This is a genomic window from Oceanobacillus sp. FSL W7-1293, assembly GCF_037969815.1.
GTDB classification, from domain to species: Bacteria; Bacillota; Bacilli; order Bacillales; family Amphibacillaceae; genus Oceanobacillus; species Oceanobacillus oncorhynchi.
In genome coordinates this window covers 4,371,742-4,429,412 of record NZ_CP150212.1, presented here as the reverse complement: position 1 = coordinate 4,429,412, position 57,671 = coordinate 4,371,742, and the positions used below count along the sequence as shown (strand labels likewise).

53 protein-coding genes (2 of these 53 only partly in view) are annotated in these 57,671 nt (G+C 40.9%); 39 read left to right on the top strand and 14 right to left on the bottom strand.

Going from position 1 to position 57,671, the window contains the following annotated elements:
• The 3 genes from megL to MKY65_RS21305 all read left to right on the top strand — a co-directional run.
• A protein-coding gene (gene megL, locus MKY65_RS21315; protein ID WP_339180509.1) for a methionine gamma-lyase crosses the window boundary here: on the top strand, nucleotides 1-1,080 show its 3' portion. Its footprint begins 99 nt before the window's first position; 1,080 of the gene's 1,179 nt are visible here — the last part of the coding sequence; the start codon falls outside the window, past its left edge; the stop codon is at nucleotides 1,078-1,080.
• A 186-nt stretch (nucleotides 1,081-1,266) separates the two neighbouring features.
• On the top strand, nucleotides 1,267-2,706 hold the full coding sequence (gene cls, locus MKY65_RS21310) for a cardiolipin synthase (RefSeq protein WP_042529325.1): 1,440 nt from the start codon (nucleotides 1,267-1,269) through the stop codon (nucleotides 2,704-2,706).
• A gap of 29 nt (nucleotides 2,707-2,735) precedes the next feature.
• Entirely contained in the window at nucleotides 2,736-3,251 is a 516-nt protein-coding gene (locus MKY65_RS21305) for an acyl-CoA thioesterase (protein WP_339180507.1), read from the top strand.
• A gap of 65 nt (nucleotides 3,252-3,316) precedes the next feature.
• Here the strand turns inward: MKY65_RS21305 and MKY65_RS21300 are convergent, their stop codons facing one another.
• The 3 genes from MKY65_RS21300 to MKY65_RS21290 all read right to left on the bottom strand — a co-directional run bounded on the left by MKY65_RS21300 (nucleotide 3,317) and on the right by MKY65_RS21290 (nucleotide 6,210).
• A complete protein-coding gene (locus MKY65_RS21300) occupies nucleotides 3,317-4,774 on the bottom strand; it encodes a PH domain-containing protein (RefSeq protein ID WP_339180504.1) in 1,458 nt (485 codons plus the stop codon).
• Nucleotides 4,764-5,246 carry a PH domain-containing protein gene (locus MKY65_RS21295; RefSeq protein ID WP_042529332.1) on the bottom strand — a complete coding sequence of 161 codons (483 nt, stop codon included), beginning with the start codon at nucleotides 5,244-5,246 and terminating at the stop codon, nucleotides 4,764-4,766. Before MKY65_RS21295 ends, MKY65_RS21300 begins: the two co-directional genes overlap by 11 nt.
• Before the next feature lie 631 nt (nucleotides 5,247-5,877).
• Nucleotides 5,878-6,210, bottom strand: coding sequence for a winged helix-turn-helix transcriptional regulator (locus MKY65_RS21290; protein WP_339180501.1), 333 nt, complete (start codon nucleotides 6,208-6,210; stop codon nucleotides 5,878-5,880).
• Between the two features lie 226 nt (nucleotides 6,211-6,436).
• Between MKY65_RS21290 and MKY65_RS21285 the strand changes: the two genes are divergently transcribed.
• A complete protein-coding gene (locus MKY65_RS21285; RefSeq protein ID WP_339180498.1) occupies nucleotides 6,437-7,675 on the top strand; it encodes an aminopeptidase in 1,239 nt (412 codons plus the stop codon).
• Between the two features lie 69 nt (nucleotides 7,676-7,744).
• Here the strand turns inward: MKY65_RS21285 and recQ are convergent, their stop codons facing one another.
• The gene (gene recQ, locus MKY65_RS21280) at nucleotides 7,745-9,907 is read right to left on the bottom strand and encodes a DNA helicase RecQ (protein WP_339180496.1); all 2,163 of its coding nucleotides are present in this window, start codon (nucleotides 9,905-9,907) and stop codon (nucleotides 7,745-7,747) included.
• Between the two features lie 338 nt (nucleotides 9,908-10,245).
• Here recQ and MKY65_RS21275 point away from each other — a divergent pair, with 338 nt between their 5' ends.
• On the top strand, nucleotides 10,246-12,081 hold the full coding sequence (locus MKY65_RS21275) for a sodium:proton antiporter (RefSeq protein WP_339180493.1): 1,836 nt from the start codon (nucleotides 10,246-10,248) through the stop codon (nucleotides 12,079-12,081).
• A 225-nt stretch (nucleotides 12,082-12,306) separates the two neighbouring features.
• On the opposite strand, the gene MKY65_RS21270 is transcribed toward MKY65_RS21275, so the two are convergent.
• From MKY65_RS21270 to MKY65_RS21260, 3 genes are all read right to left on the bottom strand, one after another.
• Nucleotides 12,307-12,810: a hypothetical protein gene (locus MKY65_RS21270; RefSeq protein WP_339180491.1), complete on the bottom strand. Its 504-nt coding sequence runs from the start codon at nucleotides 12,808-12,810 to the stop codon at nucleotides 12,307-12,309.
• Nucleotides 12,811-13,315: 505 nt separating this feature from the next.
• Complete coding sequence (locus MKY65_RS21265) at nucleotides 13,316-13,498, bottom strand: SE1832 family protein (protein WP_339180489.1); 183 nt, start codon at nucleotides 13,496-13,498, stop codon at nucleotides 13,316-13,318.
• A gap of 11 nt (nucleotides 13,499-13,509) precedes the next feature.
• Nucleotides 13,510-14,604 carry an AI-2E family transporter gene (locus MKY65_RS21260; protein WP_339180486.1) on the bottom strand — a complete coding sequence of 365 codons (1,095 nt, stop codon included), beginning with the start codon at nucleotides 14,602-14,604 and terminating at the stop codon, nucleotides 13,510-13,512.
• Between the two features lie 421 nt (nucleotides 14,605-15,025).
• Here MKY65_RS21260 and MKY65_RS21255 point away from each other — a divergent pair, with 421 nt between their 5' ends.
• The 3 genes from MKY65_RS21255 to MKY65_RS21245 all read left to right on the top strand — a co-directional run bounded on the left by MKY65_RS21255 (nucleotide 15,026) and on the right by MKY65_RS21245 (nucleotide 17,704).
• On the top strand, nucleotides 15,026-15,847 hold the full coding sequence (locus MKY65_RS21255; RefSeq protein WP_339180484.1) for a TerC family protein: 822 nt from the start codon (nucleotides 15,026-15,028) through the stop codon (nucleotides 15,845-15,847).
• Between the two features lie 151 nt (nucleotides 15,848-15,998).
• Nucleotides 15,999-16,448, top strand: coding sequence for an OsmC family protein (locus tag MKY65_RS21250; RefSeq protein ID WP_339180482.1), 450 nt, complete (start codon nucleotides 15,999-16,001; stop codon nucleotides 16,446-16,448).
• Nucleotides 16,449-16,693: 245 nt separating this feature from the next.
• Entirely contained in the window at nucleotides 16,694-17,704 is a 1,011-nt protein-coding gene (locus MKY65_RS21245) for an acyltransferase family protein (protein WP_339180481.1), read from the top strand.
• Between the two features lie 60 nt (nucleotides 17,705-17,764).
• Here MKY65_RS21245 and MKY65_RS21240 read toward each other — a convergent pair whose 3' ends face one another.
• A complete protein-coding gene (locus tag MKY65_RS21240) occupies nucleotides 17,765-19,108 on the bottom strand; it encodes a YjiH family protein (RefSeq protein ID WP_339180478.1) in 1,344 nt (447 codons plus the stop codon).
• A gap of 335 nt (nucleotides 19,109-19,443) precedes the next feature.
• Between MKY65_RS21240 and MKY65_RS21235 the strand changes: the two genes are divergently transcribed.
• The 6 genes from MKY65_RS21235 to MKY65_RS21210 all read left to right on the top strand — a co-directional run bounded on the left by MKY65_RS21235 (nucleotide 19,444) and on the right by MKY65_RS21210 (nucleotide 22,472).
• Nucleotides 19,444-19,782, top strand: coding sequence for a hypothetical protein (locus MKY65_RS21235; RefSeq protein ID WP_339180475.1), 339 nt, complete (start codon nucleotides 19,444-19,446; stop codon nucleotides 19,780-19,782).
• An 83-nt stretch (nucleotides 19,783-19,865) separates the two neighbouring features.
• Nucleotides 19,866-20,201 (top strand): CHY zinc finger protein, encoded by a 336-nt coding sequence (locus MKY65_RS21230; RefSeq protein WP_339180474.1) that lies wholly within the window; start codon nucleotides 19,866-19,868, stop codon nucleotides 20,199-20,201.
• Nucleotides 20,202-20,314: 113 nt separating this feature from the next.
• Nucleotides 20,315-20,908 carry a lysophospholipid acyltransferase family protein gene (locus tag MKY65_RS21225; RefSeq protein WP_339180472.1) on the top strand — a complete coding sequence of 198 codons (594 nt, stop codon included), beginning with the start codon at nucleotides 20,315-20,317 and terminating at the stop codon, nucleotides 20,906-20,908.
• A 224-nt stretch (nucleotides 20,909-21,132) separates the two neighbouring features.
• Nucleotides 21,133-21,288 (top strand): hypothetical protein, encoded by a 156-nt coding sequence (locus MKY65_RS21220; RefSeq protein WP_339180469.1) that lies wholly within the window; start codon nucleotides 21,133-21,135, stop codon nucleotides 21,286-21,288.
• 444 nt (nucleotides 21,289-21,732) lie between these two features.
• Nucleotides 21,733-22,050 carry a YwdI family protein gene (locus MKY65_RS21215; RefSeq protein ID WP_339180467.1) on the top strand — a complete coding sequence of 106 codons (318 nt, stop codon included), beginning with the start codon at nucleotides 21,733-21,735 and terminating at the stop codon, nucleotides 22,048-22,050.
• A gap of 50 nt (nucleotides 22,051-22,100) precedes the next feature.
• Entirely contained in the window at nucleotides 22,101-22,472 is a 372-nt protein-coding gene (locus MKY65_RS21210) for a DUF423 domain-containing protein (RefSeq protein ID WP_339180464.1), read from the top strand.
• 45 nt (nucleotides 22,473-22,517) lie between these two features.
• On the opposite strand, the gene MKY65_RS21205 is transcribed toward MKY65_RS21210, so the two are convergent.
• The 4 genes from MKY65_RS21205 to hemQ form a co-directional block, all read right to left on the bottom strand.
• Nucleotides 22,518-22,769, bottom strand: a complete 252-nt coding sequence (locus MKY65_RS21205; protein ID WP_339180462.1) for a hypothetical protein — start codon at nucleotides 22,767-22,769, stop codon at nucleotides 22,518-22,520.
• Between the two features lie 88 nt (nucleotides 22,770-22,857).
• Complete coding sequence (gene gerQ, locus MKY65_RS21200) at nucleotides 22,858-23,292, bottom strand: spore coat protein GerQ (RefSeq protein ID WP_339180459.1); 435 nt, start codon at nucleotides 23,290-23,292, stop codon at nucleotides 22,858-22,860.
• A 68-nt stretch (nucleotides 23,293-23,360) separates the two neighbouring features.
• Nucleotides 23,361-23,786 (bottom strand): cell wall hydrolase, encoded by a 426-nt coding sequence (locus MKY65_RS21195; protein ID WP_339180457.1) that lies wholly within the window; start codon nucleotides 23,784-23,786, stop codon nucleotides 23,361-23,363.
• A gap of 444 nt (nucleotides 23,787-24,230) precedes the next feature.
• Nucleotides 24,231-24,980, bottom strand: coding sequence for a hydrogen peroxide-dependent heme synthase (gene hemQ / locus MKY65_RS21190; RefSeq protein ID WP_339180455.1), 750 nt, complete (start codon nucleotides 24,978-24,980; stop codon nucleotides 24,231-24,233).
• A gap of 385 nt (nucleotides 24,981-25,365) precedes the next feature.
• On the opposite strand from hemQ, the gene pta reads away from it, so the two are divergent.
• Nucleotides 25,366-26,340 carry a phosphate acetyltransferase gene (pta, locus tag MKY65_RS21185; RefSeq protein WP_042529377.1) on the top strand — a complete coding sequence of 325 codons (975 nt, stop codon included), beginning with the start codon at nucleotides 25,366-25,368 and terminating at the stop codon, nucleotides 26,338-26,340.
• Between the two features lie 119 nt (nucleotides 26,341-26,459).
• Here the strand turns inward: pta and MKY65_RS21180 are convergent, their stop codons facing one another.
• On the bottom strand, nucleotides 26,460-27,299 hold the full coding sequence (locus MKY65_RS21180) for a lipoate--protein ligase family protein (RefSeq protein WP_339180453.1): 840 nt from the start codon (nucleotides 27,297-27,299) through the stop codon (nucleotides 26,460-26,462).
• A 615-nt stretch (nucleotides 27,300-27,914) separates the two neighbouring features.
• Here MKY65_RS21180 and MKY65_RS21175 point away from each other — a divergent pair.
• From MKY65_RS21175 to MKY65_RS21130, 10 genes are all read left to right on the top strand, one after another.
• A complete protein-coding gene (locus MKY65_RS21175) occupies nucleotides 27,915-29,216 on the top strand; it encodes an HD domain-containing protein (protein ID WP_339180450.1) in 1,302 nt (433 codons plus the stop codon).
• Between the two features lie 6 nt (nucleotides 29,217-29,222).
• Complete coding sequence (locus MKY65_RS21170; protein WP_339180447.1) at nucleotides 29,223-29,729, top strand: YwgA family protein; 507 nt, start codon at nucleotides 29,223-29,225, stop codon at nucleotides 29,727-29,729.
• Between the two features lie 64 nt (nucleotides 29,730-29,793).
• Entirely contained in the window at nucleotides 29,794-30,303 is a 510-nt protein-coding gene (locus MKY65_RS21165) for a YwhD family protein (protein ID WP_212928739.1), read from the top strand.
• A 315-nt stretch (nucleotides 30,304-30,618) separates the two neighbouring features.
• Nucleotides 30,619-31,983, top strand: coding sequence for an adenylosuccinate lyase (purB, locus tag MKY65_RS21160; RefSeq protein ID WP_339180443.1), 1,365 nt, complete (start codon nucleotides 30,619-30,621; stop codon nucleotides 31,981-31,983).
• Complete coding sequence (locus MKY65_RS21155) at nucleotides 31,976-32,488, top strand: GNAT family N-acetyltransferase (RefSeq protein WP_339180442.1); 513 nt, start codon at nucleotides 31,976-31,978, stop codon at nucleotides 32,486-32,488. Before purB ends, MKY65_RS21155 begins: the two co-directional genes overlap by 8 nt.
• Before the next feature lie 19 nt (nucleotides 32,489-32,507).
• Nucleotides 32,508-33,290: an amino acid ABC transporter substrate-binding protein gene (locus MKY65_RS21150; protein WP_339180440.1), complete on the top strand. Its 783-nt coding sequence runs from the start codon at nucleotides 32,508-32,510 to the stop codon at nucleotides 33,288-33,290.
• A 144-nt stretch (nucleotides 33,291-33,434) separates the two neighbouring features.
• Nucleotides 33,435-34,112 (top strand): amino acid ABC transporter permease, encoded by a 678-nt coding sequence (locus MKY65_RS21145; RefSeq protein WP_339180437.1) that lies wholly within the window; start codon nucleotides 33,435-33,437, stop codon nucleotides 34,110-34,112.
• Between the two features lie 12 nt (nucleotides 34,113-34,124).
• Nucleotides 34,125-34,874, top strand: coding sequence for an amino acid ABC transporter ATP-binding protein (locus tag MKY65_RS21140; protein WP_339180434.1), 750 nt, complete (start codon nucleotides 34,125-34,127; stop codon nucleotides 34,872-34,874).
• A complete protein-coding gene (locus tag MKY65_RS21135; protein ID WP_339180431.1) occupies nucleotides 34,867-36,009 on the top strand; it encodes an amidohydrolase in 1,143 nt (380 codons plus the stop codon). The genes MKY65_RS21140 and MKY65_RS21135 overlap by 8 nt, the downstream gene beginning before the upstream one ends.
• Nucleotides 36,002-37,363, top strand: a complete 1,362-nt coding sequence (locus tag MKY65_RS21130) for an MmgE/PrpD family protein (RefSeq protein ID WP_339180429.1) — start codon at nucleotides 36,002-36,004, stop codon at nucleotides 37,361-37,363. The genes MKY65_RS21135 and MKY65_RS21130 overlap by 8 nt, the downstream gene beginning before the upstream one ends.
• 60 nt (nucleotides 37,364-37,423) lie before the next feature.
• On the opposite strand, the gene MKY65_RS21125 is transcribed toward MKY65_RS21130, so the two are convergent.
• The gene (locus MKY65_RS21125; RefSeq protein ID WP_339180427.1) at nucleotides 37,424-39,436 is read right to left on the bottom strand and encodes a PBP1A family penicillin-binding protein; all 2,013 of its coding nucleotides are present in this window, start codon (nucleotides 39,434-39,436) and stop codon (nucleotides 37,424-37,426) included.
• Nucleotides 39,437-39,738: 302 nt separating this feature from the next.
• Here MKY65_RS21125 and MKY65_RS21120 point away from each other — a divergent pair, with 302 nt between their 5' ends.
• The 14 genes from MKY65_RS21120 to MKY65_RS21055 form a co-directional block, all read left to right on the top strand.
• Nucleotides 39,739-40,170 (top strand): DUF1934 domain-containing protein, encoded by a 432-nt coding sequence (locus tag MKY65_RS21120; RefSeq protein ID WP_339180425.1) that lies wholly within the window; start codon nucleotides 39,739-39,741, stop codon nucleotides 40,168-40,170.
• Nucleotides 40,171-40,352: 182 nt separating this feature from the next.
• The gene (argS, locus tag MKY65_RS21115; RefSeq protein WP_339180422.1) at nucleotides 40,353-42,023 is read left to right on the top strand and encodes an arginine--tRNA ligase; all 1,671 of its coding nucleotides are present in this window, start codon (nucleotides 40,353-40,355) and stop codon (nucleotides 42,021-42,023) included.
• Nucleotides 42,024-42,206: 183 nt separating this feature from the next.
• The gene (locus MKY65_RS21110; RefSeq protein WP_339180419.1) at nucleotides 42,207-42,644 is read left to right on the top strand and encodes a hypothetical protein; all 438 of its coding nucleotides are present in this window, start codon (nucleotides 42,207-42,209) and stop codon (nucleotides 42,642-42,644) included.
• Nucleotides 42,645-42,646: 2 nt separating this feature from the next.
• Nucleotides 42,647-43,000, top strand: coding sequence for a hypothetical protein (locus MKY65_RS21105; protein ID WP_339180417.1), 354 nt, complete (start codon nucleotides 42,647-42,649; stop codon nucleotides 42,998-43,000).
• A gap of 240 nt (nucleotides 43,001-43,240) precedes the next feature.
• Entirely contained in the window at nucleotides 43,241-45,349 is a 2,109-nt protein-coding gene (locus tag MKY65_RS21100; RefSeq protein ID WP_339180414.1) for a (Fe-S)-binding protein, read from the top strand.
• An 88-nt stretch (nucleotides 45,350-45,437) separates the two neighbouring features.
• Nucleotides 45,438-46,631, top strand: a complete 1,194-nt coding sequence (locus MKY65_RS21095; RefSeq protein ID WP_339180412.1) for an acetyl-CoA C-acetyltransferase — start codon at nucleotides 45,438-45,440, stop codon at nucleotides 46,629-46,631.
• 45 nt (nucleotides 46,632-46,676) lie between these two features.
• Nucleotides 46,677-47,534 carry a 3-hydroxybutyryl-CoA dehydrogenase gene (locus MKY65_RS21090; RefSeq protein WP_339180410.1) on the top strand — a complete coding sequence of 286 codons (858 nt, stop codon included), beginning with the start codon at nucleotides 46,677-46,679 and terminating at the stop codon, nucleotides 47,532-47,534.
• 13 nt (nucleotides 47,535-47,547) lie between these two features.
• Nucleotides 47,548-48,687 (top strand): acyl-CoA dehydrogenase, encoded by a 1,140-nt coding sequence (locus MKY65_RS21085; RefSeq protein ID WP_339185338.1) that lies wholly within the window; start codon nucleotides 47,548-47,550, stop codon nucleotides 48,685-48,687.
• Nucleotides 48,688-48,689: 2 nt separating this feature from the next.
• Nucleotides 48,690-49,829: an acyl-CoA dehydrogenase gene (locus tag MKY65_RS21080; RefSeq protein ID WP_339180407.1), complete on the top strand. Its 1,140-nt coding sequence runs from the start codon at nucleotides 48,690-48,692 to the stop codon at nucleotides 49,827-49,829.
• A gap of 32 nt (nucleotides 49,830-49,861) precedes the next feature.
• The gene (locus tag MKY65_RS21075; protein ID WP_339180404.1) at nucleotides 49,862-50,467 is read left to right on the top strand and encodes a TetR/AcrR family transcriptional regulator; all 606 of its coding nucleotides are present in this window, start codon (nucleotides 49,862-49,864) and stop codon (nucleotides 50,465-50,467) included.
• A gap of 59 nt (nucleotides 50,468-50,526) precedes the next feature.
• Nucleotides 50,527-53,757: a fused isobutyryl-CoA mutase/GTPase IcmF gene (icmF, locus tag MKY65_RS21070; RefSeq protein ID WP_339180403.1), complete on the top strand. Its 3,231-nt coding sequence runs from the start codon at nucleotides 50,527-50,529 to the stop codon at nucleotides 53,755-53,757.
• A gap of 468 nt (nucleotides 53,758-54,225) precedes the next feature.
• Nucleotides 54,226-54,732: a DNA-directed RNA polymerase subunit delta gene (gene rpoE / locus MKY65_RS21065; protein ID WP_339180401.1), complete on the top strand. Its 507-nt coding sequence runs from the start codon at nucleotides 54,226-54,228 to the stop codon at nucleotides 54,730-54,732.
• 238 nt (nucleotides 54,733-54,970) lie between these two features.
• Entirely contained in the window at nucleotides 54,971-56,143 is a 1,173-nt protein-coding gene (gene tnpB / locus MKY65_RS21060; protein ID WP_339180399.1) for an IS200/IS605 family element RNA-guided endonuclease TnpB, read from the top strand.
• A gap of 458 nt (nucleotides 56,144-56,601) precedes the next feature.
• Nucleotides 56,602-57,671 carry the 5' portion of a CTP synthase gene (locus tag MKY65_RS21055; RefSeq protein WP_339180397.1) on the top strand. It continues 535 nt past the right edge of the window, so only the first 1,070 of its 1,605 coding nucleotides appear in the window; it begins with the start codon at nucleotides 56,602-56,604; its stop codon lies beyond the right edge, outside the window.

The window sequence follows — 57,671 nt, the reverse complement described above, 5'->3', positions numbered from 1 at the left end:
TCTACATTTACCTTTGACACAGCGGAGCAGGGGGCGGCCCGTTTTGCTGGAGAGGAAGAAGGACATGTCTATACGCGTGTCAGCAACCCGACCGTGCAAATACTGGAACAAAAGCTGGCCGCATTGGAAAAGGCGGAAAAAGGACTGGCATTTGCCTCGGGGATGGCTGCCATATCTGCCGTTTTGATTGCACTCACCAAAGCAAATGACCATATTATCTGCTCGTCCGGGCTATACGGCTGTACCTTTGGACTGTTATCGATGATGGATAAAAAATATAATATCCAGACAGATTATATAGCTATGACGGATGTGGAGAGTATAGAGGGAAAAATCAGGCCAGAAACAAAGGTTTTTTATATTGAAACGCCGATTAACCCGACAATGGAAGTAATTGATTTGAAATTAGTGATTGATATTGCTAAGCGGCATAATATTTTAGTTGTGGTGGATAATACATTTTCTACACCATACCTGCAGCGTCCGTTAGAATTGGGGGCCGATGTGGTAGTGCATAGCGCGACGAAATATTTAAGCGGTCATGGTGATGTGATTGCGGGCATCGCCGCAGGAAATAACGAATTAATGGAGCAAATCGCAGCAACAACGCAAAAGGATATTGGCGGTGTTCTTTCCCCGTTTGATGCCTGGTTGGTTGTTCGCGGAATGAAGACATTGCCGCTCCGAATGGATAAACATTCGGATAATGCCCTGCAAATTACAGAAAAACTAAAGCAGCATCCAAAGATTAAGCATGTATTTTATCCGGGTGATCCGGATGCGGAAGGTTATTCAATTATGAAAAAACAAATGAAATCTGGCGGAGGCACCTTATCTTTTGAGATAGATGGCGGAAAGAAAGAAGCGCAGGCTTTTCTGAATAAACTTCAATTTATAAACATCGCTGTCAGTCTTGGAGATACAGAAACATTGATTCAGCATCCAGCGACGATGACACATGCTGTGATTCCTGATGAACAACGCCGGAAAATGGGAATAACAGACGCTCTGATCCGATTATCTGTCGGGATAGAGGCATGGCAGGATATTTGGGAGGACTTGGAGCAGGCGCTGACATAATTAAAATAGGGGATTCAGTTATTTGCCGGAAAAAGAACGTTTTAAATAGAAGAAATAACAGACACACTTGCTATGGATAAAACGAAACTTCATGAACCCTTTCACGCTGAATGAAGTTTCGTTTTGTGCTATGATAAGAGCAGAATTCCCTTTTTTATTGGAAAAGAAGTGATGGGAGCAGGATATATGGGCGTTTACTCAATCATAATTGGATTAATTTTTGTTATAAATATTGCGTTAGCTATATCCATTATTTTTCTGGAAAGGAAGGATCCTACCTCTTCCTGGGCGTGGGTAATGGTATTGCTGTTCATCCCTATTTTAGGATTTATTCTTTATTTAATTTTTGGACGGCCCATCAGCAATCGCCGGATATTCAAATGGGATCAGCGGAGCCGGATGGATGTGAAGAAGGCTGTACAAAAACAAATCAATGCCATTGAGGATGACGCTTTCCTGTTAAATCATGATGATTTAAAGAAACACCAGGATTTAGTCTATCTTCATCTCCGTAATGACAATGCTGTTTATACAGATAATAATGGCGTAGATATTTTTACAGACGGCCATGAAAAATTTGAGGCTCTTTTAGAAGATATCAATCGGGCAAAGCATCATATTCATGTGCAATATTATATTATGCGGAGTGACGGGCTCGGGAGCAGGCTTGCGAATGCATTAATAAGAAAAGCAAAAGAAGGTGTATGCGTCCGGCTTTTGTATGATGATATGGGCTCCAGGTCACTTAAGAAAAGCTACATAAAAAAATTAAAAGAAGCGGGTGTTCTGGTAGAAGCATTTTTTCCATCGAAATTTATTATTAATTTTAAAATCAATTACCGGAATCATCGCAAGCTAACGATTATTGATGGAGAAATCGGATACATTGGCGGTTTTAATGTTGGAGATGAATACTTGGGAATGAAAAGCAAATTTGGTTATTGGCGTGATACTCATTTGCGGGTGATAGGTGATGCAGTGCAAAGTATGCAGACACGCTTTGTATTGGATTGGAATCAGGCTTCGAAGCAGAAAATTCCTTACGAAGAAGAGCATTTTCAAACCATCTCTGGAGGGAATATAGGGATGCAGATTGTCTCCAGCGGGCCCGATTCGGAGTATGAGCAAATCAAAAACGGATATATTAAGATGATCATGGAAGCAGAAGAGTATATCTATATTCAGACACCTTATTTTATACCAGATGAAAGCTTGCGTGATGCCCTCCGTATTGCCGTGTTATCCGGAGTGGATGTCAAAATTATGATTCCCAATAAACCGGACCACCCCTTTGTTTATTGGGCAACCATGTATTATTGCGGGGATCTGCTTGGCGCTGGTGCAGAGATTTTTATTTACCAGAATGGATTTCTGCATGCCAAAACCATTATTGTCGATGGAAGAATAGCTTCTGTCGGTACGGCAAATATTGATGTAAGAAGCTTCAGGCTCAATTTTGAGGTCAATGCATTTTTATATGATATTGAAGTTGTGCGTCGGCTGATGGTCGATTTCGACAAAGATTTGGCGCACTCTACACAAATGACGAAAAAGTTATATGACAAACGTTCTATCGGAATTCGTTTTAAGGAATCCGTCTCGCGTTTAATATCACCAGTTTTATAAGACAAACTACACAGCAGGAGGCAATATAGATGAAAGCAAAACCTTGTTCCGCATCATTAGCTTTAAAAACAACACATATCCTTCCGCCGGATACGAATCAATATGATACGTTATTTGGCGGAAAATTAATGGCACACCTTGATGATATCGGTGCGATTGCAGCAGTGAAGCATGCAAATAGTCCGGTTGTTACAGCTTCTACGGATTCTGTAGATTTCTTAGCGCCTGTAAAAATTGGGCAATATATTTCGATTGAAGCATTTGTGACCTGGACACATCACACGTCCATGGAGGTATTTATCCGGGCAATCACCGAAGACATCCGGACGGGGGAAAGGACAGCATGTACAACAGCGTTTATGACATTTGTAGCGATTGATGAAGCAGGCAAACCGATTAAAGTGCCCTCCGTTTATCCGGAAACAGACGATGAAAAGATGCTTCATGAAAGTGCTCCATTGCGTGCCAACCGCCGTGCTGAGCGGAGAAAGCAATCTAAGCAGCTTGCAGAAACCTTTGGAACCGTCTATGGAACAGAAAAATAAGATAGATCGTAAAAAGCCGGTTAACATCACAACATCTGATGTTAACCGGCTTTTTATATATTGTATTACACTTTTTCCCGATAAGAATACCAGTCAGCAATTGAATAACTATCCGCTGTTCGCAGCTCTTTAATGACAAAATGGCGTCCTGCGCCTTTATTTAAAATAGCCATGTCCAGCGTTGCAAGGGACTGCTTTCGGTGAAGCAGATGCTGTTTCTGCTGCAAGGCCTGGATCCTTCGATGCGGAATAATCGCAGTATCCTTGCTGATTGTTCGTGTCTGAATCGTTATCTGCTGTTCATCAATCGCATAGCCGATGGATTTGAATACAGCAAACCCCATTATCCCGAGGACCAGCATAATAATTGCAGGTATCCAGATATAGGATACGAAGAAAATACCTGTAATGATAACAGCTAATAACGGAAGATTGATGGACCGCCATAGATAATAAGGTAAGGCTTTTTTCGGCGGATGAATCAGATTCTCCGTACGATAGCTATACTCTGGTAAAAATTCACTTAGAAAAGCTGCAAATTCTTTCTTGCGGAGCAGCGGGAAAATAATCGTATTTACTTCCTGACTGCTATTTATCTCTCCGCTTGCAATTTCAACATAAGGTCTGGCAAAGCCAAATAGTTGATGAATAGGGGATTCCTTCATCCCCACTGCCTGTATTCTTTTTAATGGAATGGTTGTTTGTTTTTTCTCTAATAACCCTCTGGTAATAAATAGTTCTTTTTCATAACGGGTAATGGTAAAATTCCAATCTTTAATCACCGTATATAGAATACTTAATAACCATAGAAAGATGAGAACGATAATCGCTAAAATAATGATAATTTGCATGCCGAGAGACAGAAGCCAGCGTGTCGCATCATCGTAAAATTGGTCTGGAATCAAAGTTTCAACCTGAGAAAAGGCAACCCCGAAGAGCCCGATTAAAATTCCGAAGCTTGCTGAGGTGGAGCCGGTAATCAACAGGGCTTGAATTGTTATTGTCCGTTTAGGGAGGTGAGCTTCATCCTGCTGTTCGTTATCTGATACCTCGGTTTCCAGCTCCCCGGTTTCCGGTACGTGTTTCTTGTATTTTAATTCATCATGCAGCATGCGCCCGTCCTCCATACGGACCGCAGACAGCGCGGCATCTGTAGAGGAGTCATTCCCTGCAGTTTCAATGGCTACTTTGGTTAACCCGAAGATGCGGTGAATAACATTCTGTGATAAATCAATAGACTGAATCCGATGCTTGGAAATCGTGCGTTTTTTACGAATGAGAATTCCGCGTTCGATACGTAACTGCTCTTCCTCTAATTGATAGGTGAAACGAAGCCATGATAAAAAGCTGAATAAAATAATTAATCCGATGATTACAAGCAAACCGATTATCAGATAAAAGGTATTACTGTTTCTGATAATGACAATAGCAATAGGTAAAAGCCCAATGATAGATTGTTTCAATGATTGAATAATATTAAATATTACTGCAGCGGGGTGCAGTCGTTTCGGATTAGACATCATCTTGCTCCACCCTTGCTAATTCAGAAATTTGATCGCGTAAATCATATGCTTCCTCTTCTAATAAAGCAGGTATCTGATGTGTTGTCGCTGCCGTTGATATTTCCAGGGTGGCCAGCTTATATTTTTTCAAGACGGGCCCTTGCTGTGTATCGACATGCTGGACACGAATCATTGGTACAATTGTCCGCGTTACAATAAGAATCCCATGTTGTATGTAAATCTCCTGATCGTAGACCTGATAACGCCATCTGCGCCATCTTAATTTTGGAATAATCAAAGCAGTGATGATCCATTCCGCCACGGTAAGACCGGCAATGATGAAAACAATCCAGAGCGGCAGAAAATCGAAAATAATATACACAACAATTGCTCCAATGGTTATCAGTAAAAAGATGAGTGCGTATATATGTGCTGTAAGCTGCCATGCTTTGATAGCATCTGTAGCAATTTTTACATTAGGCTGTTCCCGCATGCATTTCCACTCCTTGTTTTTTGACTGCTTCTATCATACAACAGATGGGGAGGTTTAGAAAAAATTTAAGAATAGCTTAAGAAAATCCAAATATATCAGTGAACCGTCATCTATCCATAGAGATTACTTTAGGAAGTATAGGACAGAGATTCATCATACATTTGGATTTTTTAAAAGAAAAAGAATGTTTATATAAATAGCCGCTCCAACGGGTTTCATGGAGGGAGTAATCTTCAATGTTGTCAGGTTAATGCGACCGCTGCGGAAAAACACTACGCTAGATAGGTTTTATTACTATCTGTATAAAATTCATTAACCTGTTAACATTGAGACCTGCGATTACTCGCCCCATCAAACCCGTCGCTAGAATTTGCGTTATTTCTTTGAAAGAAAGCAAATGAAGCATATTTCTTCAAAGATGGGAGCGGAGGGAAGTCGACTCCTGCGGGAAAAGCAACAGGTGAAGACCCCGCAGGAAGTGGTTTTCTTCCGAGGAGGCTGATCCGTTGCCCGCGGAAAGCGACTTCCCGGAGCGGACATCTCTTTGGCAAGAACACTAGTGATTTAAAGACAAAGCGGTGTTCTTGTTTTTTCTTATAAAATAAAAGATTTCTAGATATAAGAGAAAGGTTTACTTCACTTCGTTATCTGCTGTATCATCTGTTGAGACATAATCTTCCGCCCAGCGCTGAATATCTTTAATAACAGGCTCCAGTGCTTTTCCTTTTTCTGATAAGGTGTATTCAATACGAACTGGAAATTCCGAATAGATATTACGCTCGACAATCCCTTCTTTTTCCAATAATTTCAAACGATCCGATAGTAAACGGCCGCTGATTGGGAGATCTGCTTCCATCTCTGAAAAACGTTTTGCCCCTTTTAATAGTTCAAATAAAATAAGACCGACCCAGCGTGTGCTTAATAAAATCATTGCTTTTTCAAAACGTGGACATAATTGATTCATTTTTCCACCCCCATAAAACCATCTTGTATCTAAAATGCGTGATATATACATTAGTTACGAAAAGTAATCTAATGATAGGGTATCATAAATAAGAGAGGTAGTAAATGAAAGCTGAAAGGAGAGGATAACGAATTCCATGTTTTCTTTAGGAATATGAAGAAGGATATGAAATAATAGGGTATGATAAGAATGAAAAATAAATTTGTAAATATGGAGGGATGCATAAATGGTTCAGGCACAGGTACAAGAAAAATATGCAGAATTAACATTGAAAAAAGGGGTTAATTTACAAATAGGACAAGCCGTTATGATCAATGCCCCGATTGAAGGAGCAGAATTTACACGAATTGTGGCCCGTAAAGCATATGAAATGGGAGCAAAGGATGTCCATATTAACTGGGTGGATGATGAGCTTACCTTGTTAAAATATGAGAATGCACCGGATGAAGTAATTACGGATTATCCGGATTGGAAAGTGAAACTGCATGATACATTTGCAGAAGATGGCGCTGCCGTTGTAAATATTCGCTCCACCAATCCGGATTTATTAAAGGATATTGACCCATCCCGTGTGGCCAAAGCAACTAAAGCTGCCGCTGAAGCAATGGTGAATTTCCGTAAATATACGATGAATGACCGGATCCCATGGACGATTATTTCTATCCCTTCAACGGATTGGGCGAAGAAAATCTTCCCTGATAAATCAGCAGAGGATGCGGTTGCCAGCCTTTGGGAGGCTATTTTAAAAATTGTCCGTGTTGATCAGGAGGATCCTGTTGCAGCATGGGATAAGCATAACGAAACATTAAGAACCGCCAGAGAAGTGTTAAATAAGAAAAGCTATCAAAAATTAATTTTTAAAGCGCCTGGTACAGACTTAGAAATGGAGCTGCCGGAGGGACATATTTGGAAAGGCGGATCGGCCGTAGCAGAGACGGGAGTTACCTTTAACCCGAATATGCCGACAGAAGAGGTTTTCTCCGTACCGCATAAATATGGGGTTAATGGAACCGTGTCCAGCACAAAACCATTAAACTATGGCGGAAGCTTAATTGATAACTTCTCCTTAACCTTTAAGGATGGAAAAGTAGTTGATTTTCAAGCAGAGCAGGGAGAAGAAGTCTTGAAGCATTTACTGGATTCGGATGAAGGAGCCCGCCGTTTGGGAGAAATTGCGCTGGTCCCGGACGAATCTCCAATATCTCAATCCGGACTTATTTTCTACAATACGTTATTTGATGAAAATGCATCCTGCCATATTGCGTTAGGGAAAGCTTACCCAACGAATCTCGAAGGCGGAGCTGCAATGGACTTAGAAGAGTTAGACAAGCATGGCGTGAACGACAGCCTGGTCCATGTCGATTTTATGATTGGATCAGATAAAATGGACATTGACGGAATTACTGCAGATGGCAAATCGGAGCCGGTTTTCCGTAACGGGACTTGGGCGCTGGACATTAAGTAATTAAACAAAATAGTAATCAAAAAAAGACAGCAAGATATGATAAAAAATCTTGCTGCCTTTTTTAATGGCTTAAGAGCTTTTTTCTTTCGCCATAAACTTATCATTTTTTACTAGAACTGCTTTGATTTTGCGATAGGTGTAATCTTCCGGCAAAGCCTCTTTCAGCTCTTTCAATCCAGTTGGATCAATTTCTTCGTGCTTGGATAAGATTTTGCCTTCTTCCTCGGTATTAAAGAATAGATTCCAATTCAGCGTATATCCCTTTTGGAAAGCCTGAAAAATATGTGATTCGATGGTCAGCTCTTTTAAATCCCGGATGGAAGCAATTTCTCGAATCGTTTTGCCTTTTTGCAGGAGCTCATACGATATTTGATAGGACGGCCGGTCATCCGCATCTTTTGCTTTCGCAGCCTTTTGATAATGAATGGCAGTAGGGGCTTTGTAATCCGGATTTTTTTCTTTCCATTCGGCAACAGCTTCCAGGAAGGCTTCTCCATAGAGTTCATATTTCTTTTGCCCTACTCCTTTTAACCGTAAGAATTCATCCTTATCTTCTGGAAGGTAACGGGCCATTTCTTTTAATGTCATATCTGAAAACAGCACATAAGGAGGTAAATCCAGCTCCTGCGACATCGATCTTCTTAACTGGCGCAGTGTCTCAAAGAGATCATCACTGTAATCTGTTTCACTTACAGCAGGGACATCCTGGATAAACATGGTAACATTTTCTTTTCCAGTCAAGATGTCCATGGACTTCCGGTTTAGTTTTAAAACAGGAAACTGCCCTTCTTCTGCAGATAAGCATTCTTCAGCGATTAAGAAGTGAATTCTTTCTGTAATTTCCTTCTCCGTATATTTGGATAAGATGCCGTAAGTAGATAATTTCGATAAGCCAAACTGAATCAGTTTTTTATCCTTGGAACCTTTTAATACTTTTGCAGTCATGGAAGCGCCAAAGCGTTCACGCATGCGCTTTACACAGGATAAGATCATTTGTGCTTCTTCGGTAATATCCTCTAACTCTCCTTGCTTCAGGCAATTGCTGCAGCGTCCGCAAGAAACGGAAGAGGCGGCCGAACCCATCTCAAAATAGTTTAAAATGTAACTGTATAAGCAGTTTTGTGTACGGCAATAGTTCACCATTTTATTCAATTTTTGATATTCCCGCTGTGTTCCTTCTTCATCCAAATCGGATTTCTCAATCAGAAATTTCTGAGTATGGATATCTTGAGGAGAGAAAAGCAGGACACAGTTGCTTGGCTCGCCGTCACGTCCTGCTCTTCCGGCTTCCTGATAATACGATTCCATATTCATCGGGATGGCATAATGGATAATAAAGCGGACATTTGATTTATCAATCCCCATTCCAAACGCGGTGGTGGCGACCATCAACTCTGTCTGGTCAAAAATAAAGGCCGTTTGCGCAGACTGCCGTTCCTGTTCGGACAATCCGCCGTGGTACTTAGATACAGCATAACCTTTTCCTTTTAGGACATCATAGACATGTTCGACCTGTTTTCGCGTAGCTGCATAAATAATACCGACTTCTCCCTGATGTTTTTTCAGATAGGAAAGAATATAATCTATTTTATTTACCCCTTTTTCGATAAAAAAGGAAAGATTTTTTCTTTCAAAGCCAGTATGCACTGTATTTGCAGGAGCGATATGTAAAAGGGTTTGGATGTCTTCAATTACTTCAGGGGTCGCTGTCGCGGTGAGTCCCATAACCGTTGGATTGCCGCCAATCTCCTGGAGAATAGGAACGATAGAGCGGTAGCTTGGGCGGAAATCATGGCCCCACTGGGATATACAGTGCGCCTCATCAAAGGCAATCAGAGATATATTGGTCTGCTGCAAGGCTTGAATAAAAGCCCCTGATTCAAAACGCTCTGGAGCAACATAAACAAATTGATAGCGATTTTGCTGCATTGCTATTAAACGCTGATACTGCTCACCTGCAGGTATGGAGCTGTTAATATAAGTTGCTGCTGCCCCGAGGGCATGCAATCCGTCGACTTGGTCTTTCATCAGTGAAATAAGCGGTGAAATGATAATTGCTGTTCCATTCATCGCAAGCCCGGGTACTTGATAACAGAGTGATTTTCCGCCGCCGGTTGGCATCACAGCAAGGACATTTTCACCTTGGTCGATCGTATCAATAACTTCAGCTTGTCCAGGCCGAAAACTGGAGTAACCAAAGTAATTCTGTAAAATATTTAAATGCTTTTCCATAAATAAATCTCCCTTTTTAAGGTTGGTTGAAGCTGCGAATATTCGCCCCATTAAAACCGCTGTAGCATGAATTGCTGATATAGGAAAGAATAGCTTGAGTTTATTATTTCGAGTTTGTATATGTTAGATAATTACATCATTATTCTACTTTCTATCCTAGAACGTTTTAGCCCGAAAGTAAAGTAAGGAAAAAGGGTGAATAATAGCTGGAAATGCTGTCAAAAAGCAAATATGACATAAGGAAATGTTAATTTTTCGATGGACAACTTCATATGAATTTACATTTCCTTGTTTCATCTTTAAAATATGCTATATCTTTTTGAAAAGGAGGAGGATATATGGTACCTTCTTTGCTGTTTGAATTAATGTTGATTGGCTTATTAGGTGTCGCTTCCCAATGGGTCGCATGGCGCTTTCGTATGCCGGCTATCGTTGTGATGGCTGCTACAGGACTAATCATTGGCCCTGTTTTCGGATTAATTAACCCAGAACAGGATTTTGGGGACTTGTACAGTCCGCTTATCTCTGTTGCTGTAGCAATTATATTATTTGAAGGAAGCTTAAATTTAAGCTTTAAAGAATTACGCGGAATTGGAAAACCAATCTTTCGGATATCTACAGTAGGCGCATTTATTGCCTGGATTTTAGGGTCGCTGACCGCTCATTATATTGCCGGATTATCCTGGGCGGTGGCCTTTGTGATTGGCGGTTTGTTTGTTGTGACCGGTCCGACCGTAATTATGCCGCTTTTACGTCAGGCGAAGCTGAAAGCACGCCCGGCGAAGGTTTTAAAGTGGGAAGGGATTATTGTTGATCCAATTGGAGCATTGCTTGCGGTTTTTGCTTTTGAAATTATTACATTTATCACCGCATCTAATCCCGAAGCCAGTCAGATTTTATTATTCTTCGCAGGCTCGATATTTGCCGTCTTCTTAGGCTGGATATTAGGACGCGGACTTGGCTGGATGTTCGAAATGGGGCATGTGCCTGAATTCCTGAAATCTCCGACAGTTGTCGTCGTTGTCTTATTCTGTTTTACCATTGCGGATGTCGTTATGCATGAGACAGGACTTTTATCTGTCACTGCGATGGGAATTACTCTGGCAAATATGGGGATTCGCTCTGTATCGGATATGCGCCATTTTAAAGAAAATATTTCTGTACTGCTGATTTCAACCATTTTTATTATGCTGACAGCCTCTTTGGATGTGGCAACGATTATGCAGATTTTTAACCCTCATATTATTGGCTACGTATTATTGATGATGTTTGCTGTCCGTCCCTTATCTATTTTCTTGTCAACTATTGGAACAGGGCTCAGTCTTAATGAAAAAGTGCTGATTGGCTGGATTGCACCGCGGGGAATTGTTGCACTAACGGTTTCTGGTTATTTTGCCGGGGTGTTAACAGAAGCTGGCTATGAGGATGCATCTATCCTGACGGCATTAACCTTTGCGCTGGTTATCTTTACGGTTATTGCGCATGGATTTTCTATCGGCTGGCTTTCTAAAAAGCTCAATCTGTCGAATAAAGGGAACCCGGGAGCGCTTATAGTCGGAAGCAATGCATTTACGATTCAATTGGCTAAATCATTAAAAGAAGCAAATTATCCGTCTATCATTGTAGATTCTTCATGGGAAAATCTTTCTCTGGCAAGAAAAGAAGGCCTGCAATTTTATCATGGGAGTATGCTGTCCGAACAGACAGAGCATCATCTCGATACAATTCCATATGAGTATTTATTAACGCTGACACATGATAAATCGTATAACTCGCTCCTCTGTACAACATTTCTTCCGGAATACGGAAGAACTAACGTGTTTAAAGTGAGTCCGTACACAACATTCAAGGATAATGGATACTCAACAGGTATGGTTTCACAGGTTGGCGGCCGTATTTTATTTGATAAAAAATTCTCTCTGGAGGATTTAATCGATAAGGCGGAAAATGGCTTTACTGTGCGGCAGACAACACTCACCGATAAATTCACGTTTGAACACTATAAACAGACAAAAGACCCGGAGACGGTGTATTTGTTCTTGATCAAACCATCCGGACAGCTGAAGTTTTTCTCTGAAGAAATGCGTACCGTACCTGCATCTGGAGATAAGATTGTCAGCTTAACAAAAGGGAAGGAAACAGAGAGAACCTCTGATCAAAAACAAGGAGGCTAACGTATTCTCTTTTGGAGTGATAAAGCATGGTGATTATTTAATCATCATGCTTTTTTACTCCAAAGATTATCCGTCATCATTCAAAATTGTTATTATTGGAACTACAAAATCAGTTTAAGAGGGATTTGTATATAAATTAGAGCGTATTAAATCCTTTGAGTTAATCTGTTAAAAGAAAGCCGATAGGTTAAAAAACCAATCGGCTTAGACTATCATCAATACTTATTAAAGATTAACAGCCTTTGTGCGGCTTGCTTCTTTTGAATGTAATTTTTTCATTACAAATCTTGCAATAGGCTGTGCAATTAATAACTCAATCCAAAATGCAACACCAAAGTTTCTAAACCAGCTATGAAAAAAGTTCTGAAAAGGTTCAAGGCTAATTTGTTTTGTACCAACCCAAGTTCCGATAATTGTAAGAAGAATAGATAAGACTGTAACATTCAATAAAGTATTTAATAAAATTCTAGCATTGAATCCATCTGTTTTTCCTGCGAACTTTGGCAACACCTTACCAACTAAGGGCCCCGCAACAAATCTTACTAATATCATGACAATAACCCACATAATCGGAATAACCTTTAAAGTTTCCAAGTAATTTTCCTTACTGAAGCCCAATTCCATTCCCATAATGATAGGTGCAATCGTGTTGACTGAAATAATCGAAATAATCAACGCAAAAATAATGCCTTCTTTTGGACTTTGAGGCAGTCTATCTTCCTTATGCATATTTGTACCCTCCGAAAAAATAAAATTTCAGATGGCAGACGTATCATTCGACATATATTTTTGGTTCATAAAACTTATACCAATATCTCTACACACTGATTATTTAATTTTAAACAAGTTTTTAAATGAATTCCAGTCTTGAAAAAAATGAATATATATGAGCAAAAAGGATTTTTGCTTGTTAACTATGGTTGGCCGGAGCGGAGCTATGCACCATCACCAATTCCAAAAAGGCCGGATATTTCACCAAAATGCAAGCATGGTAATGGAGGATATGTTCATCCTGAAATAGCAGGATATATATGCTTATTCTTAGGTGCGAAAGTTGAGTTAGTAAGCTAATTATATTGTGATTTCTAATGATAAAATGATGTAGACTCTTATATGTCAACAAAAAAACAGCAAGCTAGATTAAATGATTTAGCTCGCTGTTTATTTCTTTTTTCACGTTTTGCACCTAAAAGAGAACTCGTTAGCAATGAAGTGAGTCAGTATTTTATATAGTTCAGTTATATTGTTCCAATTCTTTTCTTACCTCAGCAATTTCTCCTTCTAAACGGACCAATTGCTCTTCGGCAGAGGAGACACGTCCTTTGACGAATTCTAACTTGTCTAAATCCCCTTGGATACGAATGTAATCAGACTTTAATTCGTCTAATTTCTGTTGCAGTTCTGCTTTTGTTGTCAAGAAAACCCCTCCTAAATCAATGCATCGTCTTTATTTCTTCTCGATTCCACAAAGGTTTGATAAAAGTGGATTACAATTGTCCGGATTACTGCATACACAGGGATAGCGAATAAAATTCCTAAAAATCCAGCAATACTTCCTGCCGCCAGGATAACTGTGATAACAGTCAGCGGATGCAGGTTAAGTGCCTGCCCCATCACATTAGGAGAAATAAAGACACTTTCCAGCTGCTGTGCAACAAACATAATAATGGCTATCCAGATGATATTCATTGGATCCTGGAATCCCGCAACCAGGATAGCTGGAACAACAGCGATATAAGGTCCCAAAAATGGGATGACATTCATCATCATACCGAATAAGGCAAGTACGACGGCATATTCTAAACCGATAATCAAGTAGCCGATTAACAAAAGGACACCTACTGCAAAACTTACTAATAACTGTCCTTGGATAAACGAGGACAATACATTATCGATTTTACTTAATAGGCCATGCAGGTTATCTGCTTTTTTCTTGCTGAAAAATTGCAGGATAAAAGGTACAAGCTTCTCTCCATCCTTCAACATGAAGAAAAGGAAGAAAGGCACCAGGATTATGCCGGCAATGATGCTTACCAATTGGCCGATAAAGCTTCCTAAAAAGCCAAAGACATTATTCAATACACTCTCAATATGTCCGGGAATATCATTGGCAAAATTATTGATGGCATCAATTACCTGATCAGGGACTAAAGCAATATTCTCCTGCCAATACTCAATCCAACTCTCGACCGTATTAACCATTCCAGGAATACTGTCCATTAAATTATCAAACTGATCACGGGCAATCGGCCAGATAAATACAATGAATAGCGTAACAACCCCAATAATAACAAGAAATACGATAATAATAGATAAAATCCGCGGTATTTTATATTTTACCAGCAAATTCATCAACGGCCGGGTCAAGTAATAAAGAATACCTGCACCGATAATCGGAAGAGCTACAGCACCGATTAATTGCAGAACAGGTGTAAAGATAAAATGTGTTATAGAGATGAGAAAAATTAATGTAAACAAACAAATGAAAAAGATAAAAAATTGAAACCAGCGTTTCTGTGTCATTGAATCACACTACTTTCTTTCCAAGTTATGCTATATATTATTTTACATTAACCGAATTCAGAAAGCTATAAACATCTGCGAGGGATTTAAGAAGATTTCCAAGGGATAAATATGAAGTTATTGTAAAAGATATTGACAAAGGTCATAAAAAAGGTTTTAATAAAGTATACTTAATAAATGGCTGACAAAGGACATGCATGAAATATTTTTGCTGTCTGGAAACGTCATATTTAAAAATCTTTGTGAACATTTATTTCCTAAAGGGGAGTAGCTGTACACGTAAAGTCGTCATTACGAGATAATCATCTCCGGCTTTATGTGGCAACCAGAAAAGTTGTTAGCGAGACCTTTACCGATTGCAGGTAAAGGTCTATTTTTATGGCCTTTTCTGCAAAACACATGTAGAAGAGGAGAATACATCATGGGAACAGAACTACTGCTGGAGTATTTATGGGTCTTGCTTGTATTAGTTGCATTAGAAGGCTTATTAGCAGCTGATAATGCGCTTGTACTGGCCATCATGGTAAGACACCTTCCTGAAAAACAAAGGAAGAGAGCATTATTTTATGGATTAGCCGGGGCATTTGTGATGCGTTTTGCGTCTTTATTTGTTATCTCATTCCTGGTCGATTTCTGGATTGTACAAGCGTTAGGTGCTGCTTATCTTTTATTTATATCAGGAAAGAATTTGTACGACAGGTTTAAGAAGAAAGAGCCCGAGACGCCCGATGCATCGGGAGAAAAGGGCGGAAAAGCTGGTGTGACAGGAAATCAAGAACCAGAGCAAGCATCTAAAAAGGAATTTTGGATGACCGTGGTGAAGGTAGAATTTGCAGATTTAGCATTTGCTGTAGATTCCATTTTAGCAGCTGTTGCCTTAGCGGTAGCATTGCCTCCAACTGGTTTTGGACATGTTGGAAGTCTGGATACCGGCCAATTTGCTGTTGTATTTGCCGGCGGTATGATTGGTTTGATTATTATGCGATTCGCTGCTAATATCTTTGTAGGTCTCTTGCACAAACGGCCAACATTGGAAATTGCCGCCTTTCTGATTGTGGGCTGGGTAGGAGTGAAACTGGCTGTTATTGTATTAGCTAATCCAGATTTAGCTGTGATTCCAGAGCACTTTCCGCACTCTACATTATGGAAAGCTTCCTTCTATATTATTCTTGTAGGAATCGCATTAGCAGGCTGGTTTGCATCTAGTCCGAAATTAAAAAGAAATAAAGAACAGTCCAGATAAATGTAATCACGTACTGTGAGGAAAAGTCGTGCTGCCCTGTAATAGGAACAGCACGACTTTTTTAATCAGCAAATTTTAAAATTCTATTTTTTGTAAAAATTCTTCCCGTGCGTCATAATTGAAAGAAAAGAAAAAACAAGGAGTGATCCGGATGACATTGCATCACTTTCATCTAGAAGGGAAATGGCAAGGCGGCCGTAACAGCGAAGGGTATATCGGGGCCGGGAACTTACAAACGAAAATCTCCATCCCGCCAGAAATGGATGGGCCCGGTATTGGTACCAATCCAGACGAAATGCTGCTTGGAGCGGCTGCGACATGCTATATTATTTCATTGGCAGCCATGCTTGAACGTGCGGAAGTTCCCGTTAATACCATGAGCATAACTTCTGAGGGGATGGTAGACGTAACAAATGGCATTTTCACCTACGAAAAAATCATCCACCGTCCCCAGGTTACCCTAAAAAAAGAGGCGACAGAGCAGCAAATACGCTTAACCAATAAACTCATTGAAAAAGCAGAAAAATCATGCATGATTTCAAGAGCAATAAAAGGAAACGTTCAATTAGGACTGGAGCCAACAGTTCAGATAGAAAAGTAAAAAAGTATCAAGGTCATATGAGACAAGGAGAACTTCAGCTCAAATTGTTATCATATGACTTTTTACTGGGGGGTGAAATAAAAGCCCGGCTCCATAAAGTTTTGTTTCATGTTACATTTTTTCGAGTCCCTAACAAATAGATTACAAAACGATAAAAATTCCCTTTTTGGGGAGATTTTTTAAATAAAAGCGGGTAAAGTAGAATATACAACTTTAAAATGGTGTACGAAATAGAGGGATGGTCTATGGAACGAAATGCATTTTTTGATAATGCGAAAGTGTTTTTGATTTTTCTCGTTGTTTTTGGTCATATGATTCAGCCTTTTATCAGCGATTCACAGTCGACAGAAGCAATTTATATATGGATATATACCTTCCATATGCCGGCGTTCATTTTATTAGCCGGTTTCTTTGCAAAAGGATCGGGAAATAAGAAATATATATGGAATCTAACGAAAAAGTTAATTGTTCCATATTTTATCTTTCAAACATTATATACGGTTTATTATTTCTTTATAGGAAAAGCAGATTGGCAGACTGGAGTTTTCTATCCGCAATGGTCATTGTGGTTCTTATTTAGCTTATTCAGCTGGCATATTCTGCTTGTGTTATTTAAAAAGATACCTGCTGGCTGGAGTATTACTTTATCCATATTTATAGGTATCGTTGTCGGTTATTTTGGAGAAATTGGGCATTCGTTCAGCTTATCCAGAACATTTGTGTTTTTTCCATTCTTCTTGGTTGGTTACTGGTTAACCGTCGACCAAATGATGCTGGTGAAGCATCGCAAAGTGAAGATCGCTTCAATTGCTGTGATGGCAAGTATGTTCTTATTAATTTATGTGTTCCCGGTTATCGATACCGGGTGGCTGCTTGCTTCAAAATCATACAGTAATTTAGGTGTGGAGAGTTTCGGCGGCTTCGTGCGGTTATTTGTTTATGCCATTGCAGCTGTGATGACAATTAGTATATTAGCCTGGATTCCTAAAAGAAACCTGGGGTGGGTAACGACCCTTGGAACAAGAACATTATATGTTTACTTATTGCATGGTTTCATTGTTCAGTTCCTGCGAGAATTTGATTTATTATCTGTTCATCATTGGTTTGATGTCGTCGGAATCGCCGGCTTGTCAGCGCTGATTGTCATTTCGCTTTCCAGCAAGCCTATTTTGACCATCTCCCAGCCGCTGATTGAGGGACGCTTAGCCAAGGTCAAATCATTATTTAACCACCGGCACAAAGGAACATCTTCTTAAAAAATGTAAAATTAAAAAATGCGGAGTTCCCGGGAAAGGACTCCGCATTTTTTATTGATTTTAAAATAATAGATGCGCAATAATGGTGATAATTGGCAGTGTAATCACGGTACGCATTAAAAAGATAATTGCTAAGTGACGGAAGGATACTGGAATTTTAGTACCCAGGATTAGTCCGCCGACTTCAGACATGAAAATAAGCTGTGTCACAGATAAGGCAGCAATAATGAATCGTGTTATTTCTGCCTCTACGCCAGTAATTAAAATGGCCGGCAGGAACATATCTGCAAAACCAATCAGAATAGTTTCAGATGCTTCCTGGGCAAATGGAATCTGCATCAGTTCTAAAATAGGAACGAATGGCATTCCAAGCCACTGGAAAAGCGGTGTGTATTCTGCAATAATCACTGCGAGCGTTCCAAATGTCATTACAACAGGCGTGACAGCAAACCACATATCAAAAATATTTTTCCCGCCATCTACAAAAAAGGTACGGAAGCTTGTTTCTTTCTCTGCACGTTTGACGGCATTTTTGAACCCATGAGTAAATACATTATCAGAGGCAGGAATTTTTTCATCGTCAGTTCTTTCCTTGCCGCTGATATAGGTATTTGGCATCTTAGAGAGTGGCGGAATACGCGGCATAATGAAAGCAGCAGCTCCTCCTGCAATCAGGATAGTCAGGTAAAAAGGCAAAAACATATGCGCTAAATGAACTTGTTGTAAAATAACTAAGGTGAACGTGATGGATACAACAGAAAACGTTGTACTGATAATAGCTGCTTCGCGCTTCGTGTAATAACCTTCTTCATACTGTTTATTTGTCAGCAGTACCCCGATAGTCGCATCTCCGACCCAGGAAGCTAAGCTGTCGACAGAAGCTCTGCCCGGGAGACGGAATAAAGGCCGCATGATATTTCTCATGATACCTCCGAAAAACTCCAGCAATCCAAAATTAGTAAGGAAAGGTAAAAAGAGACCGGCGAATAAAAAGGTAACAAACAAGGTATGCAGCAGGCTGTCCAGAAGCATGCCGCCTGTATCTTCGCTGTAAACAAACTCCGGACCAATTTGAAAATAAACCATAATCGCAAACACGGCTGCTAATAGACGTGTAATTGTCCAGAACCATGTCGTATAAAATAATTGATGCAGGAAAGGAGATTTGCTGAAAGTTGATTCACCGGCTAGTTTAGCAAAGACAGTGAATCCAGCAGTGACAATAATAACAATCATCATAATAAGAGACAGATTGCTTTCAAGTATATCCTGCAGTGTACCGGCTAAAAAGGCAATAGGTATGGTAAACCCTTCCTCTGTCGGTAATGGATATAAGAATAGGAATAAACCTAATAAAGACGGAATAATGAATTTAATGATCTGGCTAAAGGAATAGGACTTCATTTATTTTCCTCCTAAATAATATAGAAACTAAAAATTGCAACTGTATGATTATACAATCAAACGTAATTTTATTCAATAGGGTATAGCTAGATAATGATTAAAGATAGCAAATAAAGGGAATATAAAAGTATATTAGGGAAATTTAGCGCCAAAATCATTTACGTGACAGTAAAATGTTTTATATAATAGGATAGTAAGAAAGTTTATTTTATTATATGTACCCAAAAGATGTATAGAACATTCCTGTTTCACGTATTGTAAGGATGGCAGGTTGAAAAAGCAAGCTTCATCCAGTTTTAAGGAATCATCATAACAGCATACAATAGGAGGTATAAATGATGAGCGATTATTTACGTAAAGGATTTTTACTGGGGCTGGGTGCTGCAGTAAGCGGGAAAGAGAAATTTGAACAAAAAGTGAAAGAATTAGTGGAAAAAAATGAGTTAACACAAGAGCAGGCAAGAACTGTTTTAGATAATTTTATTGAAAAAGGCAGCACCAAAAAAGATGAATGGGATGAAAGAAGCAAAGAAAAGAAGAAAGACTTGGCTAGAGAAACCGGAATGGCAACAACGGATGACATCGATGAACTGCGCGCCAGAATTATTGTGCTTGAAGACAAGCTGGGCGTTTCCCTGGAGGAAGAAGCTGACACAGAAGAAGAGCAGAATTAATGTTTAAGGGCAGGATGCTTTCGAAAGGGTGAAAGTGTCCTGCTTTTTTACTGCATAAGCACGGAAGCGGGGGAGGGTAGAACATGCCGACAGTTCATGGACCAGTGGTTGATAATCAAACAAGATGCAGGCATTATCATACGCTAAAAGATATTATTGCCATTAAATTTAAATGCTGCCAGAAGTATTATCCGTGCTTTCAGTGCCACGAAGAATGTGAAGATCACAAAGCAGCTGTATGGGGGAAAGATGAATTCGATACGCCGGCGATTTTGTGCGGTGTTTGTAAAACAGAACATACGATTAAACAGTATTTAAATACGGACAAGTGCCTCCGTTGTGAAGCTGCCTTTAACGAAGGCTGCCAACATCATTATCATTTATACTTTGATTATACAGCGGATTGTAAAAGACAATAGCCTATCCGTTGTTGACATCATTTAATTATCATAAACATATTGTAATTTTACGCTATTTCTATTAGTATCATATATAAGCACCAGGTACTAAATATGAAAAAAGGAAGAGACGCATGTATTATTTTGCTGCATATCTATTAAAAGTTATATTGAGTTTATTTGGACGTGTAAAGGTATTTCAAAAAGAAAAACTCCCGCAATCAGACGGGTATATTATTGCATGTACCCATACAGGCTGGGTCGATATTTTGTGGTTAGGAGTCAGTCTATTGCCGACGAAAGTCCACTATATGGCGAAGAAGGAATTATTTCAATCCGGACCTCTAAGATGGCTGATGAAAAAATTAAATGCATTTCCTGTGGACCGGGATAATCCAGGACCCAGCACGATTAAAGTGCCTCGCAAGCTTTTAAAAGAAGGAAAAGTCATCGGTATTTTTCCCAGTGGCACAAGAACAACGAATCAGGTTCCGTTAAAAAGAGGGGCTGTCACCATCGCCGCATACAGTAAGGCGCCGATTGTTCCAGCTGCTTACACAGGTCCAAATAATTTTAAAGAGCTTTTCAAGTTTAAAAAGCCGAAAATTATCTTTGGCGATCCGATTTATTTGCCTGAGGATGCCCCTCGAAAAGAGGCAATGGATCAGATGATGGAAATAATGAATGAAAAGTTATACGCATTGCAATCAACAATAGAAGAAAAATAAAGCAATAGCTTCACGCGAAGAAAGAATTTTCTTCTGACATATTCAGCGTAATGAATGAAGATATATGTCAGAAGAATTTTTTCTTGTTAAAATTTGCTGCAATAAGCAGATGAAGCGTTTTCTCTAGAAATAAAAACTTGAAAAATTCTCCTATTGAAGATAAAAATAGACAATGCTATAATATTTCTATATTTGACTGCGCAGTATAGGGGGAGTTTTCAAGAATGAAAAACTTTTTTCATCTATATCATCAAACTTCAATACAGCTAGGAAGAGAATTAGAAGAATCTGAGGTTATATTTTTGAAATGGATGTATGAACGCTATACCGTGGAGGAAATACCGGGAAGAAAGCTGAACGTAAATCGTATATTACGTTAAAGAGCAGAGAGGCGGCTATCGTCTGAAGCTCTTTTTTTATTGCATACAAAATGATAGAATTGTTGCCGTGTGGATAACTATTTATAGAAAAACAGCCGTGTCCAGCTCCGAGAGCCAAACTTTAGAGATTTTACGTCGCGCCCTACGGTAAAGAAGACTTAGCGATTGGCAAGCCGTCAGGCGCAGACAGAGGTAAAGTCGCACTTATGCCCTGTGGGTGAAAGTCATCATCGATTCGCTAAAGCTCATCGTGATTCCTTTATCACTTTAAATAATGGAAGTTCGACCAAGGTCGAACCACCCCAAAATTCGGGGCGCAATCTCTACGTTTTTAAGCAGGCGCTCTGCGCTTTTGTTCTGTTTTCAGGTTTTGAACGGTGAGAAGTTTACCTAATGGATTTCTGTGCTATAATTCGTAATGAGTGTAGATAAAGGAGGGGTTGTATGGCTGTAAGCAATGAAATAATAATCAATAAAATGATTCATGAGCTGGAAGAAGCCAAAAGCAAAGCCCATCAGGAAGGTCAAGTAAAAAAACATATGGAAAATATCCACCTGTTAAGTGAACTGTTTCTTTCAGGGAGCTCTGATTCCAGTGTTGCCAGTCAGAAGCAAGTAAGTATAGAAGATACAGAGGAGCAAATTTCAGAAGCAGAGATGAGGGCAATGCTCGGCAAGCAGCCTGCGGGCAAAGGGGCTGTACCGGAGAAGAATAAGCTGATAGAAGAAGATGCGAATGGAGATTCTATATTTGATTTTTAGGTTATGGAAAATGCATTTTATATAATATGTCATGATTAGGAGATGAAAAGATGAAGTTATTTTTAATCATTGGAGCTATCCTTGGATTTCTGGCAGTTGCTTTTGGAGCGTTCGGTGCACACGGTTTGGAAGGAAGGCTGTCCGAAAGAGCCTTAACAAATTGGGGCAAAGCGGTAGATTATCAAATGTTCCACACCGTAGCCATTGTTGCAGTTGCGCTTCTTTTAGGAAAATTTGAAGGAAGCAGCCTCTTTGCATCCAGCGGCTGGCTGTTCTTAGCAGGTATTATTTTATTTTCAGGAAGTTTATATATCTATGCTTTAACCGGGGTCAAAGCGCTTGCGATGATTACACCAATCGGAGGATTGGCCTTTTTGGCAGGCTGGGTTCTGTTGGGGATAGGCGCGATGAAATTAGTATGAAAAGATACGTTTTAGCCTTTGAATTTTAAGGTTAAAACGTTTTTTTTATATATAAAAGAAAAGAGAAGTAAGAAATATAAACAATAAAACAGCCCGGATAACCTGTTTCATGGCATCCGAAGCTCTGTGTGTATACAGCAGAATGAAAACATTACTGAGCATGCTGAATACAAAAAGATAACAAGCAAGGAATAAAAAGAACATCCATCCTGTTATCCAGGCAAAAATCCCGGCAAAGAGGCCGCCGATCATTGCGAGCATTTCCATGCGTATAAATTTTTCCAGAGGGTGTCTCATTTTAATCTCCTCGCAATACACACATTTTAAGGTAAATAAAGCGTAGACGTCACGAATGTCTACGCTTTATATTGCAGTTTCCTTTTCATTATCTTGGATTGTAGTTGGGTGATTGGTCCTGATTGCCGCCATATGGGTAAGAATAGTTGATTTCCTCATCAAATAATACATAATCGAGATACACCATTAATAATAAGAAACGGCGGTTGGAGTCTTCCTCCCGAATTAAAATATGATCCCGTCCGGCTTCCTCAATATAGCCTCGAAATGACGTTGGCTGCTGTCCTTCAAAGGTCAGGTAAAAGGTGCCTAATTTTCCGCGGTTCAATCGTAAAATATTCTCAATAAAAGATTGCTGGTTGGTTAACTGCCCGCCGCCAGTTCCATTGCTTGGCTGGGCATACTGTCGAACGGAATAAGCCGGATAAAAACTTCCTGTTGCCTGAGGATAATAGTAATATGGGTTAGGGTAGTAAGCCTGGTTATTATTCACCGGCTGATTTGGATTCATTTGATCACTCATAAATTCACTCTCCTTCAAAATAAAAACGTCATGCTATACATGCAATATAAAAAGTTATCCATCTCTGCTTACCGAAATACAGTTGGACACTCCTCTGCAGATGGTGCATAAAAGCAATGTGATTTAAACCTTCCCGTATTCCATTGACCGTACCATTGGTCAGGACAGGATCCTTCAGGCATAAAGAACCAAAGCGAATTGGAAGCAGGATGCTGCATCTCGCCTTGTAGAGATCTTCTTGCAAGACGTTTTTCGGATTCTCTTGCCCGCTGATAAAAATATCCTTTCTGCGTTGCTTCAAATCCTCCAGGACTCTGAAAAAACTTATTCGATATGGTGCGGATATCCGTGAAATCCAAACAATCCGCAAGAACACGGTTAACCCCTGTATTACCTGCCATCAACATGCCAAGGCCGCCGTCTCCCTCTGCCTCAGCACGCATTAGCCGGGCAAGTAAATCAACATCTGCTTCATTATGAGCAATAATAGCCATAGATCGACCTCATTTCTCGATTTTCATAGTTATAAAGATTTTTGCATGAAAGAATTCTTTTTCAAGAATTTCTGCGTCTAGCTCCGAGCGCCAAAAACTAGGAGATTTCACGGCGCGCCCTACGATAAAGAAGACTTAGCGACTGGCAAGCCGTCAGGCGCAGACAGAGCCATAGTCGAACTTATGCCCTGCGGGTGAAAGTCAACATCGGTTCGTCACCTCACCGTGTTTCCTTTATCTCAGGGGTAAATGAAGTTCGACTAAAGTCGAACCACCCCCAAAGAACGGGGGCGCAGTCTCTACGTTTTTAAACGGGCGCTCTCCGCTTTAGATTTAAAATCTTCGGTGCAAGCTCATTAATGATATGTATGTAGGCAAGTGTATTTTCATGATTATTTTTTCACAAAAAAAAGAGGCCATCTCAGCCTCTTTTAATAAATGAAATTATAATGCAAGATAATTGGAAAGTTCATCTGGTGCTAAGTAATTACCCATGATGAAATCGCCAAACTCTGCATATTTTGTTGTTACTTCATCAAAACGCATTTCATAAACGATTTTCTTAAACTGCAGCGGGTCATGAGCAAATAATGTTACGCCCCACTCCCATTCATCCAGTCCAATCGAGCCAGTGATGATTTCTTTTACTTTACCGGCATATTTACGTCCGGTCATGCCATGTTCATAAAGTAATTTGGTGCGTTCTTCTTTCTCAATGGCAAACCAGTTTGCTTCCGGCTCCCGGCGTCTTGCCATTGGATAGAAGCAGGCATGCTCCCATTTCGGCATAATCGGTCTTAAGCGCTCTTTAACATATGGAGAAAGCTCGCGATCCTCACCGGCTTTCATTGGATCATGCATTGTCATTTCAATAATGGATACATAAGAATAAGCAGGGATTAAGAAATCACCTAATACCGATTTATTGATAGCTCTTTTGATTTCTTCCAGCTCGTCCATTGTTTCACGTAAGAAAATAAACATCAGATCTGCTTTATTTCCGACAACTTTGAATATACTATGACTGCCTTCTTTATTTTCTTCTACCGTTTCCCATTGTTTGATAAGTTCTTCAAACTCTTGTATTGCTTTATTTCTTTCGTCTTCTGAAATGGATTTCCAAGATGTCCAATCAAATTGACGAGTATCATGTAATGCGGACCAGCCATCTACAGTTACTACTGCTTCTGCCATCGTTCATACACTCCTTCATATAAATTAAATACTGAATCACTATTAACTATAGCATAACCAGAGGGTGGGAATCATATAAAAAAAGACGCAAAATCATGATATTTTACGTATTGTCAAGGGTTTGTCAAAATTGGGAAGCAGGGAAAGGCCGATTCAGGAACATGATGAACGAGGAGGAACGGTGAAAAATGGAAGGGAATATGCTTGCTGCTAAAGAAAAACAGATGTAATCCTTTACATTGATTTTTCGGGGTTCAAGGCTTTATTTGTGCTGTTAAATGGTATATCATTAAAGAGAATTTGAAGGTAAAAACGAATTGTTTTTTCCAAACAAAAAGTCCGTAACTATCATTTTAATATGTTAATTATTATAGGAGGTTTCATCATGGGTTTATTTGAACAATTAACAGAGAAAGTAAAAGGAAACGGCAAACGCATCGTATTTCCAGAAGGATTAGACGAACGTGTCTTAACAGCAGCAGGGCGTCTGGCGGAAGATGCTGTGCTGACACCTGTCGTCATCGGCAATAAAGAAGAAGTAGAAAAGAAAGCAGCAGATCTTGGTGTACAAGCATCTGGACTAGAAATTATTGATCCGGCAAGCTATGAAGGCTTCGGGGAAATGGTTGACGCTTTTGTAGAAAGAAGAAAAGGAAAAGCAACTGAAGAAGATGCAAAGAAAATTCTTTTAGATGAAAACTATTTTGGTACGATGCTCATCTATTTAAATAAAGCAGACGGTCTGGTAAGCGGTGCTGCCCATTCTACAGCAGATACCGTACGCCCGGCACTACAAATTATTAAAACAAAAGAAGGCGTACAAAAAACTTCCGGCGTATTCATTATGGTAAGAGATGAAGAAAAATATGTATTTGCTGATTGTGCAATTAATATTGCTCCAGACAGCAATGACCTTGCAGAGATTGCTGTAGAAAGTGCGAAAACAGGAGCGCTATTCGATGTGGATCCGCGTGTTGCTATGCTCAGCTTCTCTACTGCCGGTTCTGCAAAATCGCCAGAAACAGAAAAGGTTACCGACGCTTTAACGATTGCAAAGGAAAAAGACCCTTCTCTTGTAATCGATGGAGAATTCCAATTTGATGCTGCCTTTGTTCCAAGTGTTGCAGAGAAAAAAGCACCGAATTCTGTTATCAAAGGGGATGCTAATGTATTTGTATTTCCAAGTCTGGAAGCAGGGAACATTGGTTACAAAATCGCACAGCGCTTAGGCGGATTTGAAGCAGTAGGTCCGATCCTGCAAGGGCTGAACAAGCCGGTAAATGACCTGTCCAGAGGCTGCAGTTCAGAAGATGTGTACAACCTGGCACTTATCACAGCAGCTCAAGCAGCAGCTGAATAATCTATGCATACAAAAACAGCCTGATCAGAACTTCTGAACAGGCTGTTTTTGTATGCATTTTGAACAGGTGCTTATCACGGAGAAAAATCCGTAAACCTCTCATGGCATGAAGCATCGTTTTATATATTTTCATTTCGTTTTATCATTTGCTGATACCGTTTATCAAAATTTTCCTGCTCTGTATCCTGCATCGGCATGGTAATGATTTCTTCTGTCAGCCCATTTAATGTATCCATTACACGCTGTTTCACTTCTTCGACTGTTAAAGGTATTCCCAGTAAATCAGAAAGGGAAGCCATCACATCAGGGGTCACCTCTGGATAAGTAAAGGTAGTCGCTTCATTTTGTTTGGCAATATGATAAAATTCCCGAATCAGGGAAGCACGTGCCTTACTGTTTCCTTCAATATCCAGATAAATTTGTACGGAAATCCCTTTTTTGACCCGGCGCTGAGAAATACCAGCGAATTTTTTGCCGTTAATACTTAAATCATAATCTCCGGGACAGTAGGAGCCGACAATTTCATAGGCTTCAATCGCATCGGTTAAATCCGCAAACATGGCCTGGACAAACTGAACCATCGCCTCATAGCAGTCATAAATGGATAAGTCATTTGCCCCGGGGATAATTAGGGAAATATTAAGCACGCCTTCATCCAGAGCAACCGCAAGCCCCCCTGAATTGCGGACAATCCCTTGATACCTTTTTTCTTCAAGAAAGGCCATCCCCGCATCAATATGAGGCAGACGAGAATCCGGGATACCTAAAACAATGGTATCTGGATGCACCCATAAACGGATAACAGGAGGAGAAGCTGCTTCACTGACGGAAATAGCCAGAGCATCATCCACAGCAAAGGAGGCGAGGGCTGTATTCGGTTTGCCCGCCACCATTGTTGCTGTGGAGTGGTCTATATAACGAAATGTTTTATGTCGAATAATTTCTTTCCAATTTTTCATCGTGTTCATCCTAAACCTTTCATCAACTGATTAACTATATTATAATATATTCAAAGCATATATGGAAAAGAAGTATAAGTACGTGTTCAAAACAGACCCCAAAATTTCGTCAGTAACTTCCACAGGATACAGTGGCTTCTATGTTGCCTGTACAACGTAGATGTAGAAGTCCCTTTTCCTGCAGTGTCATTTTTATTGGGCTTCTTGAACGACTTCTATAAAAAGATAGACAAAAGCTTTCCGATAAAAGTTCAAGTATTTAATCTATCTTTTTCATCTAATAAAATTAAGTACTATAACTAGCGACGGTTTTTGATGGGACGAGTAACCGCAGCAATGTTGTCAGGTTAATGAATTTTATTGAATATTATATTTGTTACAGATGGGTAGTAAAACCTATCTAGCGGAGGGAAAATACGGAGACTCCTATGGGAAAGCGCAGGGTGAAGACCCCGCAGAAAAAAAGCGAACTTCTTTTTTTCGAGGAGGCTGAGCGCAAGCCCATGGAAAGCGTAGTATTTTTCCGTAGCGGTTGCTAGAAAGGAAATCTTTTATTTCCACTAAACTGGATAACTATACGAAAATTTTTAGGAAACTGCGGATGGAGATAATGATATGGCATATAAAGATGAACAACTAATAGAAGAAAAGGTATTCAAAGATCCGGTCCATCGGTATATTCATGTCCGTGATCGGGTTATTTGGGATTTGATCGCTACACCGGAATTTCAGAGACTTCGCCGGATAAAGCAGCTGGGAACAACGAATCTGACCTTCCATGGTGCAGAGCACAGCCGTTTTAATCATTCGTTGGGTGTCTATGAAATTGTCAGAAGGATCACCTACAATTTTGCAGACCGGGAAAGATGGGATAGAGAGCAGCGGCTGCTGTGTCTTTGTGCTGCGTTACTGCATGATTTGGGGCATGGGCCATTCTCGCATTCGTTTGAGAAAGTGTTTAAGCTGGATCATGAACAGTTTACACAACAGATTATTTTAGGAAGTACAAAGGTCAATGAAATCCTGAAAAAAGTATCTGCCGATTTTCCTGTGAAGGTAGCAGATGTGATTGCCAAAACGTATTCAGACAAGCTTGTTGTCAGTCTGATATCGAGTCAAATCGATGCGGATCGAATGGATTACCTGCAGCGCGATGCGTATTTTACCGGGGTAAGCTATGGCCATTTTGACATGGAGCGTATTTTGCGCGTCATGCGGCCGATGGATGACCAGGTTGTAATTAAATCAACGGGGATGCATGCGGTCGAGGATTATATTATGAGCCGTTATCAAATGTACTGGCAGGTTTATTTTCATCCGGTTACGCGGAGTGCAGAGGTTATCCTGTCAAAAATCTTTCAACGGGCAAAGGTGCTTTATGAGGACGACTCGTATCAATTTCAGCTGGAGCCGACACACTTTATTTCCTTTTTTGAAGAAAAAGTACAGCTGTCCGATTATTTAAAGCTGGATGATATGATTGTATATTATTATTTTCAGCAATGGCAGGAAGAAAAGGATGCTATATTGGCTGATTTAAGCTGCCGGTTTATCAACCGTCATTTATTTAAATATGTGGAATACAACCCGGATCCGCAGATCAATGCAGGAATGGAGCTGTATCAGCTGTTTAAAAAGGCGGGTATTGATCCAGACTATTACTTAGTAGTAGATTCATCGTCCGATTTGCCGTATGATTTTTACCGGCCGGGGGAAGAGGAGGAACGTCTGCCAATCCATCTGTTAATGCCTGATGGCGGTTTAAAGGAACTGTCCCGTCATTCCGATATTGTCGAAGCAATTTCTGGTAAGAAAAGGACGGACCATAAGCTGTACTTTCCTAAGGACAGCATACAACGAATAGAAGATACCGATTTGAAGAAACGAATTTTAGATATATTGTACGGGAAGGAATGACCATTTGTGTTAGACAACCATGCGAAACTGCTCTATTTTTTCTCTAAAGCCAGGCAAGTGACAGGAAGAAAGAAATTACAGAAAATGATTTATATCTTACAGCAAAGCCGAGTTCCCTTTGAAGAAAAATATCAATTTCATTTCTATGGACCCTATTCAGAAGAATTAACGTTGCGTGTCGAGGAACTTTGTAATTTACATTTTTTAAAGGAAGAAAAAGAAGAAAAAAGCAATTATCATCAATACCACTATTCCATCACAGCAGATGGGGAAACTTTCTTAAAGCAATTTGAAGTGAACATGCCGGATATCAAGAATCAAATTAACCTTTTACAGGAGTGCAGCGCCCGCTTTTTAGAGCTGGTCTCGACGATGTTATATTTTTCTTATTTGTCAAAGGAAGAAATAATTGATAAAGTGCACACCGTAAAATCGAAACTGAAATACACAGATGAGGAGATGACAGAAGCATTCCGATTTATGGACGAGCTGGGGAATAAGTCTTCTCACTAAAAAACCTTTTTAGAACATGGTAGAATGAGACAAAGCTCAGAATGAATGTCAGGAGGCGAATACAATGACGGAAGAAAATAAAAAGAAGAATACATTCACGATTATAAAAGATGATTCAACGGACGGGCACGGCGGTTATGGTGCGGGAACAGTCAGTCTGGAAAATATGTCATCGATTATCGTCGATCCAAATGAAGATAAAGCATATGTGGATATGGATGCGATGCATGCAAGAAGTTCCGTAGAGCGTCGTGTGAAATGGATAAGAGATCGTGAAGAAGTGCAAGGCGGAAAGCTTTATTGGATTGTCTGGGTAACGGTGGAAAAAGGAGAAAATGGTCCTTACTATGCCGGGGTTGCCGGCAGTGAAATCCGCGTGAACCGGGAAATCAAACGTGCTTATAAATCCATGGCAGAGCATGTGAAGCATATGGAGAAATCCTTAAAGGGCAAAATTATTGTAGAGCACATGGATAATCATTCTAAAAAATTACTTGGTGACTTCTTAAAAGAATTCAAACCGGAAATGTGGGAAAACTCTACTGCAGAGCTGAAAGAGCAATTAGATATTTAAACCAAAACAATGACAAAATTGTGAATGAATTATGAACATATTTAGAAATTCTTGTACTTTTCTCAAATCCTTTGTAAACTATGAGTACATGGGCTGAACTCATGTTTACTAGGACAAAAAAGCGGTTCGTATCGAATTAATCGGTACGAACCGCTTTTTTGTCCTATTTTCATCATAAATGACGAACTAAATATAAACTTAAAATAAGTCAGATTAATTTAAAAAAAGTATTGAAATTCGACAATTATTGCTATAAAATACACTAAAACGATAAGAATTATATAATTTATTTGGAAAAGAGGATTAAGAAGATAAATGGGATCACATGTTATTGATTTACGGATGTTGCAAAATAATTTTAGCACAGAGGAAATGCGTCAGATTTGGAATGATGAAAATAGATTGCAAAAAATCCTTGATGCAGAGGCCGCTCTTGCGTTAGCTCAAAGTGAACTTGGTGTCATTCCGGAAAAAGCGGGAGAAACCATTGCCGAAGCTGCCAAAATAGAGAACTTTGATGTAGAGGATATTGCGCAGGAGGCAGTAAAATTAAAGCATTCGCTGATGGCTACGGTCAATCATCTGCAGGATTTGTCAGGGGAATATGGAGAGTTTGTTCACTTTGGTGTTACCACACAGGATATTACAGATACGGGAACCATACTCCAGTTAAGAGAGGCTCATCAGATATTATCCAGAGATATGAAAGAAACCGCACAATTGCTGGTTGAACTTTCAGATAAATATAAAAATACACCAATGGCTGCGCGGACACATGGCATGCAGGGGCTTCCTACCACATTTGGATTTAAGCTGGCAGTGGTCTTGAGTGAATTTGACCGTCACCTGCAGCGATTGAAAGAAGCGGAGACACGTACGTTTACAGGTGTTCTTGCCGGAGGAGTAGGTACATATGCAGCGCTTGGAAATATTGGCCCGAAGGTAGAAACGAAGGCATTGGATAAACTGAGCTTATCTACACCAGATATTTGCTGGCATTCCTCTCGTGACCGTATTTCGGAGTATGGGTCCATTCTTGGACTTGTCAGCGGATCATTAGGCAAGCTGGGGAATGAATTCTATAACTTAATGCGGACAGAGATTGATGAACTGGAAGAGCCGTTTCAAGCTGGAAATGTTGGTTCGACAACCATGCCGCACAAACGGAATCCTGCTTTGTTTGAAGGAATTGCGAGCTTGACCAAACCTGTATTACACAGTGTGAGTCTGCTTCATGAATCATTGGTTATGGATCATGAACGGGATGCAAAGAGCTGGAGAAGCGAATGGGTAGCGCTGCCGGAAATTTGTTTATATCTATCTTCTCAGCTTAAAACCACAATTAATGTATTAAAAGGATTGATTGTGAAGCCGGAAAATATGCTTCGTAATTTGAATATGCAAGGCGGCTTATTATTGTCCGAACGAATTATGTTTGCGTTATCAGAAAAGGTTGGAAAGCAGACCGCTCATCATCTGGTATACGAGCTGTCTATGAAATCCTACGAAGAAAATATTCCGTTTAAAAAAACACTGACAGAAGATGAAGTGGTAAGCAGCGTATTATCAGAGGAGCAAATAAATGATTTATTGGATCCGAGTCAATATACCGGTTTGGCGAGTGAAAAAGTAGAAGAAGTCATTGCTCAAATAAAAAAAGGAGCTCTTTTACATGGGTAAACTAGCATTCTATCAAGCTACTGAAGATAATGTATCAGAAATAAAGGAGCTCACATTAAAAGCTTATGCATCCATTCGCGATCTTGGTATCCATTTCGCTGCTGCAACAGCAGATGATGCACTGGTTAAGAAAAATATAAATGAAAATATATGTTTTTATATGAAAGATGATGAAACTACTGTAGCGACTGCATCCATCCGGATGCCTTGGAGTCCGCACCACGGTCCCTATGAAATTCCGCATATTTGGTGGGTAGCTGTCGATCCGCAATATAAACGAAAGGGATATGCATCTAAAATTCTTGATTTTGTGGAACAGGATTATTTAGCTCGCCAGCTACATTGTCCATCGGTGAGTCTAGGAACAGCAAAAGAGCACCCCTGGTTGGCAGATATGTACATCAAGCGTGGTTACCAACCAGTCGGAGAAGCGGATTTAGGAAAGGGTCATCAGACGGTTTATTTGGAAAAATTACTATTGGGCAAAGAATATAAAAAGAGATAAGAAGGCGGGTTATAGAAAAATGAAAAAATTGATATTGCTAGCAGGAAGCATAGTTTTAATAACTATTCTAGCTGCATGCGGGGGTTCCGGAAGCTCTGAAGAAGGTTCAGGCGATAATGTAATACAAGCAGGGACAACTGCGCAAAGCTATCCAAATGGCTATGAAGAAGACGGAGAATTAGTAGGCTATGATGTAGAAGTATTAGAAACAGTTGCTGAAAACTTAGGCTATGAAGTTGAATGGGTAACAACAGATTTTTCAGGACTTATGGGACAGCTGGAAACAGGACGGATTGATACCGTTGCGAACTTTGTGGCTGTAACAGAGGAAAGAGCTGAATCATATGACTTTTCGGTGCCTTATGCGTATGCCGGTGCAACCATTGTGACTCATGAGGATAACGATTTTACAGACTTAGAACAATTTAAAGGGAGAACTGTTTCTGGGGTATTGGGTTCCAATAATGTTAAAAATCTAGAAGCCTTTGATCCGGAAATTGAGCCAAGAACGTATGAAACACGTGATGGTGCGATGAATGATGCTATCAATAACCGTGTCGACGGCTATGTGAATTCGAAGTCTGCTTTAATCGCAGAGATCGAATTAGGAGATTTACCGCTTAAATTTGTTGGAGAACCATTTGTGTACGAAGATATTTCTTTCCCGTTTACACAGAATGAGGAAGGTGCGGCATTGCGTGAAGAATTTGATGAAGAATTAGAAAAGCTTCGTGAAGACGGTACACTTGCAGAAATCTCAGAGAAATATTTTGCCGGAGAGGATATAACCGTACAAGAATAATTTATTTGGCTGAGCATATGAAAACAGAAGTAATGCCGCTGTAAGCATCTGGGTTGATGACGCAGTCCCAGCTCCGACAGCGGCTTTCACTTCATGACTTGGCTGGTCTTCATTTTTGAAGTTTTTCTAACTGGAGGATGACATATGGATTTTAATATAGACTTCGTTTATTTAATAAGTTTGATTCCAGACTTATTACCATTTATACCACTTACATTATTTTTAGCGATTGTTACGATGGTGATTGCAGTTGTTTTGGGGATGGTTATCGCACTGGTGCTGCGATCAGGGATACCTGTCCTAACGCACTTAGCTATCGCCTATGTTTCGTTTTTTAGGGCAATTCCATCCCTGGTTCAACTTTTCTTAATCTATTACGGGCTGCCGCAGATTTTTCCTGCTCTAAGCGGAATGACGGCGATTGCTGCTGCTATCCTTGGTTTAAGTCTGAAGCAGGCAGCCTATTTAGCAGAAATATTTCGTGCTGCACTCGCTTCTGTTGATAAAGGACAAATGGAAGCTTGTCTATCTGTTGGAATGACAAGAGTTCAAAGCTTTCGCAGGGTTATTTTGCCCCAAGCAGTACGAAATGCAACGCCTGCAACAGGAAATATTTTTATTGGATTGATTAAGGAAACATCCCTGGCGTTTACATTAGGAGTTGTAGAGTTGTTCGCACAAGGGAGAATACTTGCCGCTTCCTCCCTGCGCTTTTTCGAGACGTATTTAGCCCTGGCGCTCTTATACTGGGCGATGATTATTATTTATACGTTTATTCAGCAGGCGCTTGAAAAAAGAATGGAACGGCCATATCAATCATAAGGGAGTACGAATATGATTACGGTAAAAAATTTGAAAAAACAATTTGGATCTAATGTTGTGTTAGACGGAATCAACCTGGAGGTAAAAGAAGGGGAGGTTCTGGCAATTATCGGACCATCTGGTTCAGGAAAATCGACGTTGCTGCGTTGTTTGAATTTATTAGAAAAACCTGATGCAGGAGAATTGATTATTGGAGATAAAAAGATAAATGTTAAAAAAATGTCTTCCAAAGAAATTTATCAATTAAGACAGCAGACAGCGATGGTTTTTCAGCATTATAACCTATTTAAAAATAAAACAGCGTTGGAAAATGTAACAGAAGCGCTGGTTATTGCTAAAAAAATGAAGAAGCCAGAAGCTGAAAAAATTGCTATGGAAATATTAAATCAAGTTGGTTTAGGAGATAAGGTGCATCAATATCCGGTAACATTGTCCGGGGGACAGCAGCAGCGTGTAGGTATTGCTCGTGCGCTTGCAGTGAACCCGTATGCGATTCTGTTCGATGAACCAACCTCGGCGCTTGATCCGGAATGGATTTCTGAAGTGCTTCAAGTGATTAAAAAAATTGCAGAGCAGAACTCAACGATGATTATCGTGACACATGAGATGCAATTTGCAGAGGAAGTAGCAGACCGCGTTATTTTTATGGCAGATGGAAATATCATTGAGGAAAATACACCGAAAGAATTTTTCCATAATCCACAGTCTCCGAGAACAAAACAATTTTTAAGAAGGTTAGGAGCAGGTGAAGAAAATGTTTAAGGTAACAGAAGAACGGCTCAACGATTTAATCGAAAAACGCAGATACTTGCATCGGAATCCAGAGCTTGCGTTTGAAGAGATAAATACGACAGCCCACTTAAAAAAATGGCTTGAAGAGAATGAAATCACGATTCTGCCTTTTGATATAAAAACAGGCGCTATTGCAGAAGTAAAAGGGGAACATGCTGGTCCGACAATCGCTATTCGTTCGGATATTGATGCATTGCCGGTCAAAGAAGAGACAGATGTGCCTTTCCAATCGGAAACAGAGGGGAAAATGCATGCATGCGGCCATGATTTCCATATGGTTTCTATTTTAGGTGCAGCTATTCTGCTGAATGAACAAAAAAATCAATTACATGGCGCTGTCCGTTTTATTTTTCAGCCGGCTGAAGAAGTAGCTCAAGGCGCAAAATATCTGGTAGAACAAGGTGTTTTAGAAGGTGTGGATGCTATATTTGGCATGCATAATAAGCCTGATTTGCCAGTAGGCACCATTGGTGTGAAATCAGAAGGATTGATGGCCAGCGTAGATAAGTTTGAAATAACGTTTAAAGGCATCGGCGGACATGCAGGGATTCCGCATAATGCAATTGATCCGATCGTGATAGCATCCCAGTATGTAACAAATGTACAGTCGATTATTGCCAGAAGAATTGACCTTTTTCATAACGCAGTCATCAGTATTACAAGCATTAATGGCGGGAATACGTGGAATGTGATACCTGATCAGGTGAAGCTGCAGGGTACAGTCCGAACATTTCAGCCGGAAGCACGTCAGGCCATTCCGGAGTTTATGCAGAATTTAGCAGAAACCACTGCTAAAGGAAATGGCGGCGAAGTAGATTTTGAGTGGGAAAGCTATTTACCGGTAGTAAATAATGCATCTCAGTATGAACAAACGGTGCGTGAGGCGGCTGCAGAAGCCGGGTATCAAGCCGTAGATGCTGTACCAAGCTCTGGCGGAGAAGATTTTGCTTACTATCAGAATTATATTCCGGGATTCTTTGTGTGGATGGGAGTCGATGGACCAAAAGAATGGCATCATCCAGAATTTGATTTGCAGGAGGATGCGATTGAAGTAGCGGCATCATTCTTCGCCACATTGGCTGTAAAGGTCCTGAAAAATGAATAATATGACAGAAGCCCTCGTTCAGAGGGTTTTTTCTGCTCCTGGCTGGGAAGATTTAAAAGCGGATACCAAAGAAAATTTACAAAAAGGGTTATTGGATTATCTTGTTTGCTGTCATGCCGCTGTTGCGTATGATACATATTTTCACCAAGTATGGAATGCACGATTATTTCCACATACAGCCTGCGAGACCGCACTGGTTATTGGGATGCGTGAAAAAGTTCACCCTTATGACGCCTGTTTTTTGAATGGATACGCTGCGCATGCTTTAGATCTGGATGATGTCCACTCGGAAATCCGCGGGCATCCATCGGCTGTTATTCTCAGCTTATTAATGGCTTTGGTGGAACAGAAGCAAGATACTGCCCGTTTTTTTGAAGCTTATTTAATTGGAGTAGAAGTGATGACACGCATATCCAAAATATTGGGGAAATCTCATTATGAAAAAGGATTTCATACGACAGCCACAGCGGGAATGTATGGAGCCGTTGCTGCTGGAGCGTATTATATGACATTTCAAGAAAAAGAATTTAACCAAGCACTCGACCTATGTGTGTCGCAAATCAGCGGCTCCAGAAGCCATTTTGGAACACTTATCAAACCATTACACGCAGGGCTGACAGCACAAAAAGCGTGGCAGATTTTGCATTTGATTAAACAAGGTGTTGCTGGTAATAGCAATACAATAACAGCTGAGAATGGATTGTTGTCCATGTTTGGAAATGAAGACAGCAGTATAGACAGTCTGCTTGATGAATGGGGGCTGGAATGGGCTGTTGATAAGCCAGGATTTTGGTTTAAGCTGTATCCTTGCTGCTCAGCAAACGCTCATCCAATTGATGCGACAAAAGCCTTGATGAGGGGCTGGGAAGTAGATTTGAAGCAAATCGCTTCGATTCAGCTTTATTTTCCTGAGAACGGTGATGCAGCGCTTATCTATACAAATCCGAAAAATGGGGAACAGGGACGTTTTAGTGCAGAGTATTGTGCAGCATTGCTGTTAACTGGAAGAGAGCTTTCCATGGAGGCTTTTTTATGGGAAGAGACACCGGAAGAGGTCAGTGCATTAATGAATAAAATAACAAGGGTGTATGATGAGAATATTCCATTTGCCTCTGTGAGTTATCCGGCGAATCGATATAGTATGATAGAAATCAGCCTGCGTAATGGGGATACAAAGCAAGCCCGCTGCGATATCCCGCATGGTTCTCCGGGTCATCCATTGAATCGGGAAGATTTGATAGAGAAAGCAAAAAAACTACTGCACCAAGAGGCGATGCCATTTATAGAAGTATTTCAGCAAGAAGAAACAGTCACATTAGAGAAATTGCTTCCTCTGTTAAAAGCAGAAAGCTGATCTAAAAAGGCCTGCTGGACGAGGTCTCTAAAAACCTCGCCCGGCAGGCCTTTTCCACGTTTAGAACAACGAATCAAACCATTTCTCAAGAATCCCCGTGTCCTCGATGGCATCATCCCGCTGATCGACATTTCCGTTATGACAGTATCCAAGCGGCTCGGTCCCTTTTTCATAAAACATGATTCTGCTTTTTTCACAGCTGGTATCGGCACGTAATCCGCTGACTGGATCGATTGGAAGTCCGACAACTCCGGAAGGCATGGGAAAAACATTTTTTCCGTCTTCGTCAATATTCTCCATATAATTTGCCCATATCTCTTTCGAAAAGGCTGCTTCCGCTACATTGGTCATTTCCCGGTGGTCGTCATACCCGACCCAAATGCCGGTAGAGATAACGGGGCTATAGCCGATCATCCAGCTGTCAAAATCCGTTGTTCCCGATTTGCCGGCATAAATATCGGTAAGCTGATTTTGCAGACTTGCTCCGGTGACACTGGTGTAGCTATTTAATGTTTCGTCAAACATTCCGGTTAGAAGCTGGGTCAGAATAAACGCTTTTTTTTCATCGAGAACGGGCTCGCTCTCCTCGGGACTGTGCGAATAAAGTGTTTTTCCATCCGCATCTGTAATTTCTTCAATAAGATATGGCGTGACTGCTTCCCCTCCATTGGCAATACGGGCATAGGCGTTCGTCAGCTCAATGACCGATAAAGAAGAAGTGCCGAGCGCCAGGGAAGGAACATTATTCAGGTCACTTTCTATCCCGAATTTTTCAGCTGTCTCGATAAATCGTTCTCCGCCTACATAAAGCGCGGTTTTGACAGCATAGATGTTATCTGATAATGCAATTGCCTCTGCTAGCGTGATAGGGGCATCTGCATAATACCCATTAAAATTACTCGGCTGGTAAGCAGAACCGTCTGCAAGCTCAAAAGTGGTTGCTTCGCTGGTTAAGGTCGTACTGGCTGTATAGCCATTTTCTAAGGCTGCATAATACAAAATAGGCTTAAAGGTAGAACCGGGCATCCGTTTAGCATCCATCGCCCGGTTGTAGCTGCTTTCTTTATAATTGGTTCCGCCAATCATGGCAGCTATTTCGCCAGTTTGCGGGACAATGGAAATGCCGGCAGCCTGTAAGTCGCTGCCTTCCTCAATGGTTTGAGCAGCGGCCTCTTCCATTTCTTGCTGATAATCACTGTTCAATGTTGTGTGCAGCTGATAGCCGCCGAGCTTTATTTCTTCCACGTCCTTTTCCAAAATCCGTGCGGCCTCCTTTAATGCTTCATCCTTAAAATAGGACGCTTCCTCCTCAGCTGGAGCCAACTGCTGATAAGCTAATTCTTCATTTATTGCCTCTTCGTATTCAGTCTCCGTAATCATTTCATTTTCCAGCATTCGATGGAGGATAAGCTGCTGCCTGTCCGTCGCATTTTCTAAGTTATTGAGCGGTGAATAATACGTCGGTCCCTTTGGAATCCCTGCCAACATACTCGCTTCTGCCAGGGTTAACTGATGAGCAGGCTTTCCAAAAAAATAATTGCTTGCCGCTTCAATCCCGTGGGCTCCGTGACCGTAATAAATGGTATTCATATACCCTTCTAGAATTTCTTCTTTGGAATAAAACATTTCTAAACGAATGGCATAGAAGGCTTCTTGCAGCTTGCGGGACCAGGTTTTATCTGCAGATAGATAGAGATTTCTGGCATATTGCTGTGTAATCGTGCTGGCTCCTTCTTTTAACGAGCCGGAAATAAAATTATTCCACAGTGATTTCGCAATCCGGAAATAATCGAGTCCGTGATGATCAAAAAAACGATTGTCTTCAATCACCAGACTCGCCTGGACAGCGGAATCATCTATATTTTCTAAAGGTACCCATTCATAAGAGTCTCCAAATGTATCCTCAATCTCATTCCCTTCCCGGTCGTAAAACACAGCAGGAGATTGAGTGCTGAGACTTGGAGGGCCCATGAGATAGGCTAATAAGTAAATAGCTAAAAAACCAGTAATAATCAGCAGCACAACGCCGCCAATTAATTTATAGATTAGACGCAGCTTTTTTAATGATTTCATCCTTTATCGTCTCCAAAATAAATATGTCTTTGCAAAATGGTGATACTGGAGTTTATTTATTCTCTCTATTTATTATGGAAAAAGAACGGCTTTTATAAACGTGTAAAACGAAACTTGATTTAGTGGATAGTTTTTCCCCACTCATAGTAAACGAATTTTTCCGTGTAAGTTAGGGGGAATTATGGACACTCATGCCGTGATAAAGTTTTTTACACAGCAAGAGTATTGCTTATCATGGTATTTTAAAGATATAATAAGTACACTATAAATATAAATTTGTAAACAAGATTAAAGGAGTACGTATGCAACATAATTCCGAGCATGTTAATATTACGCTGAAGACAGTGATTTATGACGTAGATTCCGGTGAACAGGAGACGCAGGAACAATCCTTCACGGGAGAATGGACGAAGAAAGGCAGCATCGATGTACTTAAATACGAGGAAGTAAATGAAGAAGCCGGAACGATTCAAAATATGATTATGATTCGGCCGGAGCGTGTCTCGATTAAGAGAACAGGTGTCATCCAAATGAATCAGCAATTTCAATTAGGCCATAAAACAGAAAACATTTATCAGCATATGCATGGCAATATTCATATGGAAACTTTTACAGAATCGATTTCATTTACAGAGGATGCCATGCCGCGGGTGCTTGATATGAATTATACGATGAAGCTGAATGAACAACTCGAACGGAAGCATCAGCTCAAGCTTCGATTTTCAACAAAATAAGCAAAGATTTTCCCACCTTTAAGGAATTGGGAGCAGGTAAGCGGGAGAGAAATTGCCAAAAGTAAATCCGTGACAGAAGGAGCGGAACGTAAGTGGTATCCCTTTCTGGCATAAGAGCAGTCCACCTGTATGTCGTGTTCCTTAAACTGCCGGCGGGGATAGAAACAAGGAGGAAATAAGGAATGAATGTATTAGCACAAACAGAAGAAACATTAAAGGAGCAAATTCATACAGCTGTTCTTGCTGCAGAGCTTGCGACGGAGGATACGATTCCGGATATTATTCTGGAAACACCGAAGGATAAAGCACATGGCGATTTTGCCACCAATATTGCGATGCAGCTGGCTCGAATTGCGAAAAAAGCACCGCGTCAAATTGCAGATGAAATTACAGCCAACTTAGATAAGCAGGCAGCGTCTGTTGAAAAAATTGATATTGCCGGACCCGGATTTATCAATTTCTATATGAAGCAGGATTTCTTAGGGGAAGTCATTGAAACCGTACTGGACGCTGGAGATGCTTACGGCACTTCAAAAGACGGGAACGGAGAAAAGGTTCAGGTTGAATTTGTTTCTGTTAACCCGACTGGTGACCTTCACTTAGGCCATGCGCGAAATGCTGCATTCGGGGATGTATTATGTAATCTTTTTGCAGCTGCAGGCTATGAAGTGGAGAGAGAATATTATATTAATGATGCAGGAAACCAGATCAACAATCTTGGCTTATCTGTAGAGGCACGTTATTTACAGGAATTAGGGCAGTCCGTAGATATGCCGGAAGACGGCTACCATGGGCAGGCAATCATTGATATTGCGAAAAACCTTGTGAAAGAGAAAGGGGATGCCTGGGCGGAGAAATCACATGAAGAGCGTCTCGATTATTTTAAAGAATATGGCTTAAAGGCTTCCCTGCGTAATATTGAAAATGATTTAAAGGATTTCCGTGTTGAATTTGACAGCTGGTTCTCCGAGCGTTCTCTTTTTGAAAACGACCAGATTGATGCTGCTTTACAAGTATTGGAAGATGGCGGCTATACGTATGAAAAAGACGGTGCATTATGGTTTAAGACGACTGCTTTTGGTGATGATAAAGACCGTGTCCTTATTAAGCAGGACGGAGCATATACGTATCTAACACCAGATATTGCTTACCATAAAAATAAATTAGACCGCGGTTTTGACCAAATTATTAATGTGTGGGGCGCAGACCATCATGGATATATTCCAAGAATGGGAGCTGCTTTGCAGGCGTTAGGTTATCCAGTTGAGAAATTCTCCGTGAAAATTATCCAAATGGTTAATCTGTTTGAAGCCGGGGAAAAGGTAAAAATGAGCAAGCGTACCGGGAAAGCTGTCTCCTTAAGAGAGCTGATGGATGAGGTAGGAATCGATGCGGTCCGTTATTATTTCGTAGCGCGTTCCAATGATTCGCAGTTAGACTTTGATATGGACCTTGCCAAATCACAATCCAATGATAACCCGGTTTATTATGTTCAATATGCTCATGCACGTATTTGCACGATGCTGGAACAGGCGAAGAATAAAGGATTTGCAACAGATGGGGACTTTGATGCGTCCTTATTAACAGCAGAAAAAGAGCTTGATCTGCTTAAAAAAGTAGGAGAGCTGCCGCAGGTTATCGCTGAAGCAGCAGATAAACAAATGCCGCATAAAGTCACGCAATATGTATTTGACCTTGCTTCTACACTGCACAGCTTCTACAATGCAGAAAAAGTATTGGATGGAGATAATCCAGAGCGTACCAGCGCGCGTATTGCTTTAATGAAAGCAGTGCGTCAAACACTGGCGAACGGCTTGGGTATCTTAGGTGTGAATGCACCGGAGAAAATGTAAAATAGAATAATCACATTAAAAAATCCCTCAGAGAAATGGTTGATTTCTCTTTGCGGGTTTTTTTAATGTGATTTAAACGTAGTAAATAGCGTGTTGTTTTAAGTGTTGTTTTACGAGGTATAAATGTTATAATATGTGTATACTCAAAAAAGTATTTGAATATAATAGAAGGAGGCTGAGGAAGTGAGTGTGATTAATTTGGAGAAAAGAAGAAAACGTAAAGCTGTTGATGCTGATACGTTAGATTTTGCTCGTGACCATGTTGTTAATATTACAGATATTACCCGAACAAAAAAATTGAGTGAAATAATGGATTATCTTTCTACCCAAGATGGAAAAGATGATGTGTACATTATTCAAAATTCGAAGAAAAAAGATACTGCAGTTGTATTAGCTGAAGTAGAGCATTATAAAGAACTGCTGAATTATAAAGAACGTTTTGATCAGCTACAGGATCAACTAGTAGAATTGGAAGCAATTTCCCGTTTGGATACCAACCCAAATGAATCAATATCTTTTGAAGACATGGTGGAAAGTTTAAACGACGAAGGAATTGAAATTGATTTTGATTCTTTAAACGCAAAAATAAAATCAGATGATTTTGATTCAGAAGAGAATTAACTATGGTAAAAAAGGATAAAGTGAAACAATTTATAAATCATTTATTTCTAGAATATAATATGGAGCTTACCTTTCATCCTGTAGCTTTAAAAGATTTAAAGAAGCAACGAAATCAGCTTCCGCTTATCTTAGAATTAATTACTAGAAGGGCAAAACAAGGAGCTTTGTTGAAGCCTGACGGTTTGGCAGAGCCCTTGAACAGTCCATTACATAACTGTGCTAAAATAAAGCATAAAAGTAGCGGAATTCGTATTATTTATCAACCTATTAATGAAAGTGTCATTCAAATGAAAATTATAGCTATCGGTCCTCGCGATAAAATGGAAGCCTATAAAAGAGCTGAAGATAGGGTTTAAAAGATGAGAATAAAATTTCACAAGAATCTTACAGTAATGTTTATTTGTTTAAGGTTCTTTTTTTGGGTTTATATTTGAGTAAATAAATTTATTTTGATAAACCGCTAAAAATTATCATTATTTCCTCCAAATAGGTTGACTGAATGTTCATTCATGTTTTAAAGTAGAGATAGAATTATTTTTTACACATATATGAAAACGCTGTCAATTTATATTATAATATAAAGAGGGGGAATCATCTTGGATACATTTCTGATGATTAATTGGATAGCATTTATAGTCATAACAGGCTATGCATTATTCTTATTTGCCAAAGTCATCGCAACAAGAGTCGCCTATATCAGGCTCGGTAAAAAATCAGAGTTTGACGGCGAGATAAAGCTGCGGATCCAACGCATTATAAAAAATGTATTTGGGCAATCCAAGCTGTTAAAAGATAAAAAATCCGGCACGATTCACGTGATGATGTTTTACGGCTTCATCCTGGTTCAATTTGGAGCCATTGATATGTTTGTCAAAGGGCTGTCGCCGGGGAATCATCTACCGTTTGGCGTGCTTTACCCGGGATTTGTCTTTTTTCAAGAGCTCGTGACCTTAATGATTCTGGTGGCTGTGGTATGGGCATTTTACCGCCGTTATATGGAGAAGCTCGTCCGTTTGAAAAGAGGCCTGAAAGCAGGACTTGTCCTTATTTTCATTGGAACATTGATGATTTCTGTACTGTTCGGAAATGGAATGGCCATGATTTGGCATGGACATGAATTAACATGGACGGAGCCGGTTGCCAGTGCTGTTGCCGGGTTATTCGGCGGCATTTCAACAGGGACAGCAATGGTTTTATTCTATATTGCCTGGTGGGTACATACGATAACATTGCTTACTTTCTTAGTGTATGTGCCGCAGTCCAAACACGCACACTTGATTGCTGCACCAATCAATGTCTTTTTGACGAAAAAAGTGCCTGGAAAATTAGAAAAGATCGATTTTGATTTAGAAAATATGGATGAAGAAAATGAAGAAGAAATCGCTTTTGGTGTCGGAAAGGTAGAGGATTTTAAACAGCATCAAATGGTCGATTTCTATGCTTGCGTGGAATGCGGCCGTTGTACGGATGTCTGTCCGGCATCCGGAACAGGGAAAATGCTTTCGCCGATGGATATTATGATTAAGGTTCGTGATCATTTAACCGAAAAAGGCGCAGCGGTTACTGGGAAATCCGCGTGGGTCCCTTCCTATGCTTTTTCCGGAACTGCCGGCAATCAGGCTTCTGCAAGCAAGGAAGCAGCTGCATCGGTGCAAAGCATGAGCCTGATCGGCGATGTCATTACAGAAGAAGAATTAGCTGGATGTACAACATGCAGAAACTGTGAGGATGCTTGTCCTGTCAATAATGAACATGTCGGTACAATTATCGATATGCGCCGTTACTTGGTGATGACAGAAGGGAAAATGGATTCTGAAATCCAGCGTGCTGTTATGAATATTGAACGTCAGGGCAATCCATGGGGCTTATCGAAGAAGGACCGGATCAAATGGCGCGACGAGGACGAATCGGCTTATATTCCGACAGTGAAAGAGCTGAAGAAGGAGGATAAATCCTTTGAGTATCTATTCTGGGTCAGCTCGATGGGCTCCTTTGACAGCCGCAGCCAGAAAATTGCGCTCAGCTTTGCTAAATTAATGAACCAGGCTGGCGTCAGCTTTGCCATTTTAGGAAACACCGAAGCAAATTCTGGCGATACGGCAAGACGAATTGGGAATGAGTTTTTATTCCAGGAAATTGCCGAGAAAAATATCAAGCAATTTACCAAGAATGACGTCACAAAAATTGTCACGATTGACCCGCACGCGTACAATATATTTAAGAATGAATATCCTGACTTTGGGTTTGAAGCAGAGGTCTACCATCATACGCAGCTGCTCTATGACCTTGTCATGTCAGGGAAGCTGAAGCCGCAGAGAGCAATCAATGAAAGATTGACCTACCATGATTCCTGTTATTTAGGAAGATATAATGGCGTTTACGATCCGCCACGGGAAATTTTGAAGGCTATTCCAGGCTTAGAGCTGGTAGAAATGGACCGCAGCCGCGAGAATGGGATGTGCTGCGGTGCAGGCGGCGGCTTGATGTGGACCGAGGAAACGACTGGAAACCGGATTAATGTGGCCCGTACAGAGCAGGCATTACAGGTGCAGCCATCAATGATTTCCAGTGCCTGTCCATACTGCTTAACGATGCTGAGTGATGGGACAAAAGCGAAAGAAGTAGAAGAGGATATTGGTACCATGGATGTGGCTGAAATTCTGGCACTATCTGTTTTAGAAGAAAATGAAGAAAAAACAGCATAAAGGTATAGAGAGGATTGACGTCCTCTCTATATTTTCTACTGTCTGTTGAACGAGCGTTCGTTCGAATAAATAAGGGAGGCTATATCGTATGAGAAAATCGGTTATTGTTTCAGGGGCGCGGACCCCTTTCGGAAAATTTGGAGGGGCTTTAACGCCGTTAACCGCAGTAAATCTGGGAGCAAAAGCAATTAAAGCAGCATTGGAAAGAGCTGAAATTGCCGGTGCAGATGTAGATGAGGTAATCATGGGAACGGTTCTGCAAGGCGGACAGGGGCAAATTCCGTCCAGACAGGCTGCTGTAGAAGCGGGTATCCCTTGGGAAGTAAAAACGGAAACAATCAATAAGGTATGTGCCTCTGGATTACGCAGTGTGACGCTGGCTGATCAATTGATTCGCTTAGGGGAAGAGGATGTCATTGTAGCCGGCGGAATGGAAAGCATGAGTAATGCACCATACTTCTTACCTGATGCCAGATGGGGAAATCGCATGGGTGATAAAGCGGTGAAGGATTTAATGATTCATGATGGTCTTACCTGTACCTTTACAGGAAATCACATGGGGAGCTACGGTAATGACACAGCTGCTTCCTTTGAAGTAACACGTGAACGCCAAGATGAATGGGCAGCCCGGAGTCAGCAGCTGGCAGTAGAAGCGATCGAATCAGGGAAGTTTGCTGATGAGATTGTTCCTGTAGAAATTCCTGTCCGTAAAGGAGAACCGATTGTGGTCAGCGATGACGAAACACCAAGAAAAGGTACGACGGTGGAAAAACTGGCTGCACTTCGACCTGCATTTGATAAGGACGGCACCATTACAGCGGGAAATGCACCTGGTGTTAACGATGGGGCAAGTGCTGTCGTCGTAATGTCTGATGAAAAAGCAAAGGAATTAAATAAAACACCGCTGGCAACAATTTTAGGTCATGCAGAAGTAGCAGTGGAGGCAAAAGACTTCCCGCAAACACCGGGCTTAGTAATCAATCGTCTGCTAGAAAAAACAGGTGTATCCAAGGAAGAAATTGATCTTTATGAAATCAATGAAGCATTTGCAGTAGTTGCACTGGCAAGCGGGCAAATTGCGGATATTGATGAGGAAAAAATCAATGTCAATGGAGGGGCAGTAGCACTGGGGCATCCAATTGGCGCAAGCGGTAACCGGATTATCTTAACTTTGATACATGAATTAAAACGCCGCGGCGGAGGAAAAGGCATTGCAGCAATTTGCAGCGGCGGCGGTCAAGGAGACGCAGTTTTAATTGAAGTACCGTCAAGTGAAGCGTGAGTTTAAACGATAAGTTTAAAACCCTTTGAAAAGGAGCGTATAATCATGACTGTAAAAGAAGTAATGGTAATCGGAGCAGGGCAAATGGGTGCAGGTATCGCACTCGTTTTTGCCCGTTCCGGCTATGAGGTAAAGCTGTATGATGCGGATATCGGGGCATTGAAAAGAGGAAAGCAGTATATTGAAAAGATATTTGAGAAGGATGTTGCAAAAGGGAAAATGGAAGCGGATACAAAGGAGCAGGCATTGAATCGCCTGCAGCTTGTTGTTGATTTGGATGCGGATCCAATTACAGCAGATTTTATTATTGAAGCAGTGGTAGAGAAGCTGGAAGTGAAAAAAGACGTGTTCCGCAGGCTGGATGAACTTGCGCCGTCGCATAGTCTTTTTGCAACCAATACCTCCTCCTTGCCGATTACAGAAATTGCAGCTGTTACTGGCAGGGCAGAACAATTTATCGGCATGCATTTTATGAACCCAGTTCCTGTTATGAAGCTGGTTGAAATTATTCGGGGCTTAGAAACGAGTGATGCGACGTATCAAACAGTACAGCAATTGGCGGAAGCATTAGGCAAGCAGGATGTGGAAGTGAAAGATTTTCCAGGGTTTGCTTCCAACCGTATCTTGATGCCAATGATTAACGAAGCCGTCTATACCGTCTTTGAAGGGGTTGCCAGTATAGAAGATGTGGACCAGGTGATGAAGCTGGGGATGAATCATCCGATGGGCCCGCTGCAATTGGCAGATTTCATTGGCTTGGACACCTGCTTATCGATTATGGAAATTCTTCATGAAGGCTTTGGAGACAGTAAATATCGGCCGTGTCCGCTCCTGAGACAGTATGTGCAGGCAGGAAGACTTGGGAAGAAGGCGGGTAAAGGGTTCTACTCATATACTGACTAAAGGGGTGTGCATGTTGATTATCACACAAACAGAAGAACAAAAAATGTTAGTGAAAATGGTTCAGGACTTTGCCCGCGATGAAATTGCAAACGAAGTCGAGCGGATGGAAGAACAAGACCGGTTTCCTGAAGAAATTATCAAGAAAATGGGGGAACTAGGCTTAATGGGAATTCCTATCCCGGAGGAATACGGAGGAGCCGGCATGGATTTCAGCTCCTATATCCGGGTGATTCATGAATTGTCGAAGGTCAGTGCAACCGTCGGTGTTATTTTATCGGTACACACCTCCGTCGGTACCAATCCAATCCTTTATTTCGGAACAGAGGAGCAGAAACAAAAATATATTCCGAGACTTGCTTCTGGAGAATATTTAGGCGCGTTTGCTCTGACAGAAGCGAATTCAGGATCAGATGCAAGCGGGTTAAAAACAACTGCCAAGCTGGTAGATGATACGTATGTATTGAATGGCTCCAAAGTATTTATTACTAATGGAGAATATGCAGATACCTTTATTACGTTTGCCAGAACAGGTGAAGCGAAAGATGACATCAGTGCTTTTATTGTGGAAAAGGATAGTCCCGGTCTGTCGATTGGGAAAAATGAAAAGAAGATGGGCTTAAAGGGTTCAAGCACGGTGGAATTAACCTTTGAGCAATGCCGTATCCCGAAGGAGAACCTGCTTGGCACGGAAGGGGAAGGCTTTAAAATTGCGATGGCTAACTTAAACATCGGAAGGATTGGGATTGCGGCGCAGGGACTCGGGATAGCAGAAGCAGCCTTAGATTATTCCGTTGCTTATGCGAAGGAAAGAGAACAATTTGGCAAGCCGATTGCAGCGAATCAGGGAATTGCTTTTAAGCTGGCTGAGATGGCAACCAATGTGGAAGCGGCGAAACTATTAACCTATCAGTCAGCCAAACGGATTGAAATGAATCAATCCTGTATCAAGGAAACATCGATGGCAAAGCTGACAGCGACGAAAACGGCCATGCAAAATGCCATTGAAGCGGTCCAAATTTACGGAGGGTACGGCTATACAAAGGAATATCCGGTGGAAAGGCTGTTTCGTGATGCCAAAGTGACGGAAATCTATGAAGGAACAAATGAAATACAGCATATTGTGATATCCAAAGAGCTTTTGAAGGGGAGATAGAGATGGATTTTCAATTAACGGAAGAACAGGAAATGCTGCGGAAGATGGTCCGGGATTTTGCTGAAAATGAAGTGGAGCCGACAGCTGCAGAAAGAGATGAAGAAGAGCGGTTTGACAGAGCAATTTTTGATCAGATGGCAGCGCTGGGATTAACAGGTATCCCTTGGCCGGAAGAATATGGCGGAATCGGCTCGGATTACCTGAGCTATTGTATAGCGGTAGAGGAATTATCACGTGTCTGTGCTTCGACTGGAGTTACCCTTTCTGCCCACGTATCCCTGGCAAGCTGGCCAATCTATAAATATGGAAATGAAGCGCAGAAGCAGCATTTCCTCCAGCGTCTTGCAACGGGAGAAGCGCTGGGAGCTTATGCTTTATCCGAACCGGGCGCCGGAAGCGATGTTGTTTCGATGAAAACAACTGCTAAAAAAGATGGCGCTGATTATATACTGAATGGCAGTAAAGTATGGATTACCAATGGCGGCGTTGCTGATATTTATATCGTTTTTGCAAAAACAGATGCGGATCAAAAACATAAAGGCATCACGGCATTTATTGTTGAAAAAGGAACAGAAGGATTTACCTTTGGCAAGAAGGAAAAGAAGCTGGGCATTCGTTCTTCGCCGACGACAGAGTTAATCTTTGAAAATTGCAGGATTCCAGCTGGAAATGTGCTGGGTGAAGAAGGAGAAGGCTTTAAAATCGCCATGACGACCTTAGATGGAGGCAGAAATGGGATTGCGGCACAAGCTTTAGGAATCGCACAGGGCGCCCTGGATGCAGCGGCAGCGTATGCGAAGGAAAGAGAGCAGTTCGGAAAACCGATTGCAGCAAACCAGGGAATCTCTTTTAAACTGGCGGATATGGCTACGGAGATTGAAGCAGCCCGTCTGTTGACCTATCAGGCAGCATGGCTGGAATCAGAAGGAAAGCCATATGGAAAGGCATCCGCCATGTCCAAATTATTTGCGGGAGATGCCGCGATGCGTACTACTGTCGAAGCGGTTCAAATTTTCGGCGGCTATGGATATACAAAAGACTATCCGGTAGAACGATACATGCGTGATGCGAAGATAACGCAAATTTATGAGGGAACCAATGAAATTCAGCGGCTTGTTATCGGGCGGATGGTAACAAAATAAAGCACAATCTCTTTTAAAAGGAGGCTGAAAAAATGAGTGAAGATCAGATCCGTTCTTCTGTAAAAGACCAGGAACTTGTGATGCGGCGCCGGAAGCAGATTATTGAAGGCGCCATGCGGCTGTTTAAGGAGAAAGGCTTTCATCGTACAACGACCAGAGAAATCGCGAAAGAATCCGGGTTCAGCATTGGCACATTATATGAATATATCAGAACAAAAGAGGATGTGCTTTTTCTTGTCTGTGAATTCGTACATGATCGGGTCCGAGATCAGCTGGCAGAAACGATTTCTGTGGGGAATCCGACGATGGAAAGCCTGCGGCAGGCGATTCGGCAATATCTTTATTTTATGGACACGATTCAGCCTGAAATTTTAATGCTCTATCAGGAAACAAAATCATTAAATAAAGAAAAACGTCAATTTGTCTTGGAGCAGGAGCAGAAGGTTGTCGGAATGATGGAGGAATTGTTGAACGTTTGTTTAAAAGAAAAACGGAGTACGAAAGAAATTCATTTCCTGGCTAATCATATTGTCGTCAGCGGGCATATGTGGTGTTTCCGCCGCTGGCTCATTCAAAAGGAATTTACCCTCGATGAGTATGTCGAGCTGCAGATGAAGCAAGTGGATTGCTGGCTGTAACTATAGGGAGGATTAGGGATTTTGCTATGTTAAGAGCTGACTAAAAGAGGGGGATAAGCATGACAGAAGAACGTTATTCGCCAAAGCATCCTATTCGTTTTGTAACGGCATCGAGCCTGTTTGACGGGCATGATGCTTCCATTAATATTATGCGGCGTATTTTACAGGCGAGCGGGGCGGAGGTTATTCATCTTGGACATAACCGTTCGGTAGAAGAAGTTGTTTATGCAGCAATCCAGGAGGACGCGCAGGGGATTGCTATCTCATCGTATCAGGGCGGGCATGTGGAATATTTTAAATATATGATTGACCTGTTGAAAGAACTGGATGCGGCTCATATTCAAGTATTAGGCGGCGGAGGAGGGACGATTCTCCCCCGTGAAATCAAAGAACTTCATGATTATGGCGTAGCCTGGCTGTTTTCTCCCGAGGATGGGAGAAAGTATGGTCTGCAGGGGATGATTGACAGGATGCTGGAAAAATGTGATTTTCTTCCGCCGATTGATATTGAAAAAGATATGGAGCGGTTAAAAAAAGGAGACCGCTTAGCAATCGGTAAATTCATTACCTTGATGGAAAATGGGGAGGAAGAAACGAAAAAGCAGGCATTAAAAAAACTTTCAGAGCAGCAACAACAGAAAATCCCTGTTCTCGGAATTACAGGAACAGGCGGAGCAGGGAAAAGCTCGCTGACAGATGAACTTATCCGCCGTTTTTTAAATGAAATTCCAGAGCGGAAAGTAGCTATCTTATCTATCGATCCATCCAAGCGAAAAACAGGCGGGGCATTGCTTGGTGACCGTATCCGTATGAACGCGATTTTTTCAGAGCGGGTGTATATGCGCTCGCTGGCGACCAGAAATTCCGGAACAGAGCTTTCTGATTCCATTCAGGATGCGATAAATGTCGTGCATGCATCAGACTATGATCTGATTATTGTCGAAACGAGCGGGATTGGGCAGGGTGATGCAGCGGTAACAGATATTACGGATTTATCCATGTATGTCATGACAGCGGAGTTTGGGGCACCGACGCAATTAGAAAAAATAGATATGATCGATTATGCCGATTTTATTGTGATTAATAAATTTGAGCAAAAGGGATCGGAGGATGCGCTGAATCAAGTCCGGAAACAATACGAACGCAGTCATATGCTGTTCCATGAGGATAAAAGCCAATTTCCTGTTTTCGGCACCATAGCTAGTCAATTTAATGATGAAGGAACGAACGCTTTATTTGCGTCCCTAATCGATCGAATAAATGCCGATTATCAGTGGGAAGGTGAGGTCTCCTTTCCGCGCCATGTTATCTCCGAAAAGCAAAATCAAATCATTACGAATGAGCGCAGGCATTATTTACGGGAGATTGCTTCCTATGTCCGGAATTATGATAAACGCGCCGGGAAGCAGCAGGAAATTGCTTCTAAACTTTATCAGTTAACCGGAGCCAAGGAGGACACAGAGGAAGCTATTGCAGCTTCATTGAATCAAACCATTTCGAGCTATGAACAGCAATTAGACGGGAATTCCAGACAATTACTGGAGAATTGGGAGACTTTAAAAGAAAGCTATCTTGGGGATACCTTTACGTTTAAAGTAAGAGATAAAGAGATTACGATGGATTTAACAACAGAGTCTCTCTCGGGATTAAAGATTCCAAAAGTAGTGCTGCCGAAATACCAGGATTGGGGAGACCGTCTTTATTGGTTAATGCGGGAAAACGTTCCCGGAGCCTTTCCTTATACGGCAGGTGTATTCCCATTTAAACGAAAAGGAGAGGACCCGACGAGACAATTTGCCGGTGAGGGTACACCGGAACGGACCAACCGCCGCTTCCATTATCTGTCTAAAGGGGAGGAAGCAAAACGGCTCTCTACAGCATTTGATTCGGTGACTTTATATGGAGAAGATCCTGCAGAACGTCCGGATATTTACGGGAAGGTAGGCAACAGCGGCGTAAACATTTGTACATTAGAGGACATGAAAAAGCTCTACAGCGGTTTCGATTTAACAGACCCTTTAACGTCTGTCTCGATGACAATCAATGGTCCGGCGCCTATTATTTTAGCGATGTATTTTAATACGGCCATTGACCAGCAGGTGGATAAGTTTACCGAGGAGGAAGGACGTCCGCCGACAAGGGAGGAATTTGATCAAATTCAGGCAGAAACTGTCTCTGTCATCAGAGGAACTGTGCAGGCAGATATTTTAAAGGAGGATCAGGGACAGAATACCTGTATTTTTTCAACCGAATTTGCTCTGCGGATGATGGGGGATATTCAAGCATATTTTATAGAGAATAAGGTACGTAATTATTATTCTGTTTCCATATCCGGTTATCATATTGCAGAGGCTGGCGCAAACCCGATCACCCAGCTGGCGTTCACGTTAGCAAACGGATTTACCTATGTGGAATATTATTTAAGCCGCGGAATGGATATTAATAAATTTGCACCGAATCTCTCCTTCTTCTTCTCAAATGGTCTAGACCCGGAATATACCGTGATAGGCCGGGTAGCGAGAAGAATCTGGGCAATTACCATGAAGGAAAAATACGGTGCCAACGAACGCAGCCAAAAGCTGAAGTATCATGTGCAGACCTCAGGGCGGTCCCTGCACGCGCAGGAGATTGATTTTAATGATATCCGCACCACATTGCAAGCGTTATTAGCTATTCAGGATAATACGAATTCCCTGCATACCAATGCTTATGATGAAGCAATCACGACCCCGACAGAAGAATCTGTCCGCCGGGCGATGGCGATTCAGATGATTATTAATAAAGAGTTTGGGCTGGCGAAAAATGAGAATTCCTTACAGGGATCCTTTATTGTTGAAGAGTTAACAGATCTTGTGCAGGAAGCGGTTCTGCAGGAATTTGAACAGATGAATGACCGCGGCGGTGTTCTGGGTGCGATGGAACGCCAATACCAGCGCGGGAAAATTCAGGAGGAATCGCTTTATTATGAAGGAAAGAAGCATTCAGGAGCACTGCCGATTGTAGGGGTGAATACGTATTTAAATCCCAACCCGCCTTCAGAGGAAGATATTGATTCCATGGAGCTTGCCCGGGCAACCGAAGAGGAAAAAATGCATCAAATTAATGAACTGCGTCGTTTTCAATCAGAGCATAAAGATCATGTAGAAGAAGCTCTGAAACGATTAAAGCAGACAGCAGTAACAGACGGAAACATCTTCCAAGAACTGCTGCACACCGTCCGCCACGCAAGCCTTGGAGAAATCACCAAAGCACTCTATGAAGTCGGCGGGCAATACAGACGGAATATGTAATATACAGGAAGCTATATCCACCTTTATAATATCAGCTCATGCTCCTTTAGAAGTAAAAGAGAGATATGTTTAAATCCAGCATATATCCCAACAACTTTCACTGGATAATTGCAATCAAATGTGTTTATAATGTAAAATAGATTTATTGTGAAGAATTGGGGATGTTCATCCAAATCATTGGTTGATATAAGTGAATAATTATGTTGGCGATACTAGCTAGCGGAGGAAAAATACGGAGACTCCTGTGGGAAAGCGCGGAGGGAAGACCCCGCAGAAAAAAAGCGAACTTCTTTTTTTCGAGGAGGCTGAGCTCAAGCCCACGGAAAGCGTAGTGTTTTTCCGTAGCGGTCACTATGAGTCATGATAACATCTATTTATAAACCATAGATTTTGGTGTCGATCTCAAAATAGCATATATAATAATCATTGATAGCATAGATGGGTATGATTATTTTCTAAAAGGAGTGCATGAGCGTGAGTTTGAAAGAATTAACACAAGAGCAAATTGACGATTTATCCATGATTGAATTAGGTTCCCTCATTCTAAAAGAAAAAAATAAAGCAATCCCTTTTCAAGATTTATTTTCTCAAATAGCAGAGTTAAAAAACTTATCCGAAGAACAGAAAGAAAATTTGATTGCGCAATTCTATACAGACATGAATGTTGACGGACGTTACTTAACATTAGGTTCCGGTGTATGGGGACTAAAAAGCTGGTATTCGGTTGAACAGGGAGAAGAAGAAATTACAGAAGAACCGAAAAAGCGTAAGAAAAAGAAGAAAGCTGCAGTGGAAGACACAGAAGATATCCATGAGGATTTAGACATAACAGATGAAGACATCGATGATATGCTGGATGATTTCGATGATGACGAAGAAGATGCGGATTTGGAAGAAATTGAAGATGAAGTAGACGACGTTATCGGCAAGGACGATCTCGATGAATTGGATTACGATAATGAAGACGATCGTTAATCAGTAACGTACTAAGCTGATAAGCTGGGGCAGGTTTGATAATCATTCGACTTGCCCCAGCTTTTTATCAAAAAAAGGAGAGAAAACTCCCTCTTCAAGCGCGTAGAGGTAAGGGGGAGATGAATCTCCTATGCACAAAAGATTGCTTAGGAGTGTCTCACTTGTTCAATATAAAATCGAACAAGTGTTCCAAAATCATCCTTCTTCTGATATAATAGACAGGAGGAGGTAAGAAGCCATGAAAGTAAAAAAAGCATTTCGTTTTCGTATCTATCCGAACAAAAAACAAATCACCTTCATTCATAAGACAATCGGCTGCTCCCGCTTTGTCTACAACTATTTTACAGGAAAACAAAAAGAAAAAGACCACTATTGGCATACGGTGAATGAAATGGTACAAAATGGACAGCTTCTTCAAAATAATTGGAAAGGCGAATTTTTCAATAAAAATAAAGCGATCAAAGCGGTTCCAGAATTGAAGAAAAACTATCCCTTCCTCAAAGAAGTCGATAGTATTGCCCTTCAAAAAGCGGTGGAAAATGTGAATGATTCCTATACGCGCTATTATAAGAAGCGGAATAAGGCACCTCGTTTTAAATCAAAAAAGAATCCTGTTCAATCGTATACCACGAAACATGTCAATGGAAACATTGCGGTATTGGATAAACATATCAAACTGCCTAAGCTCGGATTGGTTCGTTTTGCCAAAAGTCGGGAAGTGGAAGGACGTATTATCAATGCAACGATCCGGCGCAATCCTTCTGGTAAGTACTTTGTTTCGATTGTAGCGGAAACGGAAGTTGCATACGATGAAAAGACAGGTTCCTCTGTAGGCATCGATGTCGGAATAACCGATTTTGCAACCCTTTCTGATGGAACGGTGTATGAAAATCCAAGGTTTTTCCGGACATTAGAAGAGAAATTGGCAAAAGCGCAAGTGATTCTGTCCAGAAGACAAACAGACTCAGCAAATTGGCAGAAACAAAAACGAAAAGTAGCTCGGCTTCACGAAAAAATTGTGAATAAAAGAAAAGACATGTTAGATAAAATCTCCACCGAGATAATCAAAAACCACGATATCATCGGAATAGAAGATTTGTCTGTAAAAAACATGTTAAAGAATCAAAATCTTGCGAAAGCGATTAGCGATGTATCCTGGTCAGCGTTCCGAACGATGCTGGAATATAAAGCGGTCTGGTATGGAAAGCAGGTTGTTACGGTTGATAAAAACTATCCATCCAGTCAGCTTTGTTCCAATTGTGGACACCCAAACCCAGACGTTAAAAATCTCGCTTTGCGTGAGTGGACATGCGGTATATGCCAATGCCATCACCAAAGAGATATTAACGCAAGCAGGAATCTTCGTAAAGAAGCATTACGATTAACCGCAGGGACTGCGGGGATAGCCTAATCCATAACTGACCGGTAGGTTGGTGTTCTTAGGAATCTCCCACTTCAAGCAACCTTGAAGGTTGGTAAGTGGGGGTAGTTCAAAATAAAGCAGGAACGTGACAGGAGAAAAACATGTTTTTTTCAGTGCTTGACATTTACATAGACTAACAGTAGAATCTTTATTGGGCTCTTTGAATATAATTACAAAGCGTTTCCCCTGAGAGATGAGAGGGGAAACGCTTTTCTTATTAGATAGAGAAATAAATTGAAATAGTCTTGTGTGATAGCTTTTACCATCTATGTAAATACTATTGACAGGACAATCATTTCCAAAGAACGGCCAATTTTATCACGGATAAGCCCACGTAAACCTCCCGCCTCAAAATAAATGTATTCGGGCGAGAGATAACGGGCGCAAACTCCCTGAATCACTTAATCAATGCACAACATAAAATAAAGAAAGAAGGATGAGAACAAGTGACAAAGTATATTTTTGTAACTGGCGGCGTAGTATCATCGCTTGGAAAAGGGATTACAGCAGCTTCATTAGGACGTTTATTAAAAAACCGCGGATTAAAAGTAACGATTCAAAAATTTGATCCGTACATCAACGTAGACCCTGGGACAATGAGTCCTTATCAGCACGGGGAAGTATTCGTGACCGAAGATGGCGCTGAAACAGATTTAGACCTTGGACATTATGAACGCTTTATTGATATCAACTTAAATAAATACAGCAATATTACAACAGGGAAAGTATATTCCAGTGTCATCCGCAAAGAACGTCACGGCGATTACCTTGGCGGAACAGTACAGGTTATCCCGCATATTACCAATGAAATCAAAGACCAGGTATTCCGTGCAGGTGAAGCTACTGGTGCAGATGTTGTTATTACAGAAATCGGCGGAACTGTCGGCGATATTGAGTCACTGCCATTCTTAGAAGCTATCCGCCAAATTAAAAGTGATGTTGGCCGGAATAGTGTAATGTACATCCATTGTACGCTTGTTCCTTACATTAAAGCTGCAGGCGAAGTGAAAACAAAGCCGACACAGCATAGTGTAAAAGAGCTCCGTTCTCTTGGAATCCAGCCAGATGTGATTGTATTACGTACCGAAATGGCAATTACTAAGGAAATGAAAGAAAAGATTGCTTTATTCTGTGACATCAATGAAAAATCGGTTATTGAAATGATGGATGCAGATACGCTGTATCAAGTTCCTATTGCTTTACAGGAGCAAAATATGGATCAGATTGTTTGCAACCATTTTGGGTTAGATTGCCAAGATGCAGACATGGACGACTGGAAGGAACTCATTAATAAGGTTCGTAACCTGTCTAAAAAAGTCGAGATTGGTCTGGTCGGGAAATATGTAGAACTTCCTGATGCTTATCTTTCTGTTGTTGAATCCTTAAAGCATGCCGGGTATGATTTTGATGCGAATGTCAATATTCATTGGATCAACTCTGAATTATTATCAGAAGCAGAGATTGAAACAGCATTATCGAAAGTAGACGGGGTTATCGTTCCTGGCGGATTCGGTGA

Bases quoted from the DNA above. Each gene is read 5' to 3' on its own strand.
- cls (WP_042529325.1), top strand. From the start codon at position 1,267: ATGGGCGTTTACTCAATCATAATTGGATTAATTTTTGTTATAAATATT.
- MKY65_RS21305 (WP_339180507.1), top strand. From the start codon at position 2,736: ATGAAAGCAAAACCTTGTTCCGCATCATTAGCTTTAAAAACAACACAT.
- MKY65_RS21300 (WP_339180504.1), bottom strand. From the start codon at position 4,774: ATGATGTCTAATCCGAAACGACTGCACCCCGCTGCAGTAATATTTAAT.
- MKY65_RS21295 (WP_042529332.1), bottom strand. From the start codon at position 5,246: ATGCGGGAACAGCCTAATGTAAAAATTGCTACAGATGCTATCAAAGCA.
- MKY65_RS21290 (WP_339180501.1), bottom strand. From the start codon at position 6,210: ATGAATCAATTATGTCCACGTTTTGAAAAAGCAATGATTTTATTAAGC.
- MKY65_RS21285 (WP_339180498.1), top strand. From the start codon at position 6,437: ATGGTTCAGGCACAGGTACAAGAAAAATATGCAGAATTAACATTGAAA.
- recQ (WP_339180496.1), bottom strand. From the start codon at position 9,907: ATGGAAAAGCATTTAAATATTTTACAGAATTACTTTGGTTACTCCAGT.
- MKY65_RS21275 (WP_339180493.1), top strand. From the start codon at position 10,246: ATGGTACCTTCTTTGCTGTTTGAATTAATGTTGATTGGCTTATTAGGT.
- MKY65_RS21270 (WP_339180491.1), bottom strand. From the start codon at position 12,810: ATGCATAAGGAAGATAGACTGCCTCAAAGTCCAAAAGAAGGCATTATT.
- MKY65_RS21260 (WP_339180486.1), bottom strand. From the start codon at position 14,604: ATGACACAGAAACGCTGGTTTCAATTTTTTATCTTTTTCATTTGTTTG.
- MKY65_RS21255 (WP_339180484.1), top strand. From the start codon at position 15,026: ATGGGAACAGAACTACTGCTGGAGTATTTATGGGTCTTGCTTGTATTA.
- MKY65_RS21250 (WP_339180482.1), top strand. From the start codon at position 15,999: ATGACATTGCATCACTTTCATCTAGAAGGGAAATGGCAAGGCGGCCGT.
- MKY65_RS21245 (WP_339180481.1), top strand. From the start codon at position 16,694: ATGGAACGAAATGCATTTTTTGATAATGCGAAAGTGTTTTTGATTTTT.
- MKY65_RS21240 (WP_339180478.1), bottom strand. From the start codon at position 19,108: ATGAAGTCCTATTCCTTTAGCCAGATCATTAAATTCATTATTCCGTCT.
- MKY65_RS21235 (WP_339180475.1), top strand. From the start codon at position 19,444: ATGATGAGCGATTATTTACGTAAAGGATTTTTACTGGGGCTGGGTGCT.
- MKY65_RS21230 (WP_339180474.1), top strand. From the start codon at position 19,866: ATGCCGACAGTTCATGGACCAGTGGTTGATAATCAAACAAGATGCAGG.
- MKY65_RS21225 (WP_339180472.1), top strand. From the start codon at position 20,315: ATGTATTATTTTGCTGCATATCTATTAAAAGTTATATTGAGTTTATTT.
- MKY65_RS21220 (WP_339180469.1), top strand. From the start codon at position 21,133: ATGAAAAACTTTTTTCATCTATATCATCAAACTTCAATACAGCTAGGA.
- MKY65_RS21215 (WP_339180467.1), top strand. From the start codon at position 21,733: ATGGCTGTAAGCAATGAAATAATAATCAATAAAATGATTCATGAGCTG.
- MKY65_RS21210 (WP_339180464.1), top strand. From the start codon at position 22,101: ATGAAGTTATTTTTAATCATTGGAGCTATCCTTGGATTTCTGGCAGTT.
- MKY65_RS21205 (WP_339180462.1), bottom strand. From the start codon at position 22,769: ATGAGACACCCTCTGGAAAAATTTATACGCATGGAAATGCTCGCAATG.
- gerQ (WP_339180459.1), bottom strand. From the start codon at position 23,292: ATGAGTGATCAAATGAATCCAAATCAGCCGGTGAATAATAACCAGGCT.
- MKY65_RS21195 (WP_339180457.1), bottom strand. From the start codon at position 23,786: ATGGCTATTATTGCTCATAATGAAGCAGATGTTGATTTACTTGCCCGG.
- hemQ (WP_339180455.1), bottom strand. From the start codon at position 24,980: ATGGCAGAAGCAGTAGTAACTGTAGATGGCTGGTCCGCATTACATGAT.
- pta (WP_042529377.1), top strand. From the start codon at position 25,366: ATGGGTTTATTTGAACAATTAACAGAGAAAGTAAAAGGAAACGGCAAA.
- MKY65_RS21180 (WP_339180453.1), bottom strand. From the start codon at position 27,299: ATGAAAAATTGGAAAGAAATTATTCGACATAAAACATTTCGTTATATA.
- MKY65_RS21175 (WP_339180450.1), top strand. From the start codon at position 27,915: ATGGCATATAAAGATGAACAACTAATAGAAGAAAAGGTATTCAAAGAT.
- MKY65_RS21165 (WP_212928739.1), top strand. From the start codon at position 29,794: ATGACGGAAGAAAATAAAAAGAAGAATACATTCACGATTATAAAAGAT.
- purB (WP_339180443.1), top strand. From the start codon at position 30,619: ATGGGATCACATGTTATTGATTTACGGATGTTGCAAAATAATTTTAGC.
- MKY65_RS21155 (WP_339180442.1), top strand. From the start codon at position 31,976: ATGGGTAAACTAGCATTCTATCAAGCTACTGAAGATAATGTATCAGAA.
- MKY65_RS21150 (WP_339180440.1), top strand. From the start codon at position 32,508: ATGAAAAAATTGATATTGCTAGCAGGAAGCATAGTTTTAATAACTATT.
- MKY65_RS21145 (WP_339180437.1), top strand. From the start codon at position 33,435: ATGGATTTTAATATAGACTTCGTTTATTTAATAAGTTTGATTCCAGAC.
- MKY65_RS21140 (WP_339180434.1), top strand. From the start codon at position 34,125: ATGATTACGGTAAAAAATTTGAAAAAACAATTTGGATCTAATGTTGTG.
- MKY65_RS21135 (WP_339180431.1), top strand. From the start codon at position 34,867: ATGTTTAAGGTAACAGAAGAACGGCTCAACGATTTAATCGAAAAACGC.
- MKY65_RS21130 (WP_339180429.1), top strand. From the start codon at position 36,002: ATGAATAATATGACAGAAGCCCTCGTTCAGAGGGTTTTTTCTGCTCCT.
- MKY65_RS21125 (WP_339180427.1), bottom strand. From the start codon at position 39,436: ATGAAATCATTAAAAAAGCTGCGTCTAATCTATAAATTAATTGGCGGC.
- MKY65_RS21120 (WP_339180425.1), top strand. From the start codon at position 39,739: ATGCAACATAATTCCGAGCATGTTAATATTACGCTGAAGACAGTGATT.
- argS (WP_339180422.1), top strand. From the start codon at position 40,353: ATGAATGTATTAGCACAAACAGAAGAAACATTAAAGGAGCAAATTCAT.
- MKY65_RS21105 (WP_339180417.1), top strand. From the start codon at position 42,647: ATGGTAAAAAAGGATAAAGTGAAACAATTTATAAATCATTTATTTCTA.
- MKY65_RS21095 (WP_339180412.1), top strand. From the start codon at position 45,438: ATGAGAAAATCGGTTATTGTTTCAGGGGCGCGGACCCCTTTCGGAAAA.
- MKY65_RS21090 (WP_339180410.1), top strand. From the start codon at position 46,677: ATGACTGTAAAAGAAGTAATGGTAATCGGAGCAGGGCAAATGGGTGCA.
- MKY65_RS21080 (WP_339180407.1), top strand. From the start codon at position 48,690: ATGGATTTTCAATTAACGGAAGAACAGGAAATGCTGCGGAAGATGGTC.
- MKY65_RS21075 (WP_339180404.1), top strand. From the start codon at position 49,862: ATGAGTGAAGATCAGATCCGTTCTTCTGTAAAAGACCAGGAACTTGTG.
- icmF (WP_339180403.1), top strand. From the start codon at position 50,527: ATGACAGAAGAACGTTATTCGCCAAAGCATCCTATTCGTTTTGTAACG.
- rpoE (WP_339180401.1), top strand. From the start codon at position 54,226: ATGAGCGTGAGTTTGAAAGAATTAACACAAGAGCAAATTGACGATTTA.
- tnpB (WP_339180399.1), top strand. From the start codon at position 54,971: ATGAAAGTAAAAAAAGCATTTCGTTTTCGTATCTATCCGAACAAAAAA.